At 71.4% G+C, this 57671-nt stretch carries 46 protein-coding genes (1 of these 46 running past the window's edge); 30 read left to right on the top strand and 16 right to left on the bottom strand.

Annotated elements, in window-relative coordinates; all coding sequences use genetic code 11:
* Both ACZ4N5_RS29135 and ACZ4N5_RS29130 read left to right on the top strand, forming a co-directional pair.
* Positions 1–593: the 3' portion of a response regulator transcription factor gene (locus ACZ4N5_RS29135; protein WP_018566970.1), read on the top strand. The gene continues 85 nt to the left of window position 1, outside the view; 593 of the gene's 678 nt are visible here — the last part of the coding sequence; its start codon lies beyond the left edge, outside the window; it ends in the stop codon at positions 591–593.
* A 422-nt stretch (positions 594–1015) separates the two neighbouring features.
* Positions 1016–2299 (top strand): ATP-binding protein, encoded by a 1284-nt coding sequence (locus tag ACZ4N5_RS29130; RefSeq protein ID WP_467760017.1) that lies wholly within the window; start codon positions 1016–1018, stop codon positions 2297–2299.
* A 55-nt stretch (positions 2300–2354) separates the two neighbouring features.
* Here ACZ4N5_RS29130 and ACZ4N5_RS29125 read toward each other — a convergent pair whose 3' ends face one another.
* The gene (locus ACZ4N5_RS29125; RefSeq protein ID WP_467760016.1) at positions 2355–2903 is read right to left on the bottom strand and encodes a GtrA family protein; all 549 of its coding nucleotides are present in this window, start codon (positions 2901–2903) and stop codon (positions 2355–2357) included.
* A gap of 208 nt (positions 2904–3111) precedes the next feature.
* Here ACZ4N5_RS29125 and ACZ4N5_RS29120 point away from each other — a divergent pair, with 208 nt between their 5' ends.
* The 4 genes from ACZ4N5_RS29120 (at position 3112) to ACZ4N5_RS29105 (ending at position 7515) form a co-directional block, all read left to right on the top strand.
* Positions 3112–4272: a 5-(carboxyamino)imidazole ribonucleotide synthase gene (locus ACZ4N5_RS29120; protein WP_467760015.1), complete on the top strand. Its 1161-nt coding sequence runs from the start codon at positions 3112–3114 to the stop codon at positions 4270–4272.
* Positions 4269–4793, top strand: coding sequence for a 5-(carboxyamino)imidazole ribonucleotide mutase (purE, locus tag ACZ4N5_RS29115; RefSeq protein WP_151471261.1), 525 nt, complete (start codon positions 4269–4271; stop codon positions 4791–4793). The genes ACZ4N5_RS29120 and purE overlap by 4 nt, the downstream gene beginning before the upstream one ends.
* A 5-nt stretch (positions 4794–4798) precedes the next feature.
* On the top strand, positions 4799–6010 hold the full coding sequence (locus tag ACZ4N5_RS29110) for a dipeptidase (protein WP_467760014.1): 1212 nt from the start codon (positions 4799–4801) through the stop codon (positions 6008–6010).
* A 323-nt stretch (positions 6011–6333) separates the two neighbouring features.
* Positions 6334–7515 carry a dipeptidase gene (locus tag ACZ4N5_RS29105; RefSeq protein ID WP_467760013.1) on the top strand — a complete coding sequence of 394 codons (1182 nt, stop codon included), beginning with the start codon at positions 6334–6336 and terminating at the stop codon, positions 7513–7515.
* A 72-nt stretch (positions 7516–7587) separates the two neighbouring features.
* Here ACZ4N5_RS29105 and ACZ4N5_RS29100 read toward each other — a convergent pair whose 3' ends face one another.
* Positions 7588–7947 carry a VOC family protein gene (locus ACZ4N5_RS29100; protein ID WP_467760012.1) on the bottom strand — a complete coding sequence of 120 codons (360 nt, stop codon included), beginning with the start codon at positions 7945–7947 and terminating at the stop codon, positions 7588–7590.
* Between the two features lie 120 nt (positions 7948–8067).
* Between ACZ4N5_RS29100 and ACZ4N5_RS29095 the strand changes: the two genes are divergently transcribed.
* Positions 8068–8610 (top strand): CGNR zinc finger domain-containing protein, encoded by a 543-nt coding sequence (locus tag ACZ4N5_RS29095; protein ID WP_467760011.1) that lies wholly within the window; start codon positions 8068–8070, stop codon positions 8608–8610.
* A gap of 320 nt (positions 8611–8930) precedes the next feature.
* Here ACZ4N5_RS29095 and ACZ4N5_RS29090 read toward each other — a convergent pair whose 3' ends face one another.
* The gene (locus ACZ4N5_RS29090; protein ID WP_467760010.1) at positions 8931–10274 is read right to left on the bottom strand and encodes a UDP-glucose dehydrogenase family protein; all 1344 of its coding nucleotides are present in this window, start codon (positions 10272–10274) and stop codon (positions 8931–8933) included.
* Between the two features lie 190 nt (positions 10275–10464).
* Between ACZ4N5_RS29090 and ACZ4N5_RS29085 the strand changes: the two genes are divergently transcribed.
* Positions 10465–11622 carry an acyl-CoA dehydrogenase gene (locus ACZ4N5_RS29085; protein WP_365880627.1) on the top strand — a complete coding sequence of 386 codons (1158 nt, stop codon included), beginning with the start codon at positions 10465–10467 and terminating at the stop codon, positions 11620–11622.
* A gap of 172 nt (positions 11623–11794) precedes the next feature.
* Here the strand turns inward: ACZ4N5_RS29085 and ACZ4N5_RS29080 are convergent, their stop codons facing one another.
* Positions 11795–12385 carry a tellurium resistance protein gene (locus ACZ4N5_RS29080; RefSeq protein ID WP_467760009.1) on the bottom strand — a complete coding sequence of 197 codons (591 nt, stop codon included), beginning with the start codon at positions 12383–12385 and terminating at the stop codon, positions 11795–11797.
* 307 nt (positions 12386–12692) lie between these two features.
* Between ACZ4N5_RS29080 and ACZ4N5_RS29075 the strand changes: the two genes are divergently transcribed.
* From ACZ4N5_RS29075 to ACZ4N5_RS29055, 5 genes are all read left to right on the top strand, one after another.
* Entirely contained in the window at positions 12693–14111 is a 1419-nt protein-coding gene (locus ACZ4N5_RS29075; RefSeq protein ID WP_467760008.1) for a methyl-accepting chemotaxis protein, read from the top strand.
* Positions 14108–14587: a hypothetical protein gene (locus ACZ4N5_RS29070; RefSeq protein WP_467760007.1), complete on the top strand. Its 480-nt coding sequence runs from the start codon at positions 14108–14110 to the stop codon at positions 14585–14587. Before ACZ4N5_RS29075 ends, ACZ4N5_RS29070 begins: the two co-directional genes overlap by 4 nt.
* Positions 14588–14604: 17 nt before the next feature.
* On the top strand, positions 14605–15270 hold the full coding sequence (locus ACZ4N5_RS29065; RefSeq protein ID WP_385399958.1) for a vWA domain-containing protein: 666 nt from the start codon (positions 14605–14607) through the stop codon (positions 15268–15270).
* A gap of 217 nt (positions 15271–15487) precedes the next feature.
* Positions 15488–16825 carry a PP2C family serine/threonine-protein phosphatase gene (locus ACZ4N5_RS29060; protein ID WP_467760006.1) on the top strand — a complete coding sequence of 446 codons (1338 nt, stop codon included), beginning with the start codon at positions 15488–15490 and terminating at the stop codon, positions 16823–16825.
* Entirely contained in the window at positions 16822–17769 is a 948-nt protein-coding gene (locus ACZ4N5_RS29055) for a hypothetical protein (protein ID WP_467760005.1), read from the top strand. The genes ACZ4N5_RS29060 and ACZ4N5_RS29055 overlap by 4 nt, the downstream gene beginning before the upstream one ends.
* 101 nt (positions 17770–17870) lie before the next feature.
* Here ACZ4N5_RS29055 and ACZ4N5_RS29050 read toward each other — a convergent pair whose 3' ends face one another.
* The gene (locus tag ACZ4N5_RS29050; RefSeq protein ID WP_467760004.1) at positions 17871–19211 is read right to left on the bottom strand and encodes an LCP family protein; all 1341 of its coding nucleotides are present in this window, start codon (positions 19209–19211) and stop codon (positions 17871–17873) included.
* Positions 19212–19330: 119 nt separating this feature from the next.
* On the opposite strand from ACZ4N5_RS29050, the gene ACZ4N5_RS29045 reads away from it, so the two are divergent.
* Positions 19331–19879 carry an acyl-CoA thioesterase gene (locus ACZ4N5_RS29045; protein ID WP_467760003.1) on the top strand — a complete coding sequence of 183 codons (549 nt, stop codon included), beginning with the start codon at positions 19331–19333 and terminating at the stop codon, positions 19877–19879.
* Positions 19880–19997: 118 nt separating this feature from the next.
* Here the strand turns inward: ACZ4N5_RS29045 and ACZ4N5_RS29040 are convergent, their stop codons facing one another.
* Positions 19998–21512, bottom strand: a complete 1515-nt coding sequence (locus ACZ4N5_RS29040; protein WP_467760002.1) for an LCP family protein — start codon at positions 21510–21512, stop codon at positions 19998–20000.
* A 175-nt stretch (positions 21513–21687) separates the two neighbouring features.
* Between ACZ4N5_RS29040 and ACZ4N5_RS29035 the strand changes: the two genes are divergently transcribed.
* Positions 21688–22719 carry a glycosyltransferase family 2 protein gene (locus tag ACZ4N5_RS29035; protein WP_467760001.1) on the top strand — a complete coding sequence of 344 codons (1032 nt, stop codon included), beginning with the start codon at positions 21688–21690 and terminating at the stop codon, positions 22717–22719.
* Between the two features lie 192 nt (positions 22720–22911).
* Here ACZ4N5_RS29035 and ACZ4N5_RS29030 read toward each other — a convergent pair whose 3' ends face one another.
* From ACZ4N5_RS29030 to ACZ4N5_RS29015, 4 genes are all read right to left on the bottom strand, one after another.
* Positions 22912–24651 (bottom strand): LCP family protein, encoded by a 1740-nt coding sequence (locus ACZ4N5_RS29030; RefSeq protein WP_467760000.1) that lies wholly within the window; start codon positions 24649–24651, stop codon positions 22912–22914.
* Positions 24652–24772: 121 nt separating this feature from the next.
* Complete coding sequence (locus ACZ4N5_RS29025) at positions 24773–26542, bottom strand: LCP family protein (protein ID WP_467759999.1); 1770 nt, start codon at positions 26540–26542, stop codon at positions 24773–24775.
* A gap of 246 nt (positions 26543–26788) precedes the next feature.
* Positions 26789–28063, bottom strand: coding sequence for an LCP family protein (locus ACZ4N5_RS29020; protein ID WP_467759998.1), 1275 nt, complete (start codon positions 28061–28063; stop codon positions 26789–26791).
* 475 nt (positions 28064–28538) lie between these two features.
* Positions 28539–29294 carry a TIGR03089 family protein gene (locus ACZ4N5_RS29015; RefSeq protein ID WP_467759997.1) on the bottom strand — a complete coding sequence of 252 codons (756 nt, stop codon included), beginning with the start codon at positions 29292–29294 and terminating at the stop codon, positions 28539–28541.
* Between the two features lie 129 nt (positions 29295–29423).
* Here ACZ4N5_RS29015 and ACZ4N5_RS29010 point away from each other — a divergent pair, with 129 nt between their 5' ends.
* Both ACZ4N5_RS29010 and manB read left to right on the top strand, forming a co-directional pair.
* A complete protein-coding gene (locus ACZ4N5_RS29010; protein WP_467759996.1) occupies positions 29424–30830 on the top strand; it encodes a peptidoglycan recognition protein family protein in 1407 nt (468 codons plus the stop codon).
* 187 nt (positions 30831–31017) lie between these two features.
* Entirely contained in the window at positions 31018–32100 is a 1083-nt protein-coding gene (gene manB / locus ACZ4N5_RS29005; RefSeq protein WP_467759995.1) for a mannose-1-phosphate guanylyltransferase, read from the top strand.
* Between the two features lie 422 nt (positions 32101–32522).
* Here the strand turns inward: manB and ACZ4N5_RS29000 are convergent, their stop codons facing one another.
* From ACZ4N5_RS29000 to ACZ4N5_RS28985, 4 genes are all read right to left on the bottom strand, one after another.
* Positions 32523–33524: a DNA-3-methyladenine glycosylase family protein gene (locus tag ACZ4N5_RS29000; RefSeq protein ID WP_467759994.1), complete on the bottom strand. Its 1002-nt coding sequence runs from the start codon at positions 33522–33524 to the stop codon at positions 32523–32525.
* Between the two features lie 367 nt (positions 33525–33891).
* Entirely contained in the window at positions 33892–35271 is a 1380-nt protein-coding gene (locus ACZ4N5_RS28995) for a coenzyme F420-0:L-glutamate ligase (RefSeq protein WP_467759993.1), read from the bottom strand.
* The gene (cofD, locus tag ACZ4N5_RS28990; RefSeq protein WP_467759992.1) at positions 35268–36251 is read right to left on the bottom strand and encodes a 2-phospho-L-lactate transferase; all 984 of its coding nucleotides are present in this window, start codon (positions 36249–36251) and stop codon (positions 35268–35270) included. Before cofD ends, ACZ4N5_RS28995 begins: the two co-directional genes overlap by 4 nt.
* A gap of 88 nt (positions 36252–36339) precedes the next feature.
* The gene (locus tag ACZ4N5_RS28985; RefSeq protein ID WP_467759991.1) at positions 36340–36828 is read right to left on the bottom strand and encodes a cysteine dioxygenase; all 489 of its coding nucleotides are present in this window, start codon (positions 36826–36828) and stop codon (positions 36340–36342) included.
* Between the two features lie 731 nt (positions 36829–37559).
* On the opposite strand from ACZ4N5_RS28985, the gene ACZ4N5_RS28980 reads away from it, so the two are divergent.
* The 3 genes from ACZ4N5_RS28980 to ACZ4N5_RS28970 all read left to right on the top strand — a co-directional run bounded on the left by ACZ4N5_RS28980 (position 37560) and on the right by ACZ4N5_RS28970 (position 43276).
* On the top strand, positions 37560–37823 hold the full coding sequence (locus ACZ4N5_RS28980) for a WhiB family transcriptional regulator (RefSeq protein WP_003975777.1): 264 nt from the start codon (positions 37560–37562) through the stop codon (positions 37821–37823).
* A 231-nt stretch (positions 37824–38054) separates the two neighbouring features.
* On the top strand, positions 38055–41771 hold the full coding sequence (locus tag ACZ4N5_RS28975; protein WP_467759990.1) for a glycosyltransferase family 2 protein: 3717 nt from the start codon (positions 38055–38057) through the stop codon (positions 41769–41771).
* On the top strand, positions 41768–43276 hold the full coding sequence (locus ACZ4N5_RS28970; protein WP_467759989.1) for a DUF5719 family protein: 1509 nt from the start codon (positions 41768–41770) through the stop codon (positions 43274–43276). Before ACZ4N5_RS28975 ends, ACZ4N5_RS28970 begins: the two co-directional genes overlap by 4 nt.
* 240 nt (positions 43277–43516) lie before the next feature.
* Here the strand turns inward: ACZ4N5_RS28970 and ACZ4N5_RS28965 are convergent, their stop codons facing one another.
* Positions 43517–43966, bottom strand: a complete 450-nt coding sequence (locus ACZ4N5_RS28965) for a metallopeptidase family protein (protein ID WP_467760135.1) — start codon at positions 43964–43966, stop codon at positions 43517–43519.
* Between the two features lie 280 nt (positions 43967–44246).
* Between ACZ4N5_RS28965 and ACZ4N5_RS28960 the strand changes: the two genes are divergently transcribed.
* From ACZ4N5_RS28960 to ACZ4N5_RS28920, 9 genes are all read left to right on the top strand, one after another.
* Positions 44247–44726, top strand: coding sequence for a DUF3499 domain-containing protein (locus ACZ4N5_RS28960; protein WP_467759988.1), 480 nt, complete (start codon positions 44247–44249; stop codon positions 44724–44726).
* A gap of 255 nt (positions 44727–44981) precedes the next feature.
* Positions 44982–46598, top strand: coding sequence for an L-lactate permease (locus ACZ4N5_RS28955; RefSeq protein ID WP_467759987.1), 1617 nt, complete (start codon positions 44982–44984; stop codon positions 46596–46598).
* Between the two features lie 190 nt (positions 46599–46788).
* On the top strand, positions 46789–48150 hold the full coding sequence (locus tag ACZ4N5_RS28950; protein ID WP_467759986.1) for a phosphomannomutase/phosphoglucomutase: 1362 nt from the start codon (positions 46789–46791) through the stop codon (positions 48148–48150).
* Positions 48151–48365: 215 nt separating this feature from the next.
* Complete coding sequence (locus ACZ4N5_RS28945; RefSeq protein ID WP_078943765.1) at positions 48366–48536, top strand: Trm112 family protein; 171 nt, start codon at positions 48366–48368, stop codon at positions 48534–48536.
* Between the two features lie 308 nt (positions 48537–48844).
* Entirely contained in the window at positions 48845–49972 is a 1128-nt protein-coding gene (locus ACZ4N5_RS28940) for an SIS domain-containing protein (protein ID WP_467759985.1), read from the top strand.
* A gap of 128 nt (positions 49973–50100) precedes the next feature.
* Positions 50101–51252, top strand: a complete 1152-nt coding sequence (manA, locus tag ACZ4N5_RS28935) for a mannose-6-phosphate isomerase, class I (protein WP_467760134.1) — start codon at positions 50101–50103, stop codon at positions 51250–51252.
* Positions 51253–51395: 143 nt separating this feature from the next.
* Positions 51396–52376: a cation diffusion facilitator family transporter gene (locus ACZ4N5_RS28930; RefSeq protein ID WP_467759984.1), complete on the top strand. Its 981-nt coding sequence runs from the start codon at positions 51396–51398 to the stop codon at positions 52374–52376.
* Between the two features lie 510 nt (positions 52377–52886).
* Positions 52887–54344: an adenosylhomocysteinase gene (gene ahcY / locus ACZ4N5_RS28925; RefSeq protein WP_467759983.1), complete on the top strand. Its 1458-nt coding sequence runs from the start codon at positions 52887–52889 to the stop codon at positions 54342–54344.
* 100 nt (positions 54345–54444) lie between these two features.
* Complete coding sequence (locus ACZ4N5_RS28920) at positions 54445–55113, top strand: hypothetical protein (RefSeq protein WP_467759982.1); 669 nt, start codon at positions 54445–54447, stop codon at positions 55111–55113.
* Positions 55114–55172: 59 nt separating this feature from the next.
* Here ACZ4N5_RS28920 and ACZ4N5_RS28915 read toward each other — a convergent pair whose 3' ends face one another.
* Positions 55173–56198, bottom strand: coding sequence for an RDD family protein (locus tag ACZ4N5_RS28915; RefSeq protein WP_467759981.1), 1026 nt, complete (start codon positions 56196–56198; stop codon positions 55173–55175).
* A 141-nt stretch (positions 56199–56339) separates the two neighbouring features.
* Between ACZ4N5_RS28915 and ACZ4N5_RS28910 the strand changes: the two genes are divergently transcribed.
* Complete coding sequence (locus tag ACZ4N5_RS28910; protein WP_467759980.1) at positions 56340–57347, top strand: stage II sporulation protein M; 1008 nt, start codon at positions 56340–56342, stop codon at positions 57345–57347.
* The last annotated feature ends 324 nt before the right edge of the window (positions 57348–57671 follow it).

The raw sequence follows: 57671 nt of genomic DNA, 5'->3' as shown, positions 1-57671 counted from the left end.
AAGTCCGCGAGGACGGACCCACCGCGCTCGACGCCGGAATGCAGGGCGGTGTCGACCTGGTCGTCCTGGACCTCGGACTGCCCGGCATGGACGGCCTGGAAGTCGCCCGCCGGCTCCGCGCCGAGGGCCACACCGTGCCCATCCTCATCCTGACCGCGCGCGCCGACGAGGTGGACACCGTCGTCGGCCTCGACGCGGGCGCCGACGACTACGTCACCAAGCCGTTCCGGCTCGCGGAACTCCTCGCCCGGGTACGGGCGCTGCTCCGGCGCGGCGCGGCCGAACCCCAGCAGCCGCCCGCCACCCACGGCGTGCGCATCGACGTCGAGTCGCACCGTGCCTGGATGGGCGACGAGGAACTCCAGCTCACGGCCAAGGAGTTCGACCTCCTGCGCGTCCTGGTCCGGGACGCCGGCCGGGTCGTCACCCGCGACCAGCTCATGCGCGAGGTCTGGGACACCACGTGGTGGTCCTCCACCAAGACCCTCGACATGCACATCTCCTGGCTGCGCAAGAAGCTCGGCGACGACGCGGCGAACCCCCGCTACATCGCGACGGTACGAGGAGTCGGCTTCCGCTTCGAGAAGAGCTGAGGCTTCGCCGGACCGGGCGTCCCGGTCCGGAGCCGCCGGCCTCGCCGCGGTCCGGGCCCGCTGGAGGACTTCGGCCTCTCCGGTGGTTCCGGACTTCCGGCGGGCACCGGCCGGTGCGGCGGCCGCCGCACCGGGCCCGACGTGGAACCGCGCGCAAGGACCTGGCGGGTCCGCGACCGTGACCTTGCCCGCCGCCCCGCCTGCGGGGGCCCGGCCCGAACCGTCCCGGGGCCGCGTGGACGGGACACGTGAACCGTCCCGGGGCCCCGTGTGCGGGACATCCGACCGTCCCAAGGGCGTGTGTACGCGACACGCTGCGGGGCGGCGACGGAAAACCCGAGCCCTCGGCTCGGCGCCCCGTCCGGGCCGGGGTGGCGAACGTGCACACTGGTCCCGGTACAGCCATCTGCCCGGAGGGCCCCGTGCGTCGCCGTCTGATCCAGTCCACCCTCGCCGTCGTGCTCGTGGTGATCGCCGTCTTCGGCGTCTCCCTCGTCATCGTCGAGACCCGCACGATCAGCAACAGCGCCCAGGAGCGCGTGGACTCCGAGGCGCTGCGCCTGGCCAGCATCGTGGACAGCCGCATCCTCGGCGACGAGAACATCACCGGCGAGACGTTCAAGAACCAGGTCACCGACCGGCGCTACGCCGTGATCAGGATTCCGGGCCGCGATCCGATCGAGGTCGGCAGCGAGCCCACCGGCGACGTCATCCAGTACACCGCCAGGGGCGAGTCGGGCGAGACGGTCACCGTCCAGGAGCCCCGCTCCTCGGTGACCAAGGAAGTCGGCCGTACGCTCCTGGTCATCGGCGCCGTCGCCCTGCTCGCGATCATCGCCGCCGTCCTCCTCGCCGTACGCCAGGCCAACCGCCTCGCCTCCCCGCTCACCGACCTCGCCGAGACGGCGGAACGGCTGGGCTCGGGCGACCCGCGCCCGCGCCACAAGCGGTACGGCGTCCCCGAGCTGGACCGGGTCGCCGACGTCCTGGACGGCAGCGCCGAGCGCATCGCCCGGATGCTCACCGCCGAGCGCCGCCTCGCCGCAGACGCCTCCCACCAGCTACGGACGCCTCTGACGGCGCTCTCCATGCGCCTGGAGGAGATCACCCTCACCGACGACCCCGACACGGTGAAGGAGGAGGCGACGATCGCGCTGACGCAGGTGGAACGCCTCACGGACGTGGTCGAGCGCCTGCTCACCAACGCCCGCGATCCGCGTACCGGCTCCGCCGTCTCCTTCGACCTCGACGAGGTCATCAAGCAGCAGCTGGAGGAATGGCGCCCGGCCTACCGCAGCGCAGGCCGCGCGATCGTCAGCTCCGGCAAGCGCCATCTGCAGGCGGTGGGCACCCCCGGCGCGGTCGCCCAGGTGCTCGCGGCACTGATCGAGAACTCCCTCATGCACGGTGGCGGCACGGTCGCGCTGCGTACCCGCGTCATCGGCAACCAGGCCGTCATCGAGGTCACCGACGAGGGCCCCGGCGTCCCCACCGACCTCGGCGCCCGCATCTTCGAGCGCACGATCAGCGGACGCAACTCCACCGGCATCGGTCTCGCCGTCGCCCGCGACCTCGCGGAGGCCGACGGCGGCCGCCTGGAGATGCTCCAGGCCCAGCCCCCGGTCTTCGGCCTGTTCCTGTCCCGGACCCCGCTGAAGCGCCCGCCACGCCTCCCGGAGGACGACGAGGAGCGGACGGTCAGGTAGGGCAGCGGACGGTCGGGCAGGGCAGCGGAGGGTCGGGCAGGGGCCGCCGCTCAGTTCACGCGGGCCCGCGGGCGTACCGGTTCATCGCCTCGGGATCGGAGTCCTCGTCCAGGAACGATTCGGCACTGGCCACGGCTTCCCGGGCCGGAAGCGCCCGGAACACCCAGGTGCGGTACGACCAGAACCGGAAGAGGGTCGCGACGCCGATGCCGAGGAACTTGAAGACGTTGCTCTGCAGCGGGCTGTCCCAGCCGAAGCCGTACGTCGCCGCGTAGAGCACACCGTTCTCGATGAACAGTCCCACCACGCTGAACAGCAGGAAGAGCGTCAGCTCCTTGGTGCGGCCACCCTTGTCGCGGTCCCGGTAGGTGAAGTAGCGGAACCCGACGTAGTTGAAGACGATCGAGACGACCGTGGCGATGACACTGGCCCGCACGACCTGCAGGCCCGTGAGATGGCGTACGAGGTTGAACACGATCAGGTTGACGAGCAGCCCCGCACCGCCCACCGCGCCGAACTTGGCGACCTCACGGAAGAGCAGGTCGAAGCGGCGGCGAACCGCGCTGCGAGGCCCCGCTTGAGGGCCCGATGAAGCACTGTCCATGGTGTCGCCAGCCCCCGTCGGTGGGTTATGTCGTCTGCTGCTTCGGTGGAAGTCGGTGGAATACGCCAACCAGCCCATGCTAACCAGCGCCCCCGCACGGTGCCTGTGCATGGGCTCACAGGTAAGAAAAGACGTGGTCACCAGCAGGGAAAATCGGGCGTATCGCCGCGGAAATCAGCCACCGTGGCGCGGCCGATACTCTTGGAGCGTGACGTTCCCGGTAGTCGGCATGGTCGGCGGGGGTCAGCTCGCTCGTATGACACACGAGGCGGGCATCCCGCTCGGCATCAAGTTCAAGCTCCTCAGTGACACTCCTCAGGATTCCGCGGCGCAGGTCGTCGGCGATGTCGTCGTCGGCGACTACCGCGACCTCGACACGCTGCGTGACTTCGCGCGGGGCTGTGACGTGATCACCTTCGATCACGAGCACGTCCCGACCGAGCACCTGCGGGCCCTGGAGGCGGACGGCATCCCCGTCCGCCCGGGCCCCGACGCGCTCGTGCACGCCCAGGACAAGGGCGTGATGCGCGCGAAGCTCGACGAGATCGGTGTGCCGTGCCCACGGCACCGCATCGTGACCGACGTCGAGGACGTCGCCGCGTTCGCCGCGGAAGGCCTCGCCGCGGGGGCGGAGGGCGACGGCTTCCCGGTCATCCTGAAGACCGTGCGCGGCGGCTACGACGGCAAGGGCGTCTGGTTCGTCCGCTCCCTGGAGGAGGCCGCCGACCCGTTCCGCGCGGGCGTCCCCGTCCTCGCCGAGGAGAAGGTCGACTTCGTACGGGAGCTCGCGGCGAACGTCGTCCGCTCCCCGCACGGCCAGGCGGTCGCGTACCCCGTCGTCGAGTCCCAGCAGGTCGACGGCGTCTGCGACACCGTGATCGCCCCGGCGCCCGGCATCGCCGAGGAGCTGGCCCTGGAGGCACAGGAGCTGGCACTGCGCATCGCCAAGGAACTCGGCGTCGTCGGGCACCTGGCCGTCGAGCTCTTCGAGACCCGCGACGGACGCATCCTCGTCAACGAACTGGCCATGCGCCCGCACAACTCGGGCCACTGGACCCAGGACGGCGCGATCACCTCCCAGTTCGCCAACCACGTGCGCGCGGTTCTCGACCTCCCGCTCGGGGACCCGCGTCCGCGCGCCAAGTGGACGGTCATGGCGAACGTCCTCGGCGGCGACTACCCCGACATGTACTCCGCGTACCTGCACTGCATGGCACGCGACCCGCAGCTGAAGATCCACATGTACGGCAAGGACGTGAAGCCCGGCCGTAAGGTCGGCCACGTCAACACCTACGGCGACGACCTGGACGATGTCCTTGAGCGCGCCCGGCACGCAGCCGGCTACCTGAGAGGCACGATCACCGAATGAGCCCCGTTGTAGGCATCGTCATGGGTTCGGACTCCGACTGGCCGGTCATGGAGGCCGCCGCCCAGGCGCTGGACGAGTTCGAGATCCCCTACGAGGTGGATGTCGTCTCCGCGCACCGCATGCCGCACGAGATGATCGCGTACGGCGAACAGGCCGCGGAGCGCGGGCTCAAGGCGATCATCGCGGGCGCCGGCGGCGCGGCCCATCTGCCGGGGATGCTGGCGTCCGTCACCCCGCTGCCCGTCATCGGTGTGCCCGTCCCGCTCAAGTACCTCGACGGCATGGACTCGCTGCTTTCCATCGTGCAGATGCCGGCCGGCGTGCCCGTCGCGACCGTCTCCGTCGGCGGCGCCCGCAACGCCGGTCTGCTGGCCGCCCGGATGCTCGCCGCCCACGACGAGGAACTCCTCGGCCGGATGCGGGAGTTCCAGCAGGAGCTGAACGACCAGGCCACCGAGAAGGGCAAGCGGCTGCGGGCCAAGGTCGAAGGTGCCGCCGGCGGCTTCGGCTTCGGGAAGTGACGCGGATGTCCTCGTCCTCCCAGGCCCCCGAGTCCTCCCTGCCCTCGCTCGACCGTGCGCGCGCCCTGCTCGACGAGTTCCCCGTCGTCGACGGGCACAACGACCTGCCCTACGCCCTGCGCGAGCAGGTCCGTTACGACCTCGACGCCCGTGACATCGCCGTGGACCAGAGCGCCCACCTGCACACGGACCTGGCCCGGCTGCGCGCCGGCGGCGTCGGTGCCCAGTACTGGTCGGTGTACGTCCGGTCGGACCTGCCCGGCGCGCTCACCGCGACGCTCGAACAGATCGACTGCGTAAAGCAGTTGATCGACCGTCACCCGACGCACCTGCGTGCCGCGTTGACCGCCGCCGACATGGAGGCGGCGCGTGCCGAGGGCCGTATCGCCTCCCTCATGGGCGCGGAGGGCGGGCACTCGATCGACAACTCCCTCGCCGCCCTGCGCGGGTTGTACGTGCTCGGCGTCCGTTACATGACCCTCACCCACAACGACAACATCGCGTGGGCGGACTCGGCGACGGACGTTCCCGTGGTGGGCGGCCTGTCGTCCTTCGGCCGCGAGGTCGTACGGGAGATGAACCGCGAGGGCATGCTCGTGGACCTCTCGCACGTGGCCGCGACGACCATGCGCGACGCGCTCGACACCTCCGTCGCGCCGGTGATCTTCTCCCACTCCTCGGCGCGCGCGGTGTGCGACCACCCGCGCAACATCCCGGACGACGTGCTGGAGCGGCTGCCCGCCAACGGGGGAGTGGCGATGGTGACGTTCGTGCCGAAGTTCGTTCTCCAGGCGGCGGTCGACTGGACGGCCGCGGCCGACGAGAACATGCGGGCGAACGGCTTCCACCACCTCGACACCACCGCCGAGGGCATGAAGATCCACCGTGCCTTCGAGGAGGAAAACCCGCGCCCCATCGCCACGGTGTCGACGGTCGCCGACCACCTCGACCACATGCGCGAGGTCGCCGGCATCGACCACGTCGGCATCGGCGGCGACTACGACGGCACGGCGTTCACCCCGGACGGGCTGGACGACGTCTCCGGCTATCCGAATCTGATCGCCGAGCTCCTCGACCGCGGTTGGTCGTCCACGGACGTGGCCAAGCTGACCTGGCAGAACGCCGTGCGCGTGCTGGGCGCGGCGGAGGACGTGGCCCGCGACCTCCAGTCCCGGCGGGCGCCGTCGAACGCGACGCTGGAACAGTTGGACTGCTGACTGCTGACTGCTGACTGCTGACGGCTGACAAGCTGACTGGCGACGGCTGACAGCCGGCGGCTCACGGCTTGCTTGTGGCTTACGAGTTACGGCTGACGGCCTACGGAGCTTCAGGGCTTCGAGGCTCCCGAAGGCGTCCGGGCTGATTGCTCGGGCGCCTTCGACGCGCCCGGGACCGGCGCCGGGTGGCTTCGGGCCCGCGCCCGCTCCGACCGCACGGTCGCTGCGGGTACTCCGAACGCCGCGCCCACCAGGAAGCACCCCGGGCCCCGTGCCACGGTGGCGGTATCGCGATCGCCGCTGTCCACACCACGGAGCCTGTCATGGCAGACCTGCAGGACGAACTGCACACCACCGTCGAGGTGGGAGAGCTCGACCCGTCCGCTGCTGCCTGGCCCGAGACCGAACAACTGCCCTCCGGCACCCGCCTCGGAGGCGACACCCACCTCGTCGCCGGTTCCGACGCCCCGGACCACGCCGCGGTGACCGGTCCCGGCGCCGACCCACTGTCGCGGGCCCGTGCCTTCCTGGCCGGCACCCCCGTCGCCGACGGCTACAGCGGTCTGCCGTGGGCACTGCGCCATCTGCCCTGGTTCGATCTGGAGCTGGGCGAGAGCGCCGTGGACACGGATCTGCCGCGGCTGCGTGAAGGGCATGTGGGCGCCCTGTTCTGGTCGCTGCACCTGCCCAAGGGCCTCGCCGGGGACCGGGCCGTCGGCGCCACCCTGGAGCAGCTGGACCTGATGAAAACGGTGATCCACGCGTACCCCGAGGGCCTGCGGATGACGCGCGGTGCAGGCGAGATCGCCGACGCCCGCAACTGCGGACGCGTCGCGGTCGTCATCGGCCCCGCCGGAGCGGCCGCGCTCGGCGACTCCCTCGGCATCCTGCGCTCCCTGCACGCGCTCGGCCTGCGCATCCTCACGCTCGCCGGCGTCTCCTGGGCGAGCGAGGCGGGCCTGACCCGGTTCGGCGAGGAGGTGCTCCGCGAGATGAACCGGCTCGGTGTGCTCGCCGACCTCTCGGGCACCTCGGACGCCACGATCGGCCGCGCCCTCGCCGCCTCCAAGGCCCCGGTCCTGTTCACCCGCTCGGCCGCCCGCGCGCTGCGCCCCCACCCGTCGAACCTCCCCGACGAGGTCCTGGTCGAACTGGGCGCCGCCAAGGGGTTGTGCCTGGTCCCGCTCACCGCCGAGCAGACCGGCCCGTCCGTCCGGGACGTCGCCGACCACCTCGACCACGTCCGCGCGCTCGCGGGAGCGGAATGCGTCGGCCTCTCGGGAACGTACGACTCCGGGACCGCACACCCGCAGGACCTCGCCGACGCGTCCTGCTATCCGCATCTGATCGCGGAGCTCATCACCCGCGGCTGGTCCGTGTCCGACCTCGCCCTGCTCACCTGGGGCAATGTCCAACGTGTCCTGCGCAGCGCGGACTTCACGGCCCGCGCCGCCCAGCAGCGCCGGCAGCCGTCCTCCGCGAAGATCGCCGACCTGGACGGCTGAACCGCCGCCGGCGCCTCCGCGGGAGCGGGGCGATCCGGCGGAGGCGGAGACGTGCTTCTCGCCCGGGTGCGCTCAGCAGGCGCAGAGGCAGAACGGGTGCCCCGCCGGGTCGGCGTACACCCGGAACGTACGCGACCTGTCCTCGGTGTCCAGCGGCGTCGCGCCGAGCGCCAGCACCCCCTTCTCCGCCACGTCCAGGTCCTCGACCTTCAGATCCAGATGGAACTGCTGCGAGCCGTCGGGCGAGGGCCACCGCGGCGGTACGTGTCCGGGGGCGGCCTGGAAAGCCAGCTGCTGACCGCCGGGCACCTCCAGGTCGATCCAGTCGGTCTGGTCCGTGATGGTGCCGCCGAGCACCCCGGCGTAGAACTCGGCCAGCGCGCGCGGGTCGGGACAGTCCAGGACGACGACGTCCAGTTTGGCGAGAGCCATGACTTCCTCCGTGGATCTCCAGCAGCATCGGTGAATGACGGTGAATGAAGAGTTACCTGTAAACCGCCTCAAGAAGTAACGGTTACTGCATGCTCCCGCATAAGAGGTAACGTGGCAAGCATGAATGACCGAGCGCCCGCACCCGGCGGTCTGGCCCTGGTCCAGGCCCTGGTGAACACCCTGGACATCGAGTCGGGCGCCGACTCCCTCGACACACCCGAGGGGCTGGCCCGCTTCGGCCTGGCGGCGGGCGAGGCGGAGGGGGCACGCGAGCTGCGCGAATCGCTGCGGGCGGTGTGTCTGGCGCACGCGGGCCATCCGGCGCACCGGAAGGTGGTCCCCCTCGGGGAACTCCTCGCGCGTGCGCCTCTGCGGGTGGCGGTCGACGAGGACGGCGGCGCCGCGTACTTGGTCCCCGCCACCGAGGAGACCTCCCGCGCCTCCTCTCCGGCCTCTCCGGCCTCACCGACCCCCTTGGCCTTCCGGATCGCCGCCGCGGTCGCCGAGTCGCTGGTCGAGGGCACCTGGCCGCGACTGAAGGCTTGCGAGGCCCCGACCTGCCATTGGGTGTACTACGACCGCTCGCCGGCGGGCCGCGGCCGCTGGTGCTCGATGTCGGTGTGCGGGGCGCGCGCCAAGATGCGCCGTTACCGCGCCAAGTAGGCGTCGGCGGCGGAAGACCTGGCAGGACGCCGGACCGGGGGGTCCGACCAGGAGCGGCCCGATCAGGACCGGAGTCGAAGGTCGCACCGAAGCCGCAACCCATTCGCACCGGAAGTCGCACCGGAATCCCGACCAGGAGCCGGACGGGCCAGGGCGGGGAGGCGGACGGGGAGCCGGACGGAGTCCGGAGGTCTCCGGTCACCGCACAGCGAAGTGGTGCAGAATGCAACCGACGCCGGTCCGGCCGACTGAGCCTCGGCCGGACCGGCGTCGTCCGCGACAGACCTCGACGGGCGCCGGGCGCCCGTCGCTGGTGGGTCTCAGGCGGTGGGCCGCCCCATGGCCCGGTAGGTCCAGCCGGCCCGGCGCCACGTCTCCGGGTCCAGCGCGTTCCGCCCGTCCAGCAGTACCCGGGACGTGACCGCCTCGCCCAGCACCGCCGGGTCCAGCTCGCGGAACTCGCGCCACTCCGTCAGGTGCAGGACGACATCGGCGCCCCGGACCGCCTGCACGGCGGAGTCGGCGTACCCGAGCGTCGGGAAGAGCCGCTTGGCGTTCGCCATGCCCTTCGGGTCGTAGACGGTGACCTGGCCGCCCTGGAGGTGGATCTGCCCGGCGACGTTCAGTGCCGGGGAGTCGCGTACGTCGTCGGAGTCGGGCTTGAAGGTCGCGCCGAGCACGGCGACCCGCTTGCCGAGGAACGAGCCGCCGCCGAGCGCCTCGCGGGCCATCTCCACCATCTGGCCACGGCGCCGCATGTTGATGGTGTCGACCTCGCGCAGGAAGGTCAGCGCCTGGTCGGCGCCCAGCTCACCGGCGCGCGCCATGAAGGCGCGGATGTCCTTGGGCAGACAGCCGCCGCCGAACCCGATCCCGGCCCGCAGGAACTTCTTCCCGATCCGCTCGTCGTGCCCTATGGCCTCGGCCAGCTTGACCACGTCACCGTCGGCGGCCTCACAGACCTCGGCCATCGCGTTGATGAAGGAGATCTTGGTGGCGAGGAAGGAGTTCGCGGAGGTCTTCACCAGTTCGGCGGTCGGGAAGTCGGTGATGACGAAGGGCGAACCGTCGGCGACCGGCGTCACGTAGACCTCGCGCAGCAGCTTCTCGGCGCGCTCGCTGCGCACGCCCACCACGATCCGGTCGGGGTGCAGCGTGTCGTTCACGGCGAAGCCCTCACGCAGGAACTCCGGGTTCCAGGCCAGCTCGGCGTCCTCACCGGCGGGCGCGAGCTCGACGAGCCGGGCGGCCAGCCGCTCCGCCGAGCCGACCGGCACGGTGGACTTGCCGACGACGAGGGCGGGACCGTGCAGATGCGGCGCCAGCGACTCGAAGGCCGCGTCGACGTACGACATGTCGCACGCGTACTCGCCGTGCTTCTGGGGCGTGTTCACACAGACGAAGTGGACGTCGCCGAAGGCCCCGACCTCGGCCCAGTCCATGGTGAAGCGGAGCCGGCCCGTGGAGCCCTCGATCCCGGCCACGTGCTTGCGCAGCAGTTCTTCGAGACCGGGCTCGAACATCGGGACCTCGCCCCGCTGGAGCATCTCGATCTTCTCCGGCACCACATCGAGCCCGAGGACCTCGAAGCCGAGCTCGGCCATGGCCGCGGCGTGGGTGGCGCCGAGGTAGCCGGTGCCGATCACGGTGATCTTGAGGGCCATGGGTGCTCCTGAGGTGTGCGGCGTCGGTGCGCGCCCGAGCATAGTCGGGGCGTGGGGGAGCGCTTTCACGGGCAGTTTTTCCGCCTGTCGCCAAGCTCACGTATCCGTCTGGCGGTCAGGCCCTTAAAATTTGTGTTACTTAACGGTAGTTAGCGCAGCCAGCACAGCATCACTTGGAGCGTGAGAGACCTTGGCCGGATCGGCTGATTTCGACCTGTACCGCCCGTCCGAGGAGCACGACATGCTCCGGGACGCGATCCGTTCGCTGGCCGAGGCGAAGATCGCGCCGTACGCAGCGGCGGTTGACGAGGAGGCCCGCTTCCCGCAGGAGGCGCTGGACGCCCTGGTCGCCAACGACCTGCACGCGGTGCACGTCCCCGAGGAGTACGGCGGCGCGGGCGCCGACGCCCTCGCGACGGTCATCGTGATCGAGGAGGTGGCCCGCGTCTGTGTGTCCTCCTCCCTCATCCCCGCGGTGAACAAGCTGGGCTCGCTGCCGGTGATCCTCTCCGGCTCCGAGGACCTGAAGAAGAAGTACCTGGGCCCGCTCGCCAAGGGCGACGGAATGTTCTCGTACTGCCTCTCCGAGCCGGACGCCGGTTCGGACGCGGCCGGCATGAAGACGAAGGCCGTGCGCGACGGGGACTTCTGGGTCCTGAACGGCGTCAAGCGCTGGATCACCAACGCGGGCGTCTCCGAGTACTACACGGTCATGGCGGTGACCGACCCGACGAAGCGCTCCAAGGGCATCAGCGCGTTCGTCGTCGAGAAGTCCGACGAGGGTGTCTCCTTCGGCGCCCCGGAGCGCAAGCTCGGCATCAAGGGCAGCCCGACCCGCGAGGTCTACCTCGACAACGTCCGCATCCCCGCCGACCGCATGATCGGCGAGGAGGGCACCGGCTTCGCGACCGCCATGAAGACGCTGGACCACACCCGCGTCACCATCGCGGCGCAGGCCCTCGGTGTCGCCCAGGGCGCCCTCGACTACGCCAAGGGCTATGTCCAGGAGCGCAAGCAGTTCGGCAAGCCCATCGCCGACTTCCAGGGCATCCAGTTCATGCTCGCCGACATGGCCATGAAGATCGAGGCCGCCCGCCAGCTGACGTACGCGGCCGCCGCCAAGTCGGAGCGCGGCGACAAGGACCTCACCTTCCAGGGCGCCGCCGCCAAGTGCTTCGCCTCGGACGTCGCCATGGAGGTCACCACGGACGCCGTCCAGCTCCTCGGCGGCTACGGCTACACCCGCGACTACCCGGTCGAGCGCATGATGCGTGACGCGAAGATCACCCAGATCTACGAGGGCACGAACCAGGTCCAGCGCATCGTGATGGCGCGCAACCTGCCGTAGTACCCAGCCCGTTGGCAGTGGTTCGCCGGCGGATCGCCGGCGGATCAACAGCAGATCGGCAGTAGAGGTGAGAGGCACCGGTGTGTGCCTCTCACCTTTCGCTTTTCCCGCCGCCCGGCCTCGGCTCGCTCCGCCCCGGCCCGCCCTGCCCCGCGCACGGCGTCGGCGCCGGTCACTCCTTCCTCATCCGCACCCACGAGAGGCCGAAACCGTAGGCGCTGTCCATCTGCTCCTGGACCGACCGCCGCAGGGTGCCGGTGAACCAGCGGACCTCGCGGCTGACCATGAGACCGCCCTCCGTGGGCGTGGCCAGGGCGATGGCGCAGCCCGTGGCCCCCTCGGGGGAGTCGTCGAGGGCGATGCGGAAACCGCCGGACGGCGCGGTCACGGTGGCCGTGGCGCCCAGACTCCGGAAATCCACGGCGCCGCTGTACACGTAGACGTGGAAGACCAGTTGCCGGAAGAGTTCGCGCCGCTCCAGGTCCACCCGGACCGTCTCCCCGTCCGAGGAGTCCCCGGTGCGGTCGTCCTGGTCGAGTTGCATGTACGGCCACCGTGCCAGTGAGCCGAAGTTGTTCCCCAGCGGCTGTACGGCCGCGGCCGTACCGTCCGTGAACGCGGCCATGCAGCCGAGGTCGAGGTCGGCCCCGGTCCCCGGCGGCCGGTTGAGGTTCACCTGAAGGACGCCGCGGCCCGTGATGCGGGCCTGCGGTGCCGATCTGGTCAGCGCCGTGTCGGCGCGCCCGGCGGGAAGTCGCCGCACCTCACGCGGTGTCGGCGCCGCTCTCTGTGGGCCGGTCCGGGGCTGGGTGCCGGGCGCGGGCCTCAGGCGGATGGTCGCTCGTGGACGTTCGTCGTTGCTCAACTGTTCCCCCTCGCACCGCCGTTGGGGAGAGCGGCGGGTATGTCCGGAGTTTATGCGCGGAGCGTGTCGACTGGAGTACTCTCTGTGCCCTCGGTCGCGCGTCTGGTGCGTGTGAACCGGCGGGGGCTCGGGGCCGCGCGACACGGGTGGGGATCCATGGTCGCCGTCAACGCACCCCCGCGTCCGTCGTGTTGTGGGGGTGGGCATGCCGTCAGGCGCCCTGATGGACCGTCATGTGATCGCGCAGAGCATCAAGGACCTCGCGGAGCGGCCGGCGCTCGGAACCCGGAAGGAAGAGCTGACCGCGCTCGCGGCGGCGCTCCGGGACCAGGACGTCACCGCGCTGGACCCCTGGTCCGAACTCGACCTCCTCGCCGCCTACGCCCGCCCCGAGAGCCTCCGGGCGACCGGTGGCCAGGGCGGTGAGCACATGCTCTGGTCCTACGCCGAAGGGGTGCTGGGCGCGCTGGTCTTCGTACCGCTGATGCTCACCTGGTACGGACTGACCCGGGCGTCGAGTGCGTACGGAGCGCTGACCGGCGCGGATCCGAAGGCCGCCGCCCGGCCCTTCCTCCAGCTGTGGCAGTCAGGTTTCGAGGGGCACCTCACCGGCGCTTTCACCTTCGGTCATGTGGCGATGAGCGCCACCGTCGCCATCGCGGTGCTCTTCGCCCTGGTGCTCGTGCACGGCCTGCGGCGGTCCGCCGTCGCCCGCCGGGAGCAGGACGCCGACCGAGGCTCCGAGGAGCTGATGGCGGCGCTCGTCCCGGCGCTGACCCGCGCCCAGCTCGTGCTGAACCAGCAGCGGTCGAGTTCCCCGCAGCGCTTCGCGGCCGAGCTCACCGGAGCTGCCGCGACCCTCGGCCGGCTCGGCGACAAGGCTGTCCGGGTCCAGAAGAACCTGACGTCGGCCGCCTCGGCCGTCGGCGACGCGGTGGAGGCCGCCGAACGCAGGCTGGCCGGGGTCGACACCTCCATCAAGCCCCTGGAAGTCGCGGTGGGCCGGGTCGAGGCCGCCGTCAGTGACGGCGGAGCGCAGGTCCGCAAGGCGCTCGACGACGTCTGCGACGCGAGCGGTGAGGTGCGGCTCGCCGTGCAGGGCGCCGGTGACCGCGTCGAGGACTCCGTCACCGTGCTGGCCGCGTCCCAGCGTGCCTACACCACCGGCATCGAGGTGGCGTCGGACATCTCCGCCCAACTCCTCGGCCGGTTCGGCGAGATGGCGGACGGCACGGCCCGCGCGGTCGAGGTGTCCCAGCACGCGGTGCGTGAACTGAACGCCCAGAGCGTTGCGTTGCGCGCCGCCGCAGATGAATTCGCGAGACTTGTGGACGAGTTGCGGTCGGACAGTCGGGCGCGCACGAACCTGGCGCATCCGGGGGACCGGATGGGCCGAGCGGACCGGACCGAAAGCGCCGAGAATCCAGCCGACCACCGTGGCCGTCCCGCCGACGGAACCGGCACTCCTGCCGACCACCGCGGCCGTCCCGCCGACCGGGCCGACGTGCCTGGCGACCGGATCGGCGTTTCCATCGACAAGCCGGGGCGGCCCGGTCCCCGGCCGGCCGACCCCCGTCGTGAGCCCCCGCAACTGCCTCCCGCGTCCCTGACCGAGGCGCGATGAGGGGCGGTGGAAGGTTCCAGCCGCTGCACATGGCGGGCTGGCTGTTCGCGGACATGCTGCTCGTCCTCGCCCTGGTCGCCATGGGGGACCAGGGGGACCCGCTGGCCGCCGAGAAGCGCCCCGCCTCCTCGTCCACCCCCTCGGCCGCCGGGAAGAAGTCCCGGCACACCGGCCCGCGGGCGGTGGTCCGCACACCGGTCAAGGTGGCCGTCGACGCGCCCGCGGGCGACGACGAAGGCATCGTGCGGGCGCTGCGCGGGGCGACCGCGCGCTACCAGGGCCGACGCGCCGCCTTCGTGCTGACCTTCGGACGCCACACCGACCCGGGCGCCGGCGGCCGCTACGCCCACGAGGTCAACGCCCTGCTGGAGAAGGCCCGCCCGGACATGTTCCGCGCCGCCACCACCCGCGACTTCTGGAAGGGCGGAGCCTCCCCGGGCCACGCCGACATCGAGATCTACTTCTACACGTACTGACCCGGAGGTACGAGACCTTGCAGATCCTGCCCTTCTACCTGCTCTGCGACGAGTCCGGGTCGATGATCGGCGAGCCGATCGACGCCATCAACGGCGCGCTACCGGACCTGCACCACGAGATCAGCACCAACCCGACCGTCGCCGACAAGACGCGCTTCTGCCTCATCGGCTTCTCCGACACCGCCACCGTGCTGCAACCGCTCGTCGACCTCAGCGACATCGACTCGGTCCCCGCGCTCGCCGCGGGCGGGCTCACCTCGTACGGCGACGCGTTCCGCACTCTGCTGCGCTGCGTCGAGGCCGATGTGGCGGGGCTGAAGGCGGAGGGTCACGAGGTGTACCGCCCCGTCGTCTTCTTCCTCTCCGACGGCATTCCCACCGACCCGGACTGGGACCAGGCGTACAAGGAGGTCACCCAGTCACGGTTCTGCCCGAAGATCATCGCCTTCGGCATCGGCGAGGCGCAGGAGTCGACGATCGCGCGGGTGGCCAACTTCCGCGCGTTCATGCAGAAGGACTCCTCGGTGTCACCGGCCCAGGCACTGCGCGAATTCGCCTCCAGCCTCACGCGGTCGATCGTCCGGTCCGCCGGGAGCATCGGCGCGGACGGCGGCAACGGATTCACGCTGGCCGTGGACGACACCGTGCCCGGCTTCTCCATCGTCTCGCTCGACAAGCTGTGAGGTCGCACCGATGGGGAACGACATGAACACCGCCGGACCGTCCCGCACCGGCCCACGACAGCCCGATACACGCGAGCCCGACGCACGGGAGCCCGCGGGGAGCCGTGCCCAAGAGAGCCAGGCACAGGGGAATCAGGCACACGGGAGCCGGCCGCACGCGGGCCGGGCGGAAGTGCGACGGCCGGATACGAGACAGCCGGATGCGCGACAACCAGCCGTGCCGCAAACGGAGTTCCACTGGCCGGACGCGCGGCAGCCCGACCCGCTGGACGAGACCTGGCAGAGCGTCGACCAGGTCTTCAAGGACCAGCCGGAGCCCGAGACGGCCGTCACCGCACCCGAGACGTCAGTGGCACCACCCTTGTCGTACGGACCCACCCCGCAGCCGCCGCCCTTGTCGTACGAGCCGACACCGCCGTCGGGCCGGCCCGTGTACGAGCCGACGCCGACGCCGCCGTTTCCCCAGCCCGGCTTCGTACAGCAGCAGCCGTCGCACGGTCCCGTACAGCAGTCGCACGGTCCCGTACAGCCCTCGCTCCCGCGTGTGCACATGCCGCCCGAGCCCGAGCCCGGGTCCTCAGCCACACCCGCGCCCGCGCCCGTATCCGTATCCGCGTCCGAGGACTCCGCCGCGCGGGTCGGGGCCGTCCCGACGCTCGGCGCGCCGTTCCACTCCGGCCCCAAGCCCCCGCTGTACGCGCCGGAGCCCCTGGAGCTTCCCTCCGTCCGGCAGGACCCGACCGCGGCGCTGACGCCCGACATGGTGGTGGACGGCGCCGGGTACGGCGCTCTGACGGTGCGGGCGGCGTCCGTGCGCGGCGACTCGCACCGTTATCAGGGCGAGCCGCGCCAGGACTCCCTGGCGGTGGTGCGCCTCGGGGCGCCCGGCGCGGACGGGTTGCTGCTGCTCGCGGTGGCGGACGGCGTGGGATCGGCGGCCCGTTCGCACGTCGGCTCCCAGGAGGCCTGCCGGCTCGCCGCGATGGAGCTGGACAGCGTGTCCGCGGAACTCGCCGAGACCCTGCGCGCGGGCGACCAGCCGGGGTTCGCCGTACTGGTGGACATCGCGGTCGGACGGGTCGCGACCCTGCTCGCGCACCGAGCCCGCGAGCACGGCGACGACCCCGCCGCGTACGCCACCACCCTGCGGGCCCTGCTCGTCCCGCTCGACCCCCGCGTGCGCATCCGCGGCTTCCTGGCCGTCGGCGACGGCGGTACGGCGCTGTTGCGCGACGGCGAGTGGAACCTGTCCCTCACCGACCCCGAGCACGACGGCGACGGAATGATCGACACCCGCACCGCCGCCCTGCCGCACGGGCACCGCGCCCGCGCCTGTCTCCTCGCCCCGGCCCTGCCCGGCGACGTCCTCGTCCTGTGCACGGACGGCCTGTCGACGCCGCTCGCGGGGGACGCCGGGATGCGGGACTTCCTGTGGTCCGGTTGGGGGAAGGGGGCCGTGCCGGGACCGGCCGACTTCCTGTGGCAGCTGCAGTACCGGGTGAAGTCGTACGACGACGACCGCACCGCCGTCGTCCTGTGGGAGGCCGTGCCGTGAGCGCCGACGACGGCGCCGACGTGCCCCTCGGCTCGCTCACCCTCGGAGTGCGCGTCGGCGACGGCGGCCAGGGCGAGGTGTTCGACGTCGTCGGTCCCGCCCGGCTGCTGTACAAGAGCTACCGCGAGCCGGGGAAGGCCGACGCCGGGGAACTCGCGGCACTCGTCGCGCTGCGTCAGGGGCTCGCCCCGGGCGACCGGGAGCGGCTGGACCGGGAGACGGCGTGGCCGCTGTGCCGGGTCATGGACGGCGGCAGGGCGACGGGCTTCCTGATGCGCCGCGCGCCGGACTCCATGACCTGGCGGACCTCGCGCGGCGAGGCCCGGCTGACCGACCTGTCCTATCTGCTCCGGCCGCCGAGGCCGGCCTGGCAGAACGTGGCGCAGCCGTCGCCCGCCGAGCGGTACGCGCTGGTGGTCGCCGTCCTCGGACTCCTCCGCCGGCTGCACACCCTGGGGCTGGTCGTCGGTGACGTGTCCCACGCGAACGTGCTCTGGACCGTCCGGCCCGGACCCGCCCCGTATCTCCTGGACTGCGACGGCGTACGCCTGGCCGGCCGGCCCCCGGTCCTGGAACAGGCGGACACCCCCGACTGGCACGACCCGCTGGCCGCCGCCGGCACCGCCACGGTGGACAGCGACCGCTACAAGGCGGCGCTGGTGGTGGGCCGTGTCCTGAGCCAGGACGCGTACCTGGCGCCCGGCAAGCCCCTGCGGCCGCTGTCCGGCGTGCTCGACGACCGGCGGGCCGACGCGGTCCGGGGCCTGTGGGAGGAGGCGTCGGGGCCGCGTGGCACCCGCCCCCACCTGGCCCAGTGGTGCACCGCCCTGGCGGGCCGCGACACCATCCGCCTCATGGCCGCGGAACCGGCGCCGAGGCCCGTCGTCGACCGCTCCAAATTCGACGGCCCGCGCACTCGGGGCCGCATCACCCTACGCAACTGACCCACCGACACCGGCCGGAGGCGGCGGTGTCGGTGGGTCAGTCGGCCGGCGACCACAGGTGGCAGTGGGTCAGCTCGCCGGCAACGGCGCGTGGAGGTGGGTCAGTTGCTCGACACCGTGACCGGCTCGTCGTTCTTGAATTCGTTCACCAGCGTCTTCATCTTCGCCTTGTCCCAGACGAGGTTGCCGCCGACGGAACCGGAGATCGGCATGTTCATGGACTTGCCGTCGCCGCCGGTGACGCCCTTCATGGCCCAGAACATGTCGGCCAGGTCCCACAGGCTCATGTCCTTGTCGACGACCAGCGAGTCGAGGCCCGCGCCCATCGTCGGGTAGAGCTTGAAGGGGTTCAGGACCGTCGAGGGGGTGGCGACCTGGTGGGCCAGGGCGGCCAGGAACTTCTGCTGGTTCTTGGTGCGCTGCAGGTCCGACGCGGCGAACGCGTGCCGGGTACGGACGAAGGCGAGGGCCTGCTCGCCGTTCAGCGTCTGCTTGCCCGCCTTGAAGTCGGCGCCGGAGTACTTGTCCTTGAAGCCCTGGTCGAGGGTCATGTCGACCCCGCCGACCGCGTCGACGATGCCCGCGAACCCGGCGAAGCCGATCTCCACGTAGTGGTCGATGTGCAGACCGGTGTTGTACTCGATGGTCCGGACCAGGAGCGTGGGGCCGTCGAAGGCGTAGGCGGCGTTCAGCTTGTTCTGGCCCAGCGGGCCCTTGATCTTGCCGGACTCGGAGCCCTGGAACTTCGGGATCGTGACGTTCGAGTCACGCGGCAGCGAGAGCAGCGTCGAGCCGTTGCTCCCGGTGTGCAGGATCATCATCGAGTCGGTGCGCTTGCCTTCGGCGGAGCCGGTGTGCAGCTTCTTCTTGTCCGCGGCGGACAGGCCGGCGCGGCTGTCGGAACCGACGATCAGATAGTTCGTGCCCTGGCCGGTCTCCGGCCTGTCTATGACCTTGGAGAGATCCACGTCACGGTGGAGCTTGGAGTCCGCCCAGAAGTACGTGCCGACGGAGACCACGACCAGCGCGGTGACCAGCGTGATCGCGGTCCACTTGATCCGGCGCCGCCAGTTCGGCGCGGAGCGCTGCGGGTACGCGCTGCCACCGCCGGGGCCCTGCGGACCGCCGGGCCCGTTGGGGTTCCCGTACACATGGCCGCTGTTGTAGCCGGAGTCGTAGCCGTTGTCGTAGCCCTGGCCGTTGTCGTAGCCCTGGCCGTCGACGTACGACGGCTGACGGGGCACACCGCCGCCGTACGGCGGCGCGTCCTGGCCCGGAGCGGGTGCGGCCGGCCCACGGCGGACCTGTCGCATGACGCGGGCGCTCTCGGGCTGTGCGCCCGCGCTGCCGCGTCCGTAGCGGTTGCTGCGGTTGTCGTCGGGCCACCCTCCCCCACCCTCGAACTCGCTCGGACGGGAGGTGCCCCCAGGCCAATCGTTCATGCCGACCAGTGTGCAGCTCTCCACTATGAGTCTTACAAGAGAGCTGGGAGATCTGGGTCACGCCTGTTGCAGAGCTGATGCAAAGCGACGGCCGCGCGCCCCGGCATAAGGTGGAGGACATGACAGACCAGGCTCCCAACCCGGAATCCGACATACCGGGCAAGCCGACCTCGGCGTCCCGGACCACCCTCAGCCACATCATGACCCACAACGACACGAACCTTCTGGGCTCCGTGCACGGTGGGGTGATCATGAAGCTGGTCGACGACGCGGCGGGCGCGGTGGCGGGGCGGCACTCCGGCGGGCCCGCGGTCACCGCCTCGATGGACGAGATGGCCTTCCTGGAGCCCGTCCGCGTGGGCGACCTGGTCCATGTGAAGGCCCAGGTGAACTGGACCGGACGTACCTCGATGGAGGTCGGCGTCCGGGTCCTCGCCGAGCGCTGGAACGAGTCCACGCCGCCTCAGCAGGTCGGCTCGGCCTATCTCGTCTTCGCCGCCGTCGACGCCGACGGCAAGCCCCGCCGGGTCCCGCAGGTCATCGCCGAGACCGAGCGAGACGAGCGCCGCTACCAGGAGGCCCAGATCCGCCGCACCCACCGGCTGGCCCGCCGTCGCGCGATCATGGAACTCCGCGAGAAGCGCGCGGCGGAAGGCCTCGACGACTAGGCACGACGTAGGGCACGACGACGAGGCCTCGGCGAACGAGCCTCGACGACCGGGCACCGACGAGGCAGGGCCGGGTGAGGGGCCGGCGGCCCGGCGGGCCCCGGTCGGGCGTCCCGGGTCATGGACAGACCACCTGGTCCCCGGTCACCACCCCGGTCGCCGCCCCGGACTCCCCCTGGTACGGATCCTCCGCCCGTACCCGCGTGACCTGCTTGAAGTCCGTACCGGCGATCACCTTCAGCAGCGGGCCCTGCCCGGCGACCGCGCGCAGCTCGGAACCGGGCAGCGCGGCCGCGAGCGACTTCGCCGAGCGGTCCCAGCGGGGGTCGTACGCGACGACGGTGCGCCGGACCGTGCGGTCGGGGGCCGTGGCGGGCCGGCCCGTCGTCCGGAAGCCGGTGGCGGCGAGCGCGCCGTCGACCCGCTTGCCGAGCCCCGTCGTGGCGGTCCCGTTCTCGACCTGGACCCGGATCTGCTGCGGGGCCACCGCGACCCGGACGGTCTGGGGCCGCGGGGCCCGGGGCGACCGGGGCGCCGCGAGCGGCTTGTCGGCGCGCAGTGACTCGAAGAGCTTCCTCGACTTCGGCCCGTCCCATTTCAGGGTGGAGCCGATGCCCTTGACGACATAGGCCATCTGCCCGATCGGCACGGTCGTGAACTCGGACGAGGACGGCGAGAAGTTCCGCATCGCCCGGCCCAGATCCAGCAGCTCGTCCGTGCCGAAGCCCTTGTCGGCCCGCACCGAGCCCAGCACCGCCCGCGTCACGTCACGGAACTTCATCGGGTTCAGCAGCACCCCGGACGACGTGGCCTGTCCGACGAGCGCCGCCAGGAAGCGCTGCTGGCGCTTCATCCGGCCGAGGTCGGAGGAGCCGTCGGTGTGCCGGGACCGTACGTACTGCAGGGCCTGCCCGCCGCCCAGCAGATGCGAGCCGGCCGTCAGGTCGAGGCCGGTGTATCTGTCCTTCAGTGGTTGCACGGTGCAGATACGGACGCCGCCGAGCACGTCCACCGTCTTCATGAAGCTGGTGAAGTCGACCTCCAGATAGTGGTCGATCTTCACGTGGGTCATGTTCTCGACGGTCCGCACGGTCAGGGTCGGGCCGCCCTCCGCGTACGCCGCGTTCAGCTTGAGGGGGTGGGCGCCGTGCCGTTCGCCGGTGACCGCGTCGGTGTGCGCGGGTGCCTCGGCGTAGGAGTCGCGTGGCAGGCTGACGATGCTGGCGCGCTCCCGGTCCTCCGAGATGTGCACGATCATGACCGTGTCGGTGCAGTGGCAGGGCGCGCCGCCGAGCCGGTACTTCCGCCGCTCCGCCTCGGTGATCTTCTCCCGGCCGTCGGTGCCGACCAGCAGAAGATTCATGCCGTGGCCGGCCTCGGGCCGGTTCTTCATGTCCTTGAACGGGTCGACCCGGGCGATGTCCGCGTCCAGGCTGCTCAGCACCGCGTGCCCGATGCCCGCCGAGGCGAGGACCACCACGGAGACGGTGGTCACCGCCCGCATGGCCCAGCGCGGCTTCTTGCGCCGTACGGGGCGTACGGGGCGTCCGTCGGAGCGCCGGGCGGGACGCCGTGCGGGAGACGGTCGCGGGGGGCGCTGAGGGCGGACGGGGGAGCGGGGCGGCGTGGGCAAGGGGGACACCTCCGCGAGGCTGGACGGGGGAGGGATGCGTTCCGCGGGGCCGGCCGGGCCGCGTTCCGCTCGGCGTGGGGATCCGTGAGCACGGTAGGCCCATACGATCTGCGGCCCGGCCCTTACGCCGGGCGGCGCGCGACCGTGTCCCCCGTTCGCGGTAACGTGAGCTCCGATGAGCGAGAAGCCTGACGTGCGGTCCCCCGCCGTTTCTGTGATCATGCCCGTCCTCAACGAGGAGCGGCATCTGCGCGGGGCCGTCCAAGCGATCCTGGCGCAGCGGTACGACGGCGAGATGGAGGTCGTGATCGCCATCGGTCCCTCCACGGACCGGACGGACGAGATCGCCGCCGAACTCGTCCGCGAGGACCCGAGGGTCCACACCGTGCCGAACCCGACCGGCCGGACGCCCGCGGCGCTGAATGCCGCGATCAAGGCGTCCCGGCACCCCGTCGTCGTGCGCGTCGACGGGCACGGCATCCTCTCCCCGAACTACATCGCCACCGCCGTACGCCTCCTGGAGGAGACCGGCGCGCAGAACGTCGGCGGGATCATGCACGCCGAGGGCGAGAACGACTGGGAGCACGCCGTCGCCGCCGCCATGACGTCGAAGATCGGCGTGGGCAACGCGGCCTTCCACACCGGCGGTGAGGCGGGCCCGGCCGAGACCGTGTATCTCGGGGTGTTCCGGCGCGAGGCCCTGGAGCAGCAGGGCGGCTACAACGAGGAGTTCATCCGCGCCCAGGACTGGGAGCTGAACTTCCGGATCCGGGAGGCGGGCGGGCTGATCTGGTTCTCGCCCGAACTCAAGGTGTCCTACCGGCCGCGGCCGTCCGTCAAGGCGCTCGCCAAGCAGTACAAGGACTACGGCCGCTGGCGGCACGTCGTCGCCCGCTACCACGAGGGTTCCATCAACCTGCGCTACCTCGCCCCGCCGACCGCGGTGTGCGCGATAGCGGCGGGCGTCGTGGTCGGCGCCGCCCTGACCCCGTGGGCCTTCGTCGTCCCTGCCGGTTACCTCGCCGCCATCGCCGCGGGCTCGCTCCCGGCGGGCAGGGGTCTGTCCCTCAAGGCCCGCCTGCAGATCCCGGTCGCCCTCGCCACCATGCACATGTCGTGGGGCTGGGGCTTCCTGACGAGCCCCAAGTCCCTGGCGAAGAAGGTCGTCGCATCGCGTCGGCCGGCGGTCGTCGTCGGGACCCGCTGAGCAGACATCCGGGAAGGGCCTCCTTGGCGCTCGAAGGTCATCGCGCCCCGGCGTCCCGCGATCCTCGGTGGTTCCAACTGGGCCCGTCCGGCTGCGACCGAGTCCGCTTTCGGCTTCAACTGGACACGTCCGTAAATGAGTTGGGCCCCTCTCGACTTCGAGAGGGGCCCAACTGCCGTTTGCGGCACGGTCCTACGACCAGGTGTAGTCCGGGTTGACGTGCATGCAGGCGCCGGTGTCCGAGCCCTTGTCCAGCTTCGCGGACGCGGGCGTCGAGTCGTCGTCCGCAGGTGCCTTGTACTCCGTGCCGTCCCGCCAGTCGGCGCCGACGACCAGCGTGACGCCGGAGACGTCCGCCGACTGCTCCACCGCGTGCGTCGACACACCCAGGGCCTTGGCGACCCGCAGGGCGTCACCCTCCAGATCGGCGCTCGGGTAGCGGATCACCGTGGTGGCCTCGGCGGTCGCCGCCGACAGGTCGGCCTTCGACTCGGTGAAGCCCTTGCCGACGAGTAGTTCGGTCACCGCGCTCGCGCGTCCGGGGACCGGCGCGAGCACGCTGGTGCGCGTGCCGTTCTGCACCTGCACCGCGATCTTGTCGTCCGCCGCGGCCGGATCCGAGGACGTCTTCTCGGCGGGGGCCTTCTTCTTGTCCTTGCCGTCCAGCGCGATGTCCTCGCGCAGGAGGCGCCAGACCTGGTCCGCGTCCGTCTGCTTGGGGAGCACCCGGTTGCCGTCGGCGGAGTACACCCACGGCATGGTGGTCATGGTGATGCGCTTGGTCGGGACCTTCTTCAGCTCGTTGCTGAGGTCGTAGAGCTTGGTCACCGTGCCCAGACCCTTGTCCACGGTCAGCGCGTTGGTGGCCGTCTCCGCGAGGCCCCGCAGCTTGCCCGGGTTGCTCAGCGTGGCGTTCTCGCGCAGCTGGCGCACCATCGAGTTCATGTACTGGTGCTGGGCCTTGGTCCGGTAGATGTCGCTGCCGTCCTCGAAGCCGTACCGCGTCCGCAGCCACTGCAGGGCCTGCTTGCCCTTGACGGACGTCGTGCCCGCCTTGAGCTTCAGCCCGGAGCCGTGACCGGAGGAGGTGTGCGAGTAGATGTTGGCGTCCACACAGACGGGGACGCCGCCGATCGCGTCGGCCATCGACACCACACCCGCGAAGTCGACCATGATGAAGTGGTCGATGTGGATGTCGGTCAGCTTCTCCCAGGTGGCGACCGTGCAGCCGGGGCCGCCGCGGCCCAGCGAGTCGTTCGTCATCGCGAGCGACGTGCTCGCGGCGTACGTCTTGCCGGTGTTGGGGTCGGTGCAGTTGGGTATCTGGAGCAGGGTGTCGCGCGGCATGCTCACGACCGACATGTTGCTGCGGTCCGCCGACAGGTGCAGCAGCATCTGGACGTCCGCGCGGGCCGGTGTGTCGAACGTGTCCTTCGCGCCCCCGAGCTTCTGGTTCTCGGTCGTGTTCCGGGCGTCCGAACCGATCAGGAGGATGTTCAGCGGGGTCTGGCCCGCCGCGTTCGGCTTCGACTTGGCGGCGCGGTCCTTCGCGTCGCCGATGTTCAGGTCGTCCTTCTTGAGATTGCCGTTCAGGTGCTGGTAGTAGAGATATCCGGCGCCGGCCGTGCCGAGTATCAGGACCGCAAGCACCATCGCCGACCAGCGCAGTATTCGACGTCTGCGACGGGGGCGGCCCTCGTTCCCGTGCCGCCCTCCGCCGTCGCCCCCGCTGTGCCGGTCCTGTCCCTGGGGACTGAGCGGCATGGTGTCGTCGGCCGGTCGAACGCCGTCGCCGTCGGGCCGGGTGCGGCCGTCGGCCGCCGTACGAACGGGCTCGCCGCCCTCGTCGTACATGCTGTCGTCCCAGCCCAGTTCGCCGGCTTGCGGGTCACGGGGTCGTGCTCCCTCCCCACGCACACTGCTTTGCGCCATCTCTCAGCCTCTCCCCACCCTGCGCCTGACAAACGGGTCCGTCGCGCGCCCGGGCCGGACGCTTTCGCGCCCCGGCCGGACGCTTCTCGCGTCCTGTAGGACGCTTGACGGACCCGTTAGGTCACTTCGCGCACACCGTTTTGTCCGCCGTGGACTTCTCCACGTCCGGCGCCTTCGTCGGAGCGCTCAAAGGCACTCCGGCCCCCTTGAAGTCCTTGCCCAGGGTCAGCACGATCGCGGGCAGCCCCTGTGAGTTCTTCTCACTCTTGCCGGGCTTCAACGCGGAACCGGACAGCCCCATCAGATCCGCCAGTTTGCGTGCCTGGTCGGCCTGGTCGGGAGAGTACTCCAAGGTCGTCTTGCTGAGGGTTTCAGCAGCGTTACCCAGCTGGCTGGACTTGAGCACGCCCTCGGTGTTCTGCAGCCAGTCAAGAGTCTTCTGCGCGGAGCCGGCCTCTGCGCCGCCGTTGTAGATGTCGACGCGGACGTCGGACGCGGCGGAACGGGAGCCCTTGAGGCGGGCGGCCACCGCGGCCTTCTCCTTCTTCTCCTTCTGCTTCACCGCGGTGAAGGAGACGTCGTTCTTGATCGCGTCGAAGACGGCGGGTGCCGACGACTGGTCGACCACGACCGTCGCGTGGACCACCTCCGCCGGGTTGTCCCTCACCGGGACCGTGGTGAAGGTGATGTTCTTCGGCGGCACCTTCTTCAGCTCCAGGGCCATGTCCTTGAGCGTGTTCACGTTGCCGATGCCGGTGTCCACGGTGAGCGCCTTGGTGGCGGCCTCGGCCAGCTTGAACAGCTTGGTGGGGCTGGTGAGGGTGTCGCTCGAACTCATCTTGCGCATCAGGGAGCCGATGAACTGCTGCTGCACCTTGATGCGGTCGAGGTCGCCCGCGTTGCCGAAGCTGTGCCGGGTGCGGACGAAGGCGAGGGCCTGCTCGCCCTCGATGACGTGCTTGCCGGCGGAGAGCTTGAGGTGCGAGTTGGCGTCGTCCACGTTCTTGGCGAGACAGACCTCGACACCGCCCACCGCGCTGGTCAGCGTCTTCACCGCGTTGAAGTCGGCCATCATGAAGTGGTCGACCGTGATGCCGGTGACCGCCTTGACGGTGTCCATCGTGCAGCCCGGGTTCCGCTCGTCCTGCCCGAGGCTGGTGTTGAAGCGGACGTTGTCCGTGCCCTTGATGATCTTCTCGGTGCCGTCCGGCTCCTTCGTCCTGCACTCGGGGACGTCGACGATGAGGTCGCGCGGAATGCTCAGCGCGGTCGCGTTCGTCCGGTCCTTGGAGACATGCAGAAGGATGTTCGTGTCGGCGTGCCCGACACTGCCCTTGTCGCCGTATCCCGAGTTGCCCGCACCGGTGCGCTTGTCGGTGCCGATGATGAGGAGGTTGAAGGCCTCGTCCTTGCTGAAGCCGCTCTTGCCCGATGTGCCGACGTCCGTCGTCTGGACGTTGCCCTCAAGGTGCTTGAGGTAGGCATAGGCGGCGCCCGAAACAGCCACCAGGACCAGCGCCATGCTGCCGCCGGTCCAGAGCAGTATCTTCTTCGCCTTCGACTTCTTGGGCGCCTTGGTGCGCCCGCGCCGCCGCCCAGGAAGAGGTTCCGGCGGCTCGCCGCGTCGTCGGCGCGGCCCCGGCACATCGGTGCCGGGTGCGTCACGGTCCCGTCCTGGTGCGTCACGGTCCCGGCCCGGTGCCGCGCGATCCCTGCCCGGAGCGCTTCGGGTGCGCGCCGCGGCGGAGGGTGTACCCCTCCGCGGTCGCGGCACTCCCGACTGCGCTCCGGAAGGGGTCAGTCGCAGTTCGTATTCACCGGTGTTCGGGTTGAGCACCCACTGGTCTGCGGGGTCGATGTTGTCCGCCCGCCCACGGCCTTGCGCGTCCACGGTTGTCTGAATCCTCCGTCGGGGCCACGCGGCGCCTTTTCCCCCTCAAAAGGCGCTCGGGTCTCGGTCAAGCAGTGCGCGACCTCCAGGACGGACCTCGTGGCCGGGTGCACCGGATCGCTCACACTATCCGCCCAGTTCAGCGTCGAGCGACGACCGTGACAAATTCAACTTCCCTACAACCGGGCAATCCGCCCCATTTTCAGAGAGTTCTTAGCTCAGCTGTTCCCCGCCTTGGCGCGCGCTTTACCCGCAAGCGTCCTGGGCCGCCGTGTTACCCCGGAAAGTCGGTGTCGGATCGGGTGTCCCGGTGAGGCCGGCAGCTCCTATTACCATCGACATTCCGTCGCCGGGCGACTCCTCTTCGTAGTCACGGAAGGAGTTGCCGTACAGACTTACGGAATGCGGCGATTGGCCTTGGGCGAGCCGCTGGGGCGGTTCCTTCGCGACCGCCACCGGACGGTCCGCGCGCAGCCGCGCGAAGAGCCGGGCCGCCTCGGGCTCCACGAGCTGATCACGGTTGGCGTTGAGGACATAGGACGTCCGGGGCACCGTCAGGAACTGCATGCTTTCCGTGGGGATGTCGCGCATTCCGCGCACCAGGTCGTACAGGCCGCGCAGACTCGCGAGCCCCGGGTCGGTAGTCAGCGACGAGGTGGCCGCGTCCAGCACCGGATACAGCTTCGCCGGGTTGAGCAGGACATCGTTGCTGCGCACCTTGTTGACCAGCGCCCCGAGGAACATCTGCTGGCGGTCCATACGGTCGGTGTCGCTGCCGTTGCCGATGCTCTTGCGGGCGCGCACATAGCCGAGCGCCTGCTCGCCGTTGAGCACGACCTTGCCCGCGGGCAGCTTCAGCTTCGCCGCCTTGTCATTGATCGGCTTCCGAAGGCACACCTCGACGCCGTCCACCGCGTCGACCATGTCCTTGAAGCCATGGAAGTCCACCACCATGTGATGGTCGACACGGATGTTCGTGAGCTTTTCGACGGTACGGATCGTGCAGGCCGAACCGCCCACCTGGAAGGCGTAGTTGAACATCGCGAACATGGGCTCGGTACGGGTGCCGTCCGGGCGCCGGCAGCCCGGCACGTCCACCATCAGGTCGCGGGGAAGTGACATGGCGGTCGCACTGCGCCGGTTCGCCGACAGGTGCAGCAGGATCGTGGTGTCGGACCGCTCCGTCCCGGAGTCGCGGCCGTACTTCCTGTTCCCGGCCCCCGAGCGCGAGTCCGACCCGATCAGCAGGATGTTCTGCGCGCCGCGCACCAGCGCGGTGGGCCGTTCCTTCTCGTACCGGGCGAGCTCGGCGGCCGCGTCGTTGTCGGCGGTGATGTTCCCGTTCAGCTTCTCGTACGCGGCCCAGCCGACCCCCACGGTGCCGAGGACCAGCACGGCCACCCCGGTCGCCGTGTAGCGCAGCCAGCGCCGCCGCCGGCGTACGACCCCGGCCCCGGTGGGCGACGCTCCGAGCCCCGGCCCCCCTGGGCGTCCGGAGGGAGTGCCTGCGGTGTCGGTCACGTCGGGACCACCACCCCTCATGGCGTACGAGCGTGTCTGGCTGCTCCTACGACCATGTCCCGATGTGGCTGGTGAGGGGGGCCGGTGATGGGCCGAACGGGGGACGCGCCCGGCACGGGCGGCACTCCTGGCGGGCCACGGGTGGGGGCGAGCCGGTCGCCACGGCCGGGCGCGCGGCACGGCCGCTGTCCGGGCGACGTCGCGTGGGCCTGCGTCCTGGCGGCGCCCGTCGTTGACCTCCGCCCGGGCGGCACCTCTCGCTCGCCCGCCGGGTGACGCCCCTAGGGCCTGTCTGGCCCTTCCCGCCGGGCCCGCGACGCCTGGCACCGCTCCCCCAAGCTCTTCGAGCAGGGGGGACCCCCACGCCGCGGTGTCGGGCACGCCCGATTACGACCGGTACGAGGGCGAGACTCCGCCTTGCGATGCACGGCACCGGACGCCAGGGTCCGATCCGACGTGAATGGTCGGACAGGCCCTAGCGAGCCGTCGCGGTCACGCGCTCGCTCTCGATCCGCCGGGCGAGCGAGTCGTCGCCCAGTTGATCGAGATTGCGGCACAGCACCACGGATCCGCCGGTGGCGAGCGGTGCGTACAGCCCCGCGGCCAGGCCCTCCCAGGTGTCGTACGAGAGCGCCGACAGGATGCGTGAACCGGGCCCCGTCAGATCCAGCCCGGGAGCATCGGTCCGGGCCTGGTCCACGACCTCCGCGCCCGTGTACGCGGCCCCGGCGACGATCAGCGCCCGCTCCTCCGGATCGACCGGCGCGTACGGCGCGAACCGGTCGCCCTGGCTCGGCACCTCCACGGCGTAGTCGGCATAGCCCGCGGGCGGTGTCGGGAAGCGGCGGCCGAGCGGCGCGAGCGAGAGGGCGACGCGCTCACCGGAACAGGCGAGGCCGGCCTCGAAGCGCCCTGGGCCCGCGACGACGTGGTCGGCGGCGGCCGGATCGCCCCCGACGTCCGCGACGACGCCCACCGAGGAGCAGGCGAGCAGCCACACCGCCGTCTGCCAGTGCGCGGGCAGCAGCAGCGCGACCCGCTCGCCGGGCTCGGCGGACAGCTCGCCCTGGAGCAGGTTGGCGGTCTTGGCCACCCAATTGGCGAAGGTGGCCACGGACAATTCGACCCGTTCGCCCGTCGCGTCGTCGTAGAAGGTCACCAGAGGACGCGCCGGGTCCTCGGAGAGCGCGGATCGCAGCAGGTCGGCGGGGGTGCGGTCGGTGGCTTTCACGCGCGCAAGCGTACGCGGGGGCGCCGCGCGGCACGGCCCGAGCGCGCCACCGGTTCGGCCGAGCGTGCTCCGACGGTCCGTCAAGTCCGCGATGGACAGATATGTATGACTATGTTCAGGATCAGGAGCATGCGTGGATTCCTTGCTTCCTCGGTCGGCGTCACCTGCGCGGCCGCTCTCGCCCTTCCGCTCGCCCTGCCCGCCCCGGCACAGGCGGGGCCGTCGGCGGTGACAGCCGCGGCCGCCGCCTCCGGCAGCACCCAGTCCCTGCCCCTCGTCCCGCTCACCGGTGAACGGGCCCTCGGCCCGGCCGCACCCGAACAGGGCCTCGCCCGCCGCGACGTACGGCCGTTCTCCCTGGTCGGCGTCGTTTGGGACGACCCGAACAGTGAGTTGAACGGCCGTGTCCGGGTCCGCACCCGGGAGACCGGCACCGGCCACTGGTCCGACTGGCAGGACGTCGAGACCCACAACGACGAGCACGCCGCGGACCCGGACACCCCCGAAGGCGCGTCGCGCCGGGTGCACGGCTCCACCGCCCCCCTGTGGGTGGGCGACTCGGACGGCGTCGAAGTCCGCGTCGACGCGGAGCAGTCGGCGCGGGACGCCACGGACACCGCGGAGGAGGGTGTGCGGGAGAGCCCGGGGGAGGAACGCGTGGCCGCCCCGGCGCACTCCCCGCTGCCGGGCGGCCTGCGCCTCGAACTGGTCGATCCCGGCGGGGGTCCCCCACGCCCGGACGTCCGGACGACCGGGCGGGCCGGGGGCGTGCCCTCGGGCATGCGCGCGAAGGGCGTGCACGCGGGCGCGTCGGACGGCAACTCGGGGACGGACCCGAAGGCGGGCGCCACCGAGATCACCGCGCTCTCCCGGGAGGAGACGGAGCGCACGTACTTCCCCGACGACGTGGCCGAACAGCGCGCGATGCCGTACATCGGCCCGCGGCCCAGCATCATCACGCGCCGCGGTTGGGGCGCGAACGAGAACCTGCGCGAGCGCGGCTTCCTCTACACGAAGACGGTCAAGGCGGCCTTCGTGCACCACACGGCGTCGGGCAACAAGTACAGCTGCTCGCAGGTCCCTTCCATCATCCGCAGTATCTACCGCTACCACGTCGTGAGCAGTGGCTGGCGCGACATCGGCTACAACTTCCTCGTCGACAAGTGCGGAAACATCTACGAAGGCCGGGCCGGCGGCGTCGCGAAGGCGGTCATGGGCGCCCACACCCGCGGGTTCAACACGAACAGCATGGGGATCGCCGTGATCGGCAGTTTCGGCAAGACGAAGCCGACCGACGCCGCGCTCAAGGCCATCGCCCGGCTCACGGCATGGAAACTCGGCCTCTTCGGTGCCAATCCGCGTGGCAAGACATACCTGAAGTCGGCCGGTGGCAATCTCTACCGAAAGGGAAAGAACGTACGACTGAATGTGATCTCCGGCCATCGGGACGGGTTCGCCACGGAGTGCCCCGGACGGCTCCTCTACGGCAAGCTCGGCTCGGCCAGGACGACGGCGGCCCGCTACCAGGGCCGGTAGACAGGACCCGGACCAGGCCCGGCCGACACGGTTCGGCCGGGCCGGTTCCGGCAGGGATCACCTGAAGTCACGACAGAGGCCCGTCGAAGGACACCGCACGGCCATCGAAGGCGCCATCGAACGGTCTGCATACACTGGCCGGCCGAAAGACAGTTCGGCCGGTCCCGGCAGGAAGCAGAGACGACAGGTGACAGAAGCGATCCTCCTGGTCGGCGGCAGAGGCACCCGGCTGCGCCCTCTCACGGTGCACACGCCCAAGCCGATGGTTCCGGCGGCCGGGGTCCCCTTCCTCACGCACCAGCTGGCGCGGGCGCGCGCGGCGGGCGTCGAGCACATCGTGCTGGCGACCTCCTACCTCGCCGAGGTCTTCGAGCCGTACTTCGGTGACGGTTCCTCACTGGGCCTCCACATCGAGTACGTCACCGAGGACGAGCCGCTCGGCACGGGCGGTGCCATCCGCAACGTGGCGTCCCGGCTGCACTCGGGCCCCGACGACCCGGTCCTGATCTTCAACGGCGACATCCTCACGGGCCTGGACATCCCGGCGCTGGTGGCGACCCACGAGACGACGGGTGCGGACGTCTCCCTCCATCTCACCCGGGTGGAGGACCCGCGTGCGTTCGGTCTGGTCCCCACCGACGCCACCGGGCGCGTCACAGCCTTCCTCGAAAAGCCGCAGACCCCCGAGGAGATCGTCACCGACCAGATCAACGCGGGGGCGTACGTCTTCCGCCGTTCGGTGATCGACACGATCCCCGAGGGCCGCCCGGTCTCGGTCGAGCGCGAGACCTTCCCGGAGCTCCTGGCCACCGGCGCCCACCTCCAGGGCATGGTGGACTCCACCTACTGGCTGGACCTGGGCACCCCTCAGGCCTTCGTCCGCGGCTCCGCCGACCTGGTGCTCGGCCGCGCTCCGTCCCCGGCCGTCCCCGGCCGCTGCGGTGACCGCCTGGTCCTGCCCACGGCCACCGTGGCCCCCGACGCCAAGCTGACCGGCGGCACGGTGGTCGGCGAGGGCGCCCGCGTCGGCGAGGGCGCCCGGATCACCGGCAGCACCGTACTGGCCGGCGCCGTCGTCGAGCCCGGCGCCGTCATCACCGACTCCTTCGTCGGTGTCGGCGCCCGCATCGGCGAACGCACCATCCTCACCGGCACGGTCATCGGCGACGGCGCGGTCGTCGGCCCCGACAACGAACTCCGTGAGGGAGTCCGCGTCTGGTGCGACGCCCGCATCCCGGGCGGCACCCTGCGCTTCTCGTCGGACCAGTAGAAACCGAAGCACACCCCCGGAGGGGCTGGAACTTGGTTCCAGCCCCTCCGGGGGTGTTTCGCCTCTCCGGCACCCTTTGGCTGCGGCGGCACGCTTCAGCTGCTTCCCCGGCGCGTTTTCGGCTGCGGGGGCAAGATCCAGCCCCTCCGGCGTTCGAGGAGCGGGGGCTGGGGCGGAGCCCCAGGTACGGGACGGGTAGGGGCGGAGGGGGCGACAACCTGCCGGGGCGGAGGATGACGCGAGCCGCGGGCGCTCACGCGCGGAAGCCACACTTGCCTGGAGCCGGGCGGAACAAGGACCCGGGAGCCGGGAGCCGGGAGTCGAGAACCGGGAGCCGGGAGCCGGGAGCCGGGAGTCGAGAACCAGGGGCGGGGCGCCGGGCGCCGGGGACGGCCGGCGGAGACGGCAGAAGCCAGGGCCGCCTACAGCCGCCCGATGTCCCCGCGAGGCATCTTCGGCGTACGCCGCGGCGGCGTACGCCCGGCCAGCAGAATCAACCGGGCGGCCCGATGCCGCTGCCCGGCATAGGGCTCCAGCAGCTCCAGCATGACGGAGTCGTCCGCGTCCCGGTCCCCGGCCAGCGCGTACCCGACGATCCCCGGCAGATGAAGATCCCCCACGGTCACGGAATCCGCCGCGCCATGACTGCGCTGCACCACTTCCGCGGACGTCCACGGCCCGATCCCGGACACCAACTCCAGCCGCTGCTGCGCCTGTACGGGGTCCAACCCGACCGCCTCCTCCAGCCGCGCGGCCACCCGTACGGCCCGCAGAATCGTGGAGGCCCGCTTGTTGTCGACCCCGGCCCGGTGCCACTCCCAGGACGGGATCAAGGCCCAGGTCCGAGGCGCCGGCATGACGTACATCCGCTCGGGCGCGGGCCCCGGCGCGGGCTCGCCGAACTTCCGGACGAGCAACCGCCACGCCCGGTACGCCTCGTCGGTGGTGACCTTCTGCTCCAGGACGGACGGGATCAGCGACTCCATCACGAGCCCGGTCCGCACCAGCCGCAGGCCGGGCCGACGATGCCGGGCGAGCGCGACCAGCCGGTGCCGTGGCTCGAAGGCGTCGGGATCGTCCGCGGCGCCGAGCAGGTCGGGGAGCCGGTCGAGCAGCCAGTCGGCCCCCGGCCCCCATGCCTCGCCCCGGACCGCCCCGCCGCGCGGCGCGACCCGCAGTGTCCCGGGCCCGGCGGGCGTACGGCTGGTCCGCCACACGGAGCCGTCGGGTGTCGTCCGGAACGTCGGATCGCCGGGTCCGCGTCGCAGCGGCCCGAGGACGAGCCCGAGATCGAGCGGCCCGTCGGGCGTCCAGGTACGAGCGCGTCCGGGCTCGGCCGTCTGGCGGGGCACTCCGCCGGGCAGCACGACATGCCCGCCGCGCACAGTCGTACGCGTCGGCCGGGGAGCGAAACGTCCAGACACGAATGAGGTCCTAGAGAAACTCGGGGCGTCCTACGAGAGTAGGCGCTCACCCCACGGCAAAGGCGTCGGACGCCTCAGCGAACCGCCTCGGACCGCCCGAAGCGGCGTTCGGCGGGTCAGCGGCCCTCGCCGAACCAGCCGGGGGCGTCCTCGGCCGGTCAGGGGACTGCCTCGGGCCGATCGGAGCGCTGTCCTCGGCGGGTCAGCGGCCTGCGGAGCCGGCTGGGGGTTCTCGACCGGCCAGGGCACCGCCTCGGACCGCCCAGCGCGGCGTTCGGCGGGTCAGCGGCCCTCGCCGAACCAGCCGGGGCGTCCTCGGTAGGTCAGGGGGACTGCCCCGGCCCATCGGAGCGGCGCGTTCCGCCGGTCAGCGGACCTCGACGAAGTCGGCCGAGTCCCGCTCGGGCCGGCCCCTCGGCTCCTCCGCCGCGTGTCCGACGGCCACGGCCCCCATCGGGTCCCAGCTCTCCGGAAGCTCCAGCACCTCGCGTACGACATCACGGCAGAACATCGTCGACGACACCCACGCGGAGCCCAGCCGCTCCCCGGCCAGCGCGACCAGGAAGTTCTGCACGCCCGCCCCGGTGGCGACCACGAACATCTCGCGCTCGGCGCCGTCCCGTCGTACATCGCCGTACGTGTGCGACCCGTCCATGACCAGGCACGGCACCACGAGATACGGCGCCCCGCGCAGCACGTCGCCCCGGCGGACCCGCTTGGCGACGGACTCCTCGCTCTTCCCGTCGCCCCGCAGATCCGCGATCCACGCGTCCCGCATGGCGTCGAGCAGCCGGGTCCGCGACTCGGCGGACTCCAGGAGCACGAACCGCCAGGGCGTGGTGTGGTGCGGCGCGGGAGCGGTCACCGCCGCGGCGACCGCACGGCGTACGGCACCGGGGTCGACGGGCTCGTCGGTGAAGGCCCGGACGGTACGCCGCTGGGTCACCGCCTCCCGTACCGCCTCCGAGGTGCCCAGCCGGAACATGTCGTCACGCGCGTCACGCACCATCGCCCGCGCCCCCGCCCCGTCCCCCTCGGTCACGAGGTGCGCGAGCCCGCGCACGACGGCGACGGGCAGCCCGGAGGTCTTGCCCTTGACCAGGTCACCGGCGGCGGCGAGCTCGTCGGCCGTGGCGACGACGGTCGCGCTGAGCGGATTGCCGTGCGTGTCGGTGCCGCCGCGCAGGTCGTCGAGCACGTGGACGCCCGCGGCGCCGATGGCGACATCGGTGAGTCCGGTGCGCCAGGGCCGCCCGAAGGTGTCCGTGATCACGACGCCGACGTCGACGCCCAGGGTGTCGCGCAGTCCCGCACGGATCGCGTCCGCGGAGGCGTCGGGGTCCTCGGGAAGCAACAGCACTGTCCCGGAAGGGGTGTTGGAGGCGTCGACCCCGGCCGCGGCCATCACGAGCCCCTGCCGGTTCTCGACGATCCGCAGCGGGCCCCGCCGTGCCACGACCCGGACGGTCTCGGCGTCGATGGCGGCCTCGCGGTCGGCGGCCTCGACCGTCCGGCCCTCGGCCTTCGACACGATCTTGGAGGTGACGAGGAGCACGTCCCCGTCGACGAGTCCGGGCTCGGCCGCCGCGATGAGCTTCGCCAGGTCGTCGCCCTGGCGCACCTCGGGAAGTCCGGCCAGCGCCCAGACCCGGTAGCCCGCGCCGGCGGGCCGTCCCGGGTGCTCCCCGCCGGTGTGCCGACCCGCATGCTCCGCGTCGTCGGGCAACGCCGCGTCCACGGTGTTCATGACGTCCGTACCTCCTCCGCCAGCGTCAGCGCCTCACGCGCCATCCGCGCCGTCGCGTCGAGGTCGGACATCATCAGCGGGACGGCCCGGCAGCGGATGCCGGCGGCCTCGACGCGTTCCACGGCGGAGGCGTCGACCGTGTCGACGAGCCAGCCGTCGAGGAGGCCCGAGCCGTAGTGCTCGGCGACCGCGGCGGCGGTGGACTCGACGCCCACCGCGGCCAGCACCTTGTCGGCCATGCCGCGCACCGGCGCGTCGCCGACGATGGGGGAGAGGCCGACGACGGGCACGCCCGCCTCGGCGATGGCCTCCCGGATGCCGGGCACGGCGAGGATGGTGCCGACGGAGACGACGGGGTTGGACGGCGGGAAGAGGATGACGTCCGCCTCGGCGATGGCTTCGAGCACCCCGGGCGCGGGCTTCGCCTGCTCGGCGCCGACCGGCACGATCGCCTCGGCCGGCACGGAGGCCCGCAGCCGCACCCAGTACTCCTGGAAGTGGATCGCCTTGCGCTCGCCGACGGCCCCGGCCGGGTCGCCCTCCGGCAGCGTCACGGCGACATGCGTCTCGACGCGGTCGTCGGACATGGGGATGAGACGCACGCCCGGCTTCCACCGGTCGCACAGAGCCGCGGTGACGGCGCTGAGCGGATAGCCCGCGCCCATCATCTGCGTCCGCACGATGTGCGTCGCGAAGTCGCGGTCGCCGAGCCCGAACCACTCGGGTCCGACCCCGTACGCCGCGAGCTCCTCCTTCAGATGGAAGGTCTCGTCGGCCCGCCCCCAGCCCTGCTCCTCGTTGATGCCGCCGCCGAGCGTGTACATCACCGTGTCGAGGTCCGGGCAGACCTTCAGCCCGAAGAGGTGGATGTCGTCGCCGGTGTTGCCGATGACCGTGATGTCCGCGTCCGGCACGGCCCGCTGGAGACCACGCAGGAACCGGGCACCACCGATACCGCCTGCCAGAACCACAATGCGCATGGGGTTCAGTCTCGCAGGCGGGTACGACAACGCGTCAGCCGGTTACGAGACCTCGGTGCCGACGGGCCCCCGTTCGGGCGCGAACGCGTCACACGGTTTCGGCGACCGCGCAACGCGCCGCGTGCATCGGCATCTCGGTGAGACCGGGGTAATAGACGTGCAGGCTGACGGCCGGTTCGAGCGAGTCGTTGACGACCTCGTGGACGTACCCGGGCGCGAAAGCGCGCTGCGCTCCGGCGCCCAGGGCGCGCGTGCCGCGCTCGGTGTGCTCGGTCAGCGCGCCGTCCAGGACGGTCAGCACGCCGGAGGAGCCGCCGTGGTCGTGCAGCCCGCTGCCCTGTCCGGGCACCCAGGACAGGAGCCACACCTCGTAGCCGGGCCCCGTGCTCAGCCGGTGGTACCAGCGCGAGGCCGCGTCGTACTGGACGAGGTGCTCCCACTGGGAGCGGTCGGCGGCGATGGAACGCGCCAGGCCGACGAACTCGGCCACGGTGGAGGGGTGTTCGCGCGGCGGCTGGAGCAGGTGCGGTACTTCGAGGATGTCGCCGGCGATCTGGAGGTCGCTGTCGCTGTTCATGGATGCGGTGGTTCCTCGGCGGAAGAGTGCTGGGGTGTCGCTGGCCGTTTCCGCCCGGGTCTCGAGCGGGGATTCCGCCCGGGTCAGGAGCGGGGAGGAGCCCTGGTGCGGGCGGTGGCCCCCGGGAGAGGGGCGGGGATTCGCCTCAGTGGCGGCGAGGCAGCCGGAGCGCGGTAGGGCTCAACAGCTGGAACAGCAACAACAGCTACAGCGAACGTGGGCAGCACCGAGGGACCCGGCGGTGCGGGTCGAGGTGGGTGCCAAGTTCGCGAGCATGCCCACAAGGACACCGGTTCACACCTCGACTGTCAACTGCATGTCCGGTATGTGGAAGATGTTTCACCTCATCCGGTTCATCTGGCAGGCGAAAGGTTTGTTCAGGAGCCTCCCCGGACACATGGCGCACAACCGGGTGAACAAACCTCGCCGCGGCCCCGTGATCTAAATGTGATCAGATTCGCTTCGGGGTCTGCGTCGGAACGAGATCGAACTCCTGGACGTCCTCCTCTGCGAGGGGAGGGCGTCTGACCTGGACCTCTTGGGCTGTCAGGGTTTATGCCGATTTGAACACTTTCCGCATAGCCTTGGTTCCGCAGAGTGAATAAGGGGCCCAATAGCAGATCTCGGCTTGACTGGCCCGGATCGGCACACTTGTAATTTCACTCGTGTCGTTCAGCCGACATCGGTAACGGCAGCATCACGGGGACGCGAAAGACAGACGAGGGGCGCACATGACCGAGCTGGTGCAGCAACTGCTGGTCGACGACGCGGACGAGGAACTCGGCTGGCAGGAGCGCGCGCTGTGCGCCCAGACCGACCCCGAGTCCTTCTTCCCCGAGAAGGGCGGCTCCACCCGCGAGGCCAAGAAGGTCTGCCTCGCCTGTGAGGTCCGCTCCGAGTGCCTCGAATACGCGCTCGCCAACGACGAGCGGTTCGGCATCTGGGGTGGTCTGTCCGAGCGGGAGCGGCGTCGTCTGAAGAAGGCCGCGGTCTGAGAACGGTCGTACGGAAAAGCGGACGCGGAACAGTAGTCCACACGCGTGGGTGCCACAGACCAAACGGCACACACTCCTACGTAAGGAACGGCCCGTCGCCGGTGGGTTATCCACAGGCGGCGGGCCGCCGTCTTGCTCAGCCGTTAGTGTGGGCCCTCGTCCGAGACGTCCCGCTGTCCCCGCCGGACACAGACGTCCACCGCAGTCCATCGAACCGGGGCCCGTACCTCGATGTCCGTGTACAGCCATTCGGCAGCCCGTAACGACGCCGCTGCCACCCCTGAGTTCCCGCGCCACGTCGTGACCGCGGTGCTCGTCTCCCACGACGGCGCCCGCTGGCTGCCCGAGGCGCTCGCCGGGCTGCTCGGCCAGGACCGCCCCGTGCAGAACGCGGTGGCGGCCGACACCGGCAGCGCGGACGAATCCGCCCAGCTGCTCACCGAGGCGCTCGGCGCCGACCGCGTGCTGCACCTGGCACGGCGCACCGGCTTCGGCCAGGCCGTCGAGGAGGTGTCCCGCACCGCCGGCGAGCTGACCCCGGACGACCTGCCCTACCTCAAGCGTCCGAGCGGCTGGGACCCCGTCACCCGCAGCTGGCGCGACGACGCCTACGACATGCCGGACCTCCCGCACGGTGAGCCCGAGCAGTGGCTCTGGCTGCTGCACGACGACAGCGCCCCGGAGCCCGACGCCCTGGCCCAGCTGCTGCGCGTCGTGGAGAACGAGCAGGAGCTCGGCCACGACGTGGCCATCGTCGGCCCCAAGCTCCGTGGCTGGTACGACCGCAGGCAGCTCCTCGAAGTCGGCGTCACCATCGCCAACTCGGGCCGCCGCTGGACCGGTCTGGACCGCCGCGAGCAGGACCAGGGCCAGCACGACCATGTCCACCCCGTGCTGTCCGTGTCCACCGCGGGCATGCTGATCCGGCGCGATGTCTTCGAGGAGCTCGGCGGCTTCGACCGCCGGCTGCCCCTGATGCGCGACGACGTCGACCTGTGCTGGCGCGCCCAGGCCGCCGGCCACCGGGTGCTCGTCGCCCCGGAAGCCGTCGTACGGCACGCAGAGGCGGCCTCCCGCGAGCGCCGCGCCGTCGACTGCGTGGGCCGCACCGCCGCGTCCCCGCACAAGGTCGACAAAGCGGGCGCCGTCTACACCCTCCTCGTCAACGCCCGTACCGCGCAGCTCCCCTGGATCCTGATCCGGCTCGTCCTCGGCACCCTGCTGCGCACGGTCGCCTACCTCGTGGGCAAGGTCCCCGGGCAGGCCGTCGACGAGATCCGCGGCCTCCTGGGCACCCTGCTGCGCCCGGAGCGGATCATCGCCGGGCGGCGCAGGCGCGGCCGCCCGCAGGTCGAAAAGGGCGAGCTGCGGGCCCTGTTCCCGCCGCCGGGCGCCACCGTGCGGGCCACCTTCGAGCAGGTCGCCGGCAATCTGACGAGCAGCTCGGACGCCGACATCGCCACGGGCGCCGGACGGCACGGAGGCGCCGTCGAGTCCGGACCGGGCGGCGACGACGGCGACTTCCTGGAGATCGAGCAGTTCGCCCGGATCAAGCGCATCGCGCGCAACCCCGGCCCGATGCTCTTCCTGGTCCTTCTGTTCGTCTCGCTCCTCGCCTGCCGGCAACTGCTCGGCGGCGGGGCCCTCGCGGGCGGGGCGCTGCTGCCCGCGCCCGCCGACTCCTCCGAGCTGTGGGCGCGTTACCTTGACGGCTGGCATCCGGTCGGCGCGGGCTCCACCCAGTCCGCCCCGCCCTACCTCGCGCTCGTCGCGCTGCTGGCCTCCGCGCTCCTCGGCTCCACCGGGCTCGCGGTCACCGTGCTCCTCGTGGGCTCCGTGCCGCTGGCCGGCTTCGCCGCGTATTTCGCCTCGCGCCCGCTCGTCGAGTCGCGCCTGCTGCGCGCCTGGGCGTCCGTCGCGTACGCCTTCCTGCCCGCCGCCACCGGCGCGCTCGCGGGCGGCCGCATCGGCACCGCCGTCCTCGCGATCCTGCTGCCGCTCATCGCGCGCGCGGGCATCGCGGCGAGCGGTCTCGCGCACGCCTCCCGGGCGCGCGGCAGCTGGCGTGCGACCTGGGCGTACGCCCTGCTGCTGACGTTCACGACCGCGTTCACCCCGATCGTGTGGCCCATCGCGCTGGTCCTCGGCATCGCGCTCCTCGTGGTGCGCCGCAGGGAGATCGCCGCCTACGGACCGCGTTTCCTGGCCCAGCTCGGCACCCCGCTGCTGGTCCTCGCCCCCTGGTCCCTGACCCTGCTGCCGTTCGGCTTCTTCAAGCAGGCCGGCCTGGACTACGGTGCGGGCGCGGCCTCCCCGCTCGACCTGGTCAGCGCCAGTCCCGGCGGGCCGGGCACCGTCAGCGGACTGATGCTCTTCGGCATCGTGCTCGCCGCGCTGGCCGCACTGCTGCGCTCCGAGCGCCAGGCGGGGATCCGGACCGCCTGGGTCATCGCCGTCGTGGCACTCGTCTTCGCGGTCCTGTCCAACAGCTCCACCTGGGCCGGCCCCGCGACCCTCGTCTACGGCCTCGCACTGCTCGCCGCCGCCGCCGTCGGCTCCGACGGGGCACGCGCGCGGGTGGCCGAACAGAGCTTCGGCTGGCGCCAGCCGGTGGCCGCGCTCATCGCCTTCGCCTGCGCCGCGGGCCCGCTGCTCATCGCCGCGGGGTGGATCATCCGCGGCGCCGACGGACCCGTGGAGCGCCGCGACCCGGTGCAGGTGCCCGCGTTCGTCGCCGAGGAGAGCGGCACCCGCGACCAGGCCCGCACCCTCGTCCTCGACAGCCGCTCGGCCGCCAAGGTCGGCTACGTCCTGGTCCGCGGCTCCGGCGCCCGCCTCGGCGACGCCGAACTCGCCTCGGCGGACAGCGAGAACAAGAAGCTCGACAAGGTCGTCGCCAACCTCGTGGCGGGCTCCGGCGCCGACCAGGCGGACGAACTCGGCGGCTTCGCCGTGCGCTACGTCCTGGTCCGCAAGGGCGCGCCGCGCGAGGTGAGCCGCGTCCTGGACGCCACCACGGGCCTGAGCCGGCTGAGCCAGCAGGACGGCAGCGCCCTGTGGCGTGTCGACCAGCAGGTCTCGCGCGCCGCGATCGTCCCGGCATCCGGCGACCCGGAGTCCATCGCCGCCGGACCGGTCGAGGTGCACACCACGATCCCCGCGGGAGCCGACGGCCGCGTCCTGCGCCTGGCCGACAGCGCCGACGCGGGCTGGACGGCGACCCTGGACGGCAAGCCGCTCACCCGCACCACGGTCGACGGCTGGGCCCAGGGCTTCCAGCTGCCGGCCGGCGGAGGCAGGCTGGACGTCACCTTCGACGCCCCGCTGAGCCACACCGCCTGGCTGTGGGTCCAGGGCGCGCTCGCCCTCGTCCTCGTGGTGCTCGCCCTCCCCGGGCGGCGCCGGGACGTCGACGACGACCTCCCCGAGGAGCAGGCCGTGCCCGCCCAGGACATGACGGGCGACGGCCGCCGCGCCCGCCGCCTGCGCGCCCAGGCCGAGGCGGAGGCCGAGCAGTCGGACGAGGACCTCGACGGCGAGTTTCCCGCGGACACGGACGCGGGCGCGGACGAGGGCGAAGAGGTCCCGGCCGCCGCCGTCCCGCACCAGCAGGCGTACGACGAATGGGACAGCCGCAGCTACGCGAACGCCGAGTACGACACCCACGGCGGCGAGCAGTACGAGGGGCATCAGCAGTACCCGGCGGGCACCTACGAGCAGCCGTACCAGGCGGACCCCTACCAGGGCGGCCAGTACGACCCGTACGCCTACGGGGGCACGGCGGCGTACGACCAGAACTACGGCCAGGGCTACGACGCGAACGGCCAGGCCTTCGATTCCCGGGGCCAGGCCTACGACACGGGCGAGCAGGGCTACGACCCGGCGTACGACCCGACGCAGCCCTCGCACGGCACCGACAGTGAGCGCCCCGACGGGAGCCATCAGTGAACCGCACCACCCTGTCCCTGATCGCCGCGGCGACCGCGCTCGCCGCCGTCACCGGCTTCGCGACCCTCAACTCGCCGGACGCGTCCGGCGACAGCGCGGCCGGCGCGGCCGCGCGGCTGCCCGTGGAGCGCACCAGCCTGCTCTGCCCGCAGCCGAGCACCTCCGACATCGCCGACACCTCGTACACGTCCTTCACGCCCGTCGTGGAGGGCGTGAGCGGCAGCGGCAAGGCCCAACTCCAGGCCGCCACCGAGGAGTCTGCGGACTCCGCCGCCGGCAAGAAGAGCGGTGGCAAGGCGGCCAAGCCCGCCAAGCCCGTCGTCCAGCCCAAGGAGCCCGGCAAGTCGGCGGCCGGTGACGCCTCGGGTGCCGACACGCCCGCCCTCGTCGGCGTCGCGTCGGGCAAGTTCGCGCCCGGCTGGACGGTTCAGGAGACGACGAAGGTCGCCGCGGGCAATGGGCGCGGCCTTCTCGGCACCAACTGCACCGCTCCCGACACCGAGTTCTGGTTCCCGGGCGCCAGCACCGCCGCGGCCCGCACCGACTATGTGCACCTGACCAACCCGGACGACTCCGCGGCCGTCGTCGACATCGATCTGTACGGCAAGGACGGCACGCTCAAGTCCACGGTGGCCGACGGGATCACGGTCCAGCCGCACGCCAGCGAGCCGATCCTGCTGAACACGCTGACCGGCGATCCGCAGACCGACCTCACCGTGCATGTGTCGGTCCGCAGCGGTCGCGTCGGAGCCGCCGTACAGGCACTGGACGAAAAGACCGGCGGCGACTGGCTGGCCGCCTCCGCCGACCCCGCGGGCAGTCTTGTCATGCCGGGCATCCCCAAGGACGCCACCTCCGTGCGCCTGGTCGCCTTCGCCCCCGGCGACACGGACGCCGACCTGAAGGTGCGCCTCGCCTCGCCCTCGGGGCTGATCACCCCGGCGGGGAACGAGACGCTGCACGTGAAGGCCGGTATGACCTCCGCCGTCGACCTCGGGGACGTCACCCGCGGCGAAGCGGGCTCCCTGGTGCTCACGCCCACCGGGTCGTCCGTGCCGATCGTCGCCGCCCTGCGGGTGGTGCGCGGCAAGGGCGCCGATCAGGAGACCGCGTTCATTCCGGCCACCCTCCCGGTCGGCGCGCGCGCGACGGTCGCGGACAACAGCGCCAAGGGGTCCACGCTCGCCGTGACCGCCCCCGGCGGGGGAGCCAGTATCAGGGTCACCGCGTCCGCGGGCAGTGGGGGCGGTACGGCCGTCTCGAAGACGTTCACCATCAAGGGCGGGACCACGCAGAACATCGCGGCACCCGTCCCGAGCGGCCTCAAGGGCACGTACGCCCTCACCGTCGAGCCGGTCTCCGGAGGCCCGGTCTACGCCTCCCGGATGCTCGCGGCGACCCAGGAAGGCGTTCCCGGCTTCACCATCCAGAACCTCCCGGACGACCGGGGAACGGTCTCGGTGCCGGAAGCGGAACAGGACCTCTCGGTGCTGCTCAAGCAGTGACCCGGACCAGCGATCCGCCCGAGCCTCGGCTTCGGCTACCTGGGTCCGATCGGCCCGAGTCTGATCAGCCCGGGTCTGATCCGTCCGAGTCGGGGCGATCCGGGTCTGATCCGTCCGAGTCCGGGCGATCCGGGTCTGATCGGTCCCGGTCCGAGCGGATCGGGGTCTGATCGGCCCAGGTCGGAGCGGTCGGAGCGGTCGGAGCGGTCCAGGCCGGAGCGGCCCGGTCCAGGTCCGTCCTCAGTCCTCGCCGTACCGCGGATCAACCGTCTCCGGTGTCAGGCCCAGCAGTTCCGCGACCTGTTCCACGACGACCTCGTGCACCAGGGCGGCGCGCTCGTCGCGTCCCTTGGTGCGGATCTCGACCGGACGGCGGTAGACGACCACGCGCGCGGGATGCCCCTCGCGCGCCGGGATCGTGCCTCCCAGGGGCACCGCCTCGTCGCTCCAGCCCTCGCCCGAGCCCTCCAGGCGGGGGACTTCGAGGACCATGAAGTCGATGTCCGCGAGCTGCGGCCAGCGTCGCTCCAGCCGCTCCACGGAGTCCTGCACCAGGTCCGCGAAGACTTCGGCACGGCTCGCCGCCAGCGGTACCTGGGGCGGCGCCACGGGGCCGCGCATGCCCCTGCCATGGCGGTCACGACGACGAGGACCGGCTGCTGCGGCACGGGGCGGTACGGGGTTGTCCATCACTGACGAAGAGTAGTCCCCGCCCGGCCCGGCCGCCCGGCCCCACGCGCCGGTCGCCGACGGCGGGCGGACCGACGGCCTCCGGCCCGGCATGTGTTCCGGATGACGCCCGATGACGTGCGATGACGTCCGATGACCATTCCAGCCAAGATTGGGCTCAATTCCGTATCCCTCCAAGACCGTCTCTGACATGGCAATTGACATGATTCGCACCAAGTGGTGACCGGATTCAGGTCTGTTCGGCATCCCGGCGTCCGATGTAGCCCCAGGTCAGGGTCTGATGCCCGGAAAGCGGTGTGGGCCGTCTCACAGCTCGACACGGTGGGATGACCTGGGGGAGAGTCGTCGCGGCCCGCTCAAGAGTGCGGTACCGTCCAACGTCGTGAGCCTTGTACGTCGCTGTTCGCGCACCGCTTGCGGCCGTCCTGCCGTCGCGACGCTGACGTACGTCTACGCCGACTCGACCGCGGTCCTCGGCCCGCTCGCCACCTACGCCGAACCCCACTGCTACGACCTGTGTGCCGAGCACTCCGAGCGCCTCACCGCGCCGCGCGGCTGGGAGGTCGTCCGGCTCGCCGACTCCTCCGGTCCCTCGCGCCCCAGCGGTGACGACCTGGAGGCGCTGGCGAACGCGGTGCGCGAGGCGGCCCGTCCGCAGAAGCGCGCGGCGGAGGCCGGCGGCGGCAGCGCCCGCTCGGTGGACCCGATGGAGGTCGCGCGCCGCGGCCACCTGCGGATTCTGCGCTCGCCCGACAACTGAGCACCGCTCCACGCGCTCGCACCCCGCTCTCCTCGCCCTGCCGCGCCCCGTGCGGCGCTCTCCTCGCCGCGACCCGCATTCCGCGCCGGCACCCCTTTCCGTGGCCCGCCGGTCCGTTGCGAGCCCATCGCCCGTTTCCTGGACGCCCATTCCACTGAGCGACGCACACCCATTGACGTGAAGTTGTCGCGGACACGACGATTCCGGTTGCCGTGAGAAATCGCTTTCCGCATCACGGAATCCGGGGAGGCGTCCATGTACGTGCAGGAGCTGCAACCCGTCGCCGGCTCGCTCGGCCTGTCCGCCCTCGTGGCCGCCCTGCCCCTCGTCGTCGTGCTGGTCCTGCTCGGCGGCGTCCGGCTGAAGGCCCACCTGGCGGGCCTGGCGGGCCTTCTGGCGGCCTCGCTGGTCGCCTGGCTCGCGTACGGCATGCCGGTGGGTCAGACACTCTCCAGCGCCGCCCAGGGCGCCGTGTTCGGTCTCTTCCCCATCCTGTGGATCGTCGTCAACGCGCTGTGGGTGTACCGGATGACCGTCCGCACCCGGCACTTCGACATCCTGCGCCGCTCGTTCGGGCGGCTGTCCGACGATCCGCGCATCCAGGCACTCGTGGTCGCCTTCTGCTTCGGCGCGCTCCTGGAAGCCCTCGCCGGTTTCGGCGCACCCGTCGCTATCTGCTCGGTGATGCTGGTCGCCCTCGGCTTCGACCCGGTGCGCGCGGCGGTCGTCGCCCTCGTAGCCAACACCGCGCCGGTCGCCTTCGGCGCGATGGCCACACCGGTCGTGACCCTGGCCCAAGTCACCGGCCTGCCAGTGGACTCCGTCGCCTCCGTGGTGGGCCGGCAGACCCCGCTGCTCGCGCTGATCGTGCCCCTGGTCCTCGTCGGCCTGGTCGACGGCAGGCGCGGACTGCGGGACACCTGGGTGCCCGCCTTGGTGTGCGGACTGGCCTTCGCCGCCGTCCAGTTCGCCGCCTCGAACTACGTCTCCGCACAACTCGCCGACATCGGCGCCTCCTTGGCCGGTGCCGCCGCCCTGGTCGCCGTGCCGCACGCGCGCGTGCCCGCCTCCGAGTCCGTACGGGCGTCGGTCCTGACCGGAGCGCGCAGCGAGGAACTCGACGAGCAGGACCCGCCCCGCGAAGTCGTGCGCGCCTACGCCCCGTACGCCCTGATCGTCGCGATCTTCTCGATCGCGCAGATCCCGGCCGTGAAGGACTGGCTGGCGCGGGCGACACGGACGTACGACTGGCCCTTCCTGGACGTCGTCGACCCGAGCGGCAAGCCGGTGGGCGGGAACGTCTTCACCTGGCCGATCGTGTCGACCGGCGGCACCCTCGTGCTGCTCGCCGGGCTGTGCACGGCCGCGCTGCTCGGGGTGCACGCGCGCGTGGCGCTCCGGGAATGGCTCGCGACCGTGCACGAGTTGAGGTTCGCGATCCTGACCGTGACGTCCGTGCTGGCCCTCGCCTACGTCATGAACCTCTCGGGACAGGCCGCCACGATCGGCCACTTCGTGGCGGCGGCCGGCTCCGGACTCGCCTTCCTGTCACCGGTTCTGGGGTGGTTCGGCGTGGCCGTGTCCGGCTCCGACACCTCGTCGAACGCCCTCTTCGGTGCCCTCCAGGTGAGCGCCGCCCGGGAGTCGGGGCTGTCGCCCGAGCTCCTCGCCGCCGCCAACAGTTCGGGCGGTGTCCTCGGCAAGATGATCTCGCCGCAGAACCTGACCATCGCCTGCGCGGCCGTCGGGCTCGCGGGCCGCGAGGGCGACCTGCTGCGCAAGGTGCTGCCCTGGAGCCTCGGACTCCTGCTCGTCATGTGTCTGATCGTGGTGGGGCAGAGCTCGCCGGTCCTCTCCTGGATGCTGCCCTGAGCCGGTCGCGGACCCTGTGCCCGGCGCCCCGGGAGGACTCGGCACGCTGTCCCGAGTCGGGCTGGTTTCCCCTGGATGACAGGGACCGTTCCGCACGTCACGGATGCGCTCCACTCGGGCTCGGCACGGCCGGCTGTCAGCCCGGACGGGTAGTTTGGGGCGACCGAAGTGGACTTCTGGAGGGTTGGCCGTGACTGCTGATCTGTCGCAGCTCGTGAAGGCGTACGACGTACGCGGGGTGGTTCCGGACCAGTGGGACGAGCCGCTCGCCGAGCTTTTCGGCGCCGCCTTCGTCCAGGTGACCGGGGCGGACGCCATCGTGATCGGGCACGACATGCGGCCGTCGTCGCCCGGACTGTCCCGCGCCTTCGCGCGCGGTGCGGCGGCGCGCGGGGTCGACGTGACCGAGATCGGCCTGTGCTCCACCGACCAGCTCTACTACGCGTCGGGCGCGTTCGGGCTGCCGGGCGCCATGTTCACCGCCTCGCACAACCCGGCCCAGTACAACGGCATCAAGATGTGCCGGGCGGGCGCGGCCCCCGTCGGTCAGGACACCGGCCTCTCCGAGATCCGTCAACTCGCCGAGTCCTGGCTCGACTCCGGCGCCCCGAGCTCGGACGCCACGCCCGGAACGATCACGCAGCGGGACACGTTGGAGGACTACGCGGCGTACCTCCGCACCCTCGTCGACCTGACCTCGATCCGCCCCCTGAAGGTCGTCGTCGACGCGGGCAACGGCATGGGCGGACACACCGTGCCGACCGTCTTCTCCGGCCTGCCGCTGGAGCTCGTCCCGATGTACTTCGAGCTGGACGGCACCTTCCCGAACCACGAGGCCAACCCGCTCGACCCGGCGAACATCGTGGACCTTCAGAAGCGCGTCCGCGAGGAGGGCGCCGACCTCGGCATCGCCTTCGACGGCGACGCCGACCGCTGCTTCGTCGTCGACGAGCGGGGCGAGCCGGTCTCCCCGTCCGCGGTCACCGCGCTGGTCGCCGCCCGCGAGCTGGCCAAGCACGGCGGCGGCACGGTCATCCACAACCTCATCACCTCCTGGTCGGTCCCGGAGGTCGTCCGCGAGCACGGCGGCACCCCGGTCCGCACCCGCGTCGGCCACTCCTTCATCAAGGCCGAGATGGCCCGCTCCGGCGCGATCTTCGGCGGCGAGCACTCCGCGCACTACTACTTCCGCGACTTCTGGAACGCCGACACCGGCATGCTGGCCGCCCTCCACGTCCTCGCCGCCCTCGGCGGCCAGGACGGCCCGCTCTCCGGGCTCGTCGCGGAATACGACCGTTACGCGGGCTCCGGCGAGATCAACTCCACCGTCGACGACCAGGCCGCCCGCCTCGCCGCGGTCAGGGCCGCCTACGAGGGCCGCGAGGGCGTCACCATCGACGAACTCGACGGCCTGACGGTCACCGCCGAGGACGCGTGGTTCAACGTCCGCCCCTCCAACACCGAGCCCCTTCTCCGCCTCAACGCGGAGGCCCGCGACGAGGCGACGATGACGAAGGTGCGGGACGAGGTCCTGAAGATCATCAGAGGCTGAGGGAGAGGCCGAGGGCGCGCCGCCCGGCCCGTCGGCGGTCGGGCGGGGCGATGGCGGGGCGAGCACGGGGCAGGCACGGGGGCGCGGGGCACGGGGTGGAAGGGCCCCTCGCACCCGTTTGCGCGCCTGTACGAACCAGTGCCGCGCCCCGGCACCCGGCTTCCCGCAGCGGTACCCTGACCAGGCCGCATCCACCGTTTCGGAAGGACACCCCAATGCCGCTCGAAGCCGGCCTCCTGGAGATCCTCGCCTGCCCGGCCTGCCATGCCCCGCTCAAGGAGCAGGAGACCGAGCTGATCTGCACGGGAGCGGACTGCGGCCTCGCCTACCCGGTCCGCGACGGCATCCCCGTACTCCTGGTCGACGAGGCCCGCCGCCCCGCGTAACCACGCAGCCGCCTCGCGGACAGCGGCGCCGCGACCGCCGCACGCGAGGTGACAGCGGCGCCGTCCCCCCGCCCGCGGGCGTCCCGACGGCGCAGCAGGCCCGACGACAGGCCACGACACCGACGACAGGCGACAGCGCCGCCGACCGCACGGACAACGGCGACGAGGCCGCCCCGATCGGCGACCGGCGCACACCCGGCCGGCCCCCGGTCGGACCCACCGCCGCTCGGCACCCGCGAGCGACCCCGTGCAAGCGACCCGGGCGGTCCACGCGTAAGCGCCCCCGGCGATCGGAGGCTACCGACCCCATGCTCGACGAATCGCTCCTCGACGATCCCGACGCGCTCACCCGGGCCGACCGGCGGGCGCTGCTCCGCGGCGCCGCCGAGGCCGGCGCCCGGGTGCGCACCGCGGTCCGGCACGCCACCGAGGCCGGCATCCCCGAGCTGAAGCCGGACGGCCGCCCGCGCGGCGTCCTGATCGCGGGCCCCGGCATGGCCGCCACCGGCGTCGCCGAACTGCTCGGCACCCTCGCCGGAGCGAGCTGCCCCCTCACCCGGCTCACCCCCACGGGCGTCGCTCCCGCCGGGGGCGCCCTGCGCTGGGACCTGCCCGGCTGGGCGGGCCCCGTCGACCTCCTCCTGATCGCCACCCCCGACGGCAGCGAACCCGGCCTGGAACTGCTCATCGAGCAGGCCTACCGACGCGGCAGCACCGTCGCCGCCGTGGGCCCCGCCGGCTCCCCCCTCGCCGAGTGGGTGGAAGGCAGTCACGGCCTCTTCGTACCGATGGCGACCGCCCCGTACGACGAGGCCGCGCCCCAGGCGGCCTCGGCGCCCGGCGTGCTCTGGGCGCTGCTCACCCCGCTGCTCGCCCTCCTCGACCGCACCGGTCTGGTCTCGGCCCCGCCGGAAGCCCTGCAGAAGGTCGCCGACCGCCTCGACCGCGTCGCCGAGCGCTGCGGGCCCGCCATCGCGGCGTACAGCAATCCCGCCAAGACGCTCGCCGTCGAACTGGCCGAGGCGCTCCCGGTGATCTGGACGGAGGGCACCTCGGCGGGCCCGGCCGGCCGCCGGTTCACCGCCGCGCTCGCCGAGCTCGCCGGCCGCCCCGCGCTCACCGCCGAACTCCCCGAGGCGCTCGCCTCGCACAGCGTGCTGCTCGCGGGCGCGCTCGCCGCCGGCGCGGACCCCGACGACTTCTTCCGGGACCGCGTCGAGGAGGCACAGGCACTGCACGCGCGCGTGGTGCTGCTCCGAGACCGTCCGATCGGCGGGATCAGCGCCGCACCCGCCGCCCGCGAACTCGCCCTCAGCCACGACACCGCGATCAGCGAGCTCGAACCCGAGGAGGGCGGCGAACTGGAAACCCTCGCCGAGCTGATCGCCATCACGGATTTCGCCGCCGTTTACCTGGCGCTCGCTTCGGGGGCCTGATCTTGGGCGGGAGCGCGCGCCCGGCGCCCGTCGCCGGCCCCCGCGACCGGCGCCACTGACACGACGCTTCCCGGACAGCGCCCGCACGGAGCGGGCCGAGCAGCGCACGTATGGAGAAGAAGACACCGATGGACCGCCTCGACAACACCGTTCGCCCCTACGCCTGGGGTTCGACCACCGCCATCCCGAGGCTGCTCGGCGTGGAGCCGACCGGCGCACCGCAGGCGGAGATGTGGATGGGCGCCCACCCGGGCGCACCCTCGCGCACCGCGCGCGGTCCGCTCAACGAGGTCGTCGCCGAGGACCCGGAGAAGGAACTCGGGCGCGCCGCCTTCGCCAAGTTCGGCCCTCACCTGCCGTTCCTCCTGAAGATCCTCGCCGCCGGCGCCCCTCTCTCCCTCCAGGTGCACCCCGACCTCGAACAGGCGCGGGAGGGTTACGAGGACGAAGAGCGCCGGGGTGTCCCGATCGACGCCCCGCACCGCAACTACAAGGACGCCAACCACAAGCCCGAACTGATCTGCGCCCTCACCGAGTTCGACGGCCTGTGCGGCTTCCGCGCCCCCGAGGAGGCCGCCGAACTCCTCGCCGCCCTCGATGTCGACTCCCTCAAGCCGTACGTCGACCTGCTGCGCGCCCACCCGCAGGAGGCGGCGCTGCGCGAGGTCCTCACGGCGGTGCTGAGCGCCGACCCCGACGACATGGCCCTTACGGTCACCGAGACCACGGCCGCCTGCGCCCGCCTCGGCGGCGCCTACGCCCCGTACGCCGACCTCGCCCACCACTACCCGGGCGACCCCGGAGTCATCGCCGCGATGCTCCTCAACCACGTCCGACTCCAGCCCGGCGAGGCCCTGTTCCTCGGTGCGGGCATCCCGCACGCGTACCTGAACGGCCTCGGCGTCGAGATCATGGCCAACAGCGACAACGTCCTGCGCTGCGGTCTGACCCCCAAGCACGTCGATGTGCCCGAACTCCTGCGCGTGGTCCGCTTCGAGGCGGGCGACCCCGGTGTCCTGCGCCCGGAGGCGTCCCCCGACGGCGAAGAGGTCTACGCGACCCCCATCGACGAGTTCCGTCTCTCCCGGTACGTCGTCGCCGAGGGCGCCGACCCGCGCGACCTCACCCGCGAGACCCCGCAGATCCTGCTCTGCACCTCGGGTTCCGTGCGCGCCGACCGCATCGACCTGACTCCCGGCACGTCGGTCTTCGTACCGGCCGGCGAAAAGGCCGAAGTGTCCGGTTCCGGCACGATCTTCCGTGCGACAGTGGTTGTCTGACGGGACGACTGCACCGACCTGAGGCGCGTCGCTGACGGACCGGGCTGCAAGAATGGCCCACCGCAAAGGGCGAGCAAAGCCCGGACCGGGGTACGAGGGTACGAACGGGGTCCGGACGGCGTACGAAGGGACAGCAGGAGCAGATGAGCGCTTCAGGCGGCACCAGAGCGATCGTGGCGGCACTCGGCGCCAACCTCGCGATCGCGGTATCGAAGTTCGTGGCGTTCGCGTTCAGCGGCTCCTCCTCGATGCTCGCCGAGGGCGTTCACTCGCTCGCCGACTCCGGCAACCAGGCACTGCTCCTGATCGGCGGCAAGAAGGCCCAGCGCGCGGCGACCCCCCAACACCCCTTCGGCTACGGCCGCGAGCGCTACATCTACGCCTTCCTCGTCTCGATCGTCCTGTTCTCGGTCGGTGGCATGTTCGCCGTCTACGAGGGCTACGAGAAGATCAAGCACCCGCACGAGATCGAGAACTGGTACTGGCCGGTCGGTGTGCTGGTGTTCGCGATCATCGCCGAGGGCTTCTCCTTCCGTACGGCCATCAAGGAGTCCAACGAGCTGCGCGGCTCGCACTCCTGGTCCCAGTTCATCCGCCGCGCCAAGGCACCGGAACTGCCCGTCGTCCTCCTGGAGGACTTCGGCGCGCTCATCGGTCTGGTCCTCGCGCTCTGCGGCGTCGGCCTCGCGCTGCTCACCGACAACGGCGTCTGGGACGGCATCGGCACCGTCTGCATCGGTGTCCTGCTCATCCTGATCGCGCTGGTGCTCGCCGCCGAGACCAAGTCGCTCCTGCTGGGGGAGTCGGCGGGCCCGGAGGACACCTCGAAGATCGAGGCGGCGATGGTCGACGGCGACACCGTCACCGGCATCATCCACATGCGCACGCTCCACCTCGGTCCCGAGGAACTGCTGGTCGCCGCGAAGATCGCTGTCCAGCACGACGACACGGCCGCCCAGGTCGCCACCGCGATCAACGCCGCCGAGTCCCGCATCCGCGCCGCCGTCCCGATCGCCCGGGTGATCTACCTGGAGCCGGACATCTACAGCGAGGCGGAGGCGGCCAAGGGCCCGGACCCCGCGGCGACGCCCGGCGGACCGACGCAGTCGCCGGCCGACCACTGACACCACCCGCTCGTACGCCGTCGGGGCCCGCCTGAGATCTCAGGCGGGCCCCGACGCCGTTTCCTCCGTCCAGCTACTCCATTCGTCTCCATTGATCTCCACTCATCTCCACCGTTCAGCTCTGCCGTTCCGTTCTGCTGCCCGGCTCCGCCGTTCAACTCTCCCGCCCAGGTCCGCGGTAAGGCCCCGGGGGCAACTCGGGCACCACCCACTCGGTGAACCGCCCGGCGCCGGGCCGCCGGACCCCCCTCCGTCCAGATGCGGACTGGGGAGGGACAGGCCCACCGGTGTAGCTTGGTGACTGAGCCAGACGTCGCTGCTGATGGCGGTCGGGCGGTCCCACCGCGGACCGGCCGAGGGAGAGAGGGCCTCCGACGGACTGCGCTGCGCGCACCGGGCACTCCTGTGTCCTGCCGGTGCACGTCCGTGCCCCGATCGGGCATGCGTTCGTGCCCGCCGCCGCGCAGAACAGCCCTACCCACCTCGCCCCGATTCCGAGGAGCAGCTCGTATGACGACTGTCGACAACCGACAGGACTTCAAGGTCGCCGACCTCTCCCTGGCCGTCTTCGGCCGCAAGGAGATCACCCTCGCCGAGCACGAGATGCCCGGCCTGATGTCGATCCGCAAGGAGTACGCCGAGGCGCAGCCCCTCGCGGGCGCCCGCATCACCGGCTCCCTGCACATGACGGTGCAGACCGCCGTCCTCATCGAGACCCTGGTCGCCCTGGGCGCCGATGTCCGCTGGGCCTCCTGCAACATCTTCTCCACCCAGGACCACGCCGCCGCCGCGATCGCGGTCGGCCCGAACGGCACGCCCGAGAACCCGCAGGGCGTCCCGGTCTTCGCCTGGAAGGGCGAGACCCTGGAGGAGTACTGGTGGTGCACGGAGCAGGCGCTGACCTGGCCGAACACCCCCACCGGCGGCCCGAACATGATCCTGGACGACGGTGGTGACGCCACCCTCCTCGTCCACAAGGGCGTCGAGTACGAGAAGGACGGCAAGGTCCCCTCGCTCGACACCGCCGAGTCCGAGGAGCACGGCTTCGTCCTCGAACTCCTGCACCGCACCATCAAGGACGGCTCGCAGAAGTGGACCCAGCTCGCCTCGGAGATCCGCGGCGTGACCGAGGAGACCACGACCGGCGTCCACCGCCTGTACGAGATGTACCGCGACGGCACCCTGCTGTTCCCGGCGATCAACGTGAACGACGCCGTCACCAAGTCGAAGTTCGACAACAAGTACGGCTGCCGCCACTCCCTGATCGACGGCATCAACCGCGCCACCGACACCCTGATCGGCGGCAAGACCGCTGTCGTCTGCGGCTACGGCGACGTGGGCAAGGGCTGCGCGGAGTCCCTGCGCGGCCAGGGCGCCCGTGTGATCATCACCGAGATCGACCCGATCTGCGCCCTGCAGGCGGCGATGGACGGCTACCAGGTCACGACCCTCGACGAGGTCGTCGACAAGGCGGACATCTTCGTCACCACGACGGGCAACAAGGACATCATCATGGCCTCGGACATGGCCAAGATGAAGCACCAGGCGATCGTCGGCAACATCGGCCACTTCGACAACGAGATCGACATGGCCGGCCTCGCCAAGATCCCCGGCATCGTCAAGGACGAGGTCAAGCCGCAGGTCCACACCTGGAAGTTCTCCGACGGCAAGGTCATCATCGTGCTGTCCGAGGGCCGCCTGCTGAACCTGGGCAACGCGACCGGCCACCCGTCCTTCGTGATGTCCAACTCGTTCGCGGACCAGACCCTGGCCCAGATCGAGCTGTTCACCAAGCCCGAGGAGTACCCGACCGACGTCTATGTGCTGCCCAAGCACCTCGACGAGAAGGTCGCCCGTCTCCACCTCGACGCGCTCGGCGTGAAGCTGACGACGCTCCGCCCCGAGCAGGCCGCGTACATCGGTGTCGAGGTCGAGGGCCCGTACAAGTCGGACCACTACCGCTACTGAGCACGCCCGCCGAGCAGCGGTACCACCGCTCGGCGTCCGGATGTCAGCAGGCCCTCGCCGTCCCGGCGGGGGCCTGTCCCCGATGAGGACCTGAACGCCCATGCCCCGCGGCCGCTATTCGCTCCATGATCCGCACGATCACACCCCCCTCGCCGACGAACACTTCCACTGCGCGCCCGGCCCCTCGGGCTGGCGCTACGTCTCCCAACTCACCACCCCCTCCGGACTCACCACCCCCTCCGGCACGGGGCCCGACGACCTCCCCCAGCCGGGGACGGTGACCGGCTCGGTCGACCTCGCCCTCGACGATCTCGGCCGCCCCATCCGCCTCGAACTGCACGCCGCGAACTGGCAGGTACGGGGCGCCGCCCTCGACGGCGTGACCTGGGTCCGCACCGACCCCACCGGCACCGAGGCGACCGAAGGCAATGTGCCCGCGCATGCCTTCACCGGTACCTCTCCCGCCTTCCTTGTCGCCACCGCCCGTCTGCTTCGCCTCACCCCTTCCGCCGCCGCCCCGGCGACCCGCGTACGCCTCGTCGCCTTCACCGACCCGGTCCTCGCCCCGCGCACCCTCGACCAGTCCTGGGCCTTGATCGCAAGCGAAACACACGCCACTGACAACGGTCCGCTGACCGTGGACGAATACCAGGTCACAGCGCTGGACACGGGTGAGCAGCACGCCGTGCACATCGCGGGAGACGTGGTGCTCGCGGCCCCCGGCATCGAACTGGAGCACCTCGAATCACCGCCGTCGGTATTCGCCTGACGGCGGGTTCGCGGGACCGGGCCGGTCTGGGGACGACGCCGAGTCGGCGGTGAGTGCCCCTACGCGGGCGGCGCGAAGCCGGTCGAGGGACGCTCCTCCCGGCCGGCTTGCTCAACCGGCCCGACGGAACCGACCGGGGGCGGGGACGGTTGCGGGGCCGCGGGCTGCTGAGCCGCGACCGGGTACCCGGCGGCGACCGGCGGGGCAGAGCGAACACCAGGCCCCGGCTGGAAGGGGTGGCCGACAGGAGCGCCGGCCTGGAACGGGTATCCGGCGGGAACGCCCGGCTGGATGAAGGGAGGGCCACCGGGTCCGGGGGCCGCGAAACCGCCCGGCGCACCGCCGAAGGCCCGACGGGCTTCCCGAATCTGCCGCTCCTGCACCACGGCAGCCAGATACGCGCCCGCCGGCACACCCTGCGGCGCCGGAGCCCCGGTACGAGCGGCGAGATCCACGGCGAGCCGTTCCGCCATCGCCCCACCGACCTGCGGATCCAGTTGCCGCATCCGCGTCAGGTACTGCCGGATGGCCAGCCACAGCCCGTCCGGTACGGCGGAAAGGTCGAGCTCGGCGAACCGCCCCGCCAGCCAGGGCGGCGGCGCAGGAACGTACGGCATACGTCCCACCGGAATGCGCTCCCGCACGACAAGCGTCCCCGCGAACACGTCACCGAGCCGCCGCCCGCGTTCCGACACCAGCGAGGCGATGCACGCGACGATCCCGAACGTCATCAGAATCTCGACCACCCCGACGGCTCCGCGCACCAGCGCGTGCCGGAACCGGATCGGCCCTCCGTCGTCCCGCACCACCCGCAGCCCGCACGCCAGCTTCCCCAGAGAGCGGCCATGACTGAGCGTCTCCACCGCGATCGGCCCGCCGACCAGCACAAGAAGGAAGCTCGCGATCGAGACGGCGATCTGCGCCGCGTCGTCCAACGCGGCGGTCGCGGCGACCAGACCGATGGTCACGATGATGTAGACCGCCATCGCCAAGGCCAGGTCGAGCACAAGGGCAAGCGCCCGGCTCGGCAGTTTCGCGGGGCGCAGTTCCAGCGCCACCGCCTCGCCCGTCACTAGCTCACTCACGCGTGCCGTCCTTCCCCTGACCTGCCCCGAGAACCGCCAGTCTGCCAAGCTGAGGGCACATCGCGCCGCAGTAAGACAAGCTGACATCCCCGATGGGCACCCGATGGGCACCCGACGAGCAGCCGAGGAGCAGGCAAACCGATGGACCTCGACGTCTTCGTCTCCGCCCACCGAGCCGAGTGGGACAGACTCGACGCCCTGCTTCGCCGCCAGCGCCGCCTCACCGGGGCCGAGGCCGACGAGCTCGTCACCCTGTACCAGCGAACCGCCACCCATCTCTCGCTGATCCAGTCCAGTGCGCCGGATCCCCAGCTCACCGGGCGCCTCAGCCAACTCGTGGCACGCGCGCGCAGTGCCGTGACAGGCACCCGCCGAGCCTCCTGGCGCGACGTCACCCGCTTCTTGACGCACGGCTTCCCGGCAGCGGTCTACCGCTCCCGCCACTGGTGGGTGCCCACGGCGCTCCTGTCCACAGCGATAGCCGCCCTCCTCGGGTGGTGGATCGGCACCCACCCCGAGGTCCAGGCCTCCATCGCCGCACCCAGCGAACTGCGCACCCTCACCCGCCCGGGCGGCGAGTACGAGACCTACTACTCCAGTCATCCCGCCGCCGCCTTCGCCGCCCAGGTGTGGACGAACAACGCCGAGGCCGCCGCGATGTGCCTGGTCCTGGGCGTCTTCCTGGGCATTCCGGTCCTGTGGATCCTCTTCGAGAACATGCTCAACCTGGGCGTCGGCATCGGCCTGATGTCATCGGCCGGCCGTCTCGACACCTTCCTGGGTCTCGTCCTCCCGCACGGTCTGCTGGAACTGACCGCAGTCTTCGTCGCCGCGGGCACAGGACTGAAACTGGGCTGGACCGTGATCGACCCGGGCCTGCGATCCCGTCGCACAGCCCTCGCGGAAGAGGGCCGCGCCGCGCTGGGCATGGCGATAGGCCTGGCGCTGATCCTCTTCGTCTCGGGTGCCATCGAAGGCTTCGTCACGCCGTCGGGTCTCCCCACGTGGGCCCGAATCGGCATCGGAATCGCGGCTGAACTGGCCTTTCTCGTGTACGTCTATGTACTCGGAGGTCGTGCGGCACGCTCCGGCGAGACCGGTGACGTCTCAGCATCCGAGCGCAGCGCCACTTTGCCGACGGCCGCCTGATGTGCGTGCACACCCGCTGACCTGCTAGTCTCATCTTCGCCCCGGGAAACCCGTTGACAGAGGTACACTGGGGAGGTAGATTCAAACAGTTGCCTAGAACTGGACACGTCCGGCGGCAGCGGTTAGAGTCTGCTCGCTTCTCAAAGCAATCGACACGTCGATTCAGAAGAAGCCACTCCTGATGATTCAGAAATGGGCGCCGGTCAATCCGGTCCATGGATTCTGATAAAGTCGGAGCCGCTGGAAAGGGAAACGCGAAAGCGGATTACCTCGAAAGCACCGAGGAAATCGGGCCCGAAAGGTTCTGATAGAGTCGGACTCGCC

The sequence above is a fragment of the Streptomyces sp. NPDC026500 genome, assembly GCF_055567635.1.
Note: the sequence above shows the minus strand (reverse complement) of the source record. Positions and strands in the feature narration are given on the sequence as shown.

Coding starts and splice junctions, on each gene's coding strand:
- ACZ4N5_RS29125 (WP_467760016.1), bottom strand. CDS start 2,903: ATGGACAGTGCTTCATCGGGCCCTCAAGCGGGGCCTCGCAGCGCGGTT.
- purE (WP_151471261.1), top strand. CDS start 4,269: ATGAGCCCCGTTGTAGGCATCGTCATGGGTTCGGACTCCGACTGGCCG.
- ACZ4N5_RS29110 (WP_467760014.1), top strand. CDS start 4,799: ATGTCCTCGTCCTCCCAGGCCCCCGAGTCCTCCCTGCCCTCGCTCGAC.
- ACZ4N5_RS29105 (WP_467760013.1), top strand. CDS start 6,334: ATGGCAGACCTGCAGGACGAACTGCACACCACCGTCGAGGTGGGAGAG.
- ACZ4N5_RS29100 (WP_467760012.1), bottom strand. CDS start 7,947: ATGGCTCTCGCCAAACTGGACGTCGTCGTCCTGGACTGTCCCGACCCG.
- ACZ4N5_RS29095 (WP_467760011.1), top strand. CDS start 8,068: ATGAATGACCGAGCGCCCGCACCCGGCGGTCTGGCCCTGGTCCAGGCC.
- ACZ4N5_RS29090 (WP_467760010.1), bottom strand. CDS start 10,274: ATGGCCCTCAAGATCACCGTGATCGGCACCGGCTACCTCGGCGCCACC.
- ACZ4N5_RS29075 (WP_467760008.1), top strand. CDS start 12,693: ATGCCGTCAGGCGCCCTGATGGACCGTCATGTGATCGCGCAGAGCATC.
- ACZ4N5_RS29070 (WP_467760007.1), top strand. CDS start 14,108: ATGAGGGGCGGTGGAAGGTTCCAGCCGCTGCACATGGCGGGCTGGCTG.
- ACZ4N5_RS29050 (WP_467760004.1), bottom strand. CDS start 19,211: ATGAACGATTGGCCTGGGGGCACCTCCCGTCCGAGCGAGTTCGAGGGT.
- ACZ4N5_RS29045 (WP_467760003.1), top strand. CDS start 19,331: ATGACAGACCAGGCTCCCAACCCGGAATCCGACATACCGGGCAAGCCG.
- ACZ4N5_RS29035 (WP_467760001.1), top strand. CDS start 21,688: ATGAGCGAGAAGCCTGACGTGCGGTCCCCCGCCGTTTCTGTGATCATG.
- ACZ4N5_RS29030 (WP_467760000.1), bottom strand. CDS start 24,651: ATGGCGCAAAGCAGTGTGCGTGGGGAGGGAGCACGACCCCGTGACCCG.
- ACZ4N5_RS29010 (WP_467759996.1), top strand. CDS start 29,424: ATGCGTGGATTCCTTGCTTCCTCGGTCGGCGTCACCTGCGCGGCCGCT.
- ACZ4N5_RS28995 (WP_467759993.1), bottom strand. CDS start 35,271: ATGAACACCGTGGACGCGGCGTTGCCCGACGACGCGGAGCATGCGGGT.
- cofD (WP_467759992.1), bottom strand. CDS start 36,251: ATGCGCATTGTGGTTCTGGCAGGCGGTATCGGTGGTGCCCGGTTCCTG.
- ACZ4N5_RS28985 (WP_467759991.1), bottom strand. CDS start 36,828: ATGAACAGCGACAGCGACCTCCAGATCGCCGGCGACATCCTCGAAGTA.
- ACZ4N5_RS28980 (WP_003975777.1), top strand. CDS start 37,560: ATGACCGAGCTGGTGCAGCAACTGCTGGTCGACGACGCGGACGAGGAA.
- ACZ4N5_RS28975 (WP_467759990.1), top strand. CDS start 38,055: ATGTCCGTGTACAGCCATTCGGCAGCCCGTAACGACGCCGCTGCCACC.
- ACZ4N5_RS28965 (WP_467760135.1), bottom strand. CDS start 43,966: ATGGACAACCCCGTACCGCCCCGTGCCGCAGCAGCCGGTCCTCGTCGT.
- ACZ4N5_RS28960 (WP_467759988.1), top strand. CDS start 44,247: ATGCCCGGAAAGCGGTGTGGGCCGTCTCACAGCTCGACACGGTGGGAT.
- ACZ4N5_RS28955 (WP_467759987.1), top strand. CDS start 44,982: ATGTACGTGCAGGAGCTGCAACCCGTCGCCGGCTCGCTCGGCCTGTCC.
- ACZ4N5_RS28945 (WP_078943765.1), top strand. CDS start 48,366: ATGCCGCTCGAAGCCGGCCTCCTGGAGATCCTCGCCTGCCCGGCCTGC.
- ACZ4N5_RS28940 (WP_467759985.1), top strand. CDS start 48,845: ATGCTCGACGAATCGCTCCTCGACGATCCCGACGCGCTCACCCGGGCC.
- manA (WP_467760134.1), top strand. CDS start 50,101: ATGGACCGCCTCGACAACACCGTTCGCCCCTACGCCTGGGGTTCGACC.
- ACZ4N5_RS28930 (WP_467759984.1), top strand. CDS start 51,396: ATGAGCGCTTCAGGCGGCACCAGAGCGATCGTGGCGGCACTCGGCGCC.
- ahcY (WP_467759983.1), top strand. CDS start 52,887: ATGACGACTGTCGACAACCGACAGGACTTCAAGGTCGCCGACCTCTCC.
- ACZ4N5_RS28920 (WP_467759982.1), top strand. CDS start 54,445: ATGCCCCGCGGCCGCTATTCGCTCCATGATCCGCACGATCACACCCCC.
- ACZ4N5_RS28910 (WP_467759980.1), top strand. CDS start 56,340: ATGGACCTCGACGTCTTCGTCTCCGCCCACCGAGCCGAGTGGGACAGA.